55 protein-coding genes and 1 tRNA gene (1 of these 56 only partly in view) are annotated in these 55816 nt (G+C 63.1%); 30 read left to right on the top strand and 26 right to left on the bottom strand.

All coding sequences use genetic code 11. The annotated features are described in order from the left end of the window. Positions 1-2459: the 3' portion of a TIGR02302 family protein gene (locus IB272_RS24355; RefSeq protein ID WP_192445205.1), read on the top strand. 202 nt of this gene lie to the left of the window's left edge; 2459 of the gene's 2661 nt are visible here — the last part of the coding sequence; its start codon lies off the left edge, out of view; the stop codon is at positions 2457-2459. Between the two features lie 118 nt (positions 2460-2577). Here the strand turns inward: IB272_RS24355 and IB272_RS24350 are convergent, their stop codons facing one another. The 3 genes from IB272_RS24350 to IB272_RS24340 all read right to left on the bottom strand — a co-directional run bounded on the left by IB272_RS24350 (position 2578) and on the right by IB272_RS24340 (position 4438). Then, on the bottom strand, positions 2578-2937 hold the full coding sequence (locus tag IB272_RS24350; protein WP_034806737.1) for a response regulator: 360 nt from the start codon (positions 2935-2937) through the stop codon (positions 2578-2580). Between the two features lie 222 nt (positions 2938-3159). Beyond that, positions 3160-3705 (bottom strand): hypoxanthine phosphoribosyltransferase, encoded by a 546-nt coding sequence (gene hpt / locus IB272_RS24345; RefSeq protein WP_034806612.1) that lies wholly within the window; start codon positions 3703-3705, stop codon positions 3160-3162. A 64-nt stretch (positions 3706-3769) separates the two neighbouring features. Continuing rightward, the gene (locus tag IB272_RS24340; protein WP_060581221.1) at positions 3770-4438 is read right to left on the bottom strand and encodes a hypothetical protein; all 669 of its coding nucleotides are present in this window, start codon (positions 4436-4438) and stop codon (positions 3770-3772) included. 307 nt (positions 4439-4745) lie between these two features. Here IB272_RS24340 and ftsE point away from each other — a divergent pair, with 307 nt between their 5' ends. The 4 genes from ftsE (at position 4746) to IB272_RS24320 (ending at position 8143) form a co-directional block, all read left to right on the top strand. Further along, a complete protein-coding gene (ftsE, locus tag IB272_RS24335) occupies positions 4746-5405 on the top strand; it encodes a cell division ATP-binding protein FtsE (protein ID WP_034806610.1) in 660 nt (219 codons plus the stop codon). Continuing rightward, positions 5398-6420, top strand: coding sequence for an ABC transporter permease (locus tag IB272_RS24330; protein ID WP_034806606.1), 1023 nt, complete (start codon positions 5398-5400; stop codon positions 6418-6420). Before ftsE ends, IB272_RS24330 begins: the two co-directional genes overlap by 8 nt. Positions 6421-6517: 97 nt before the next feature. Then, positions 6518-7216 carry a YdcF family protein gene (locus IB272_RS24325; RefSeq protein WP_060581207.1) on the top strand — a complete coding sequence of 233 codons (699 nt, stop codon included), beginning with the start codon at positions 6518-6520 and terminating at the stop codon, positions 7214-7216. 135 nt (positions 7217-7351) lie between these two features. Then, a complete protein-coding gene (locus IB272_RS24320; RefSeq protein WP_034806600.1) occupies positions 7352-8143 on the top strand; it encodes a 1-acyl-sn-glycerol-3-phosphate acyltransferase in 792 nt (263 codons plus the stop codon). A gap of 4 nt (positions 8144-8147) precedes the next feature. Here IB272_RS24320 and IB272_RS24315 read toward each other — a convergent pair whose 3' ends face one another. After that, entirely contained in the window at positions 8148-8699 is a 552-nt protein-coding gene (locus IB272_RS24315) for a gamma-glutamylcyclotransferase (protein ID WP_060518502.1), read from the bottom strand. 202 nt (positions 8700-8901) lie between these two features. On the opposite strand from IB272_RS24315, the gene IB272_RS24310 reads away from it, so the two are divergent. Further along, positions 8902-9912 carry a DUF2125 domain-containing protein gene (locus IB272_RS24310; protein WP_034806594.1) on the top strand — a complete coding sequence of 337 codons (1011 nt, stop codon included), beginning with the start codon at positions 8902-8904 and terminating at the stop codon, positions 9910-9912. 62 nt (positions 9913-9974) lie between these two features. Here the strand turns inward: IB272_RS24310 and IB272_RS24305 are convergent, their stop codons facing one another. From IB272_RS24305 to IB272_RS24295, 3 genes are all read right to left on the bottom strand, one after another. Next, on the bottom strand, positions 9975-10898 hold the full coding sequence (locus tag IB272_RS24305) for a prephenate/arogenate dehydrogenase family protein (protein WP_034806590.1): 924 nt from the start codon (positions 10896-10898) through the stop codon (positions 9975-9977). Beyond that, positions 10898-12004, bottom strand: coding sequence for a histidinol-phosphate transaminase (gene hisC / locus IB272_RS24300; RefSeq protein WP_060581206.1), 1107 nt, complete (start codon positions 12002-12004; stop codon positions 10898-10900). Before hisC ends, IB272_RS24305 begins: the two co-directional genes overlap by 1 nt. A gap of 146 nt (positions 12005-12150) precedes the next feature. Further along, positions 12151-12915 (bottom strand): class I SAM-dependent methyltransferase, encoded by a 765-nt coding sequence (locus IB272_RS24295; RefSeq protein ID WP_089044490.1) that lies wholly within the window; start codon positions 12913-12915, stop codon positions 12151-12153. An 81-nt stretch (positions 12916-12996) separates the two neighbouring features. Between IB272_RS24295 and gloB the strand changes: the two genes are divergently transcribed. Together gloB and IB272_RS24285 are read left to right on the top strand one after the other, a co-directional pair. Continuing rightward, complete coding sequence (gene gloB / locus IB272_RS24290) at positions 12997-13767, top strand: hydroxyacylglutathione hydrolase (protein WP_060581205.1); 771 nt, start codon at positions 12997-12999, stop codon at positions 13765-13767. After that, positions 13767-14204 (top strand): cupin domain-containing protein, encoded by a 438-nt coding sequence (locus tag IB272_RS24285; protein WP_060518510.1) that lies wholly within the window; start codon positions 13767-13769, stop codon positions 14202-14204. Before gloB ends, IB272_RS24285 begins: the two co-directional genes overlap by 1 nt. A gap of 12 nt (positions 14205-14216) precedes the next feature. Here IB272_RS24285 and IB272_RS24280 read toward each other — a convergent pair whose 3' ends face one another. The 3 genes from IB272_RS24280 to IB272_RS24270 all read right to left on the bottom strand — a co-directional run bounded on the left by IB272_RS24280 (position 14217) and on the right by IB272_RS24270 (position 16167). After that, positions 14217-15107: an EamA family transporter gene (locus IB272_RS24280; RefSeq protein ID WP_060581204.1), complete on the bottom strand. Its 891-nt coding sequence runs from the start codon at positions 15105-15107 to the stop codon at positions 14217-14219. A 97-nt stretch (positions 15108-15204) separates the two neighbouring features. Then, entirely contained in the window at positions 15205-15981 is a 777-nt protein-coding gene (locus IB272_RS24275; protein WP_060581203.1) for a DUF3108 domain-containing protein, read from the bottom strand. Positions 15982-15996: 15 nt separating this feature from the next. Beyond that, complete coding sequence (locus IB272_RS24270) at positions 15997-16167, bottom strand: hypothetical protein (RefSeq protein WP_162733057.1); 171 nt, start codon at positions 16165-16167, stop codon at positions 15997-15999. Positions 16168-16368: 201 nt separating this feature from the next. Between IB272_RS24270 and rpmB the strand changes: the two genes are divergently transcribed. Further along, positions 16369-16659, top strand: coding sequence for a 50S ribosomal protein L28 (gene rpmB / locus IB272_RS24265; RefSeq protein ID WP_034806568.1), 291 nt, complete (start codon positions 16369-16371; stop codon positions 16657-16659). A gap of 171 nt (positions 16660-16830) precedes the next feature. Next, positions 16831-17472 carry a VUT family protein gene (locus IB272_RS24260; RefSeq protein WP_034806565.1) on the top strand — a complete coding sequence of 214 codons (642 nt, stop codon included), beginning with the start codon at positions 16831-16833 and terminating at the stop codon, positions 17470-17472. Positions 17473-17575: 103 nt separating this feature from the next. Here IB272_RS24260 and IB272_RS24255 read toward each other — a convergent pair whose 3' ends face one another. From IB272_RS24255 to IB272_RS24235, 5 genes are all read right to left on the bottom strand, one after another. Further along, the gene (locus IB272_RS24255; RefSeq protein WP_113135990.1) at positions 17576-18028 is read right to left on the bottom strand and encodes a GNAT family N-acetyltransferase; all 453 of its coding nucleotides are present in this window, start codon (positions 18026-18028) and stop codon (positions 17576-17578) included. A gap of 270 nt (positions 18029-18298) precedes the next feature. Then, a complete protein-coding gene (locus IB272_RS24250; RefSeq protein WP_060581201.1) occupies positions 18299-19303 on the bottom strand; it encodes an esterase-like activity of phytase family protein in 1005 nt (334 codons plus the stop codon). A gap of 185 nt (positions 19304-19488) precedes the next feature. Continuing rightward, positions 19489-21384 carry a cobaltochelatase subunit CobT gene (cobT, locus tag IB272_RS24245; protein WP_034806554.1) on the bottom strand — a complete coding sequence of 632 codons (1896 nt, stop codon included), beginning with the start codon at positions 21382-21384 and terminating at the stop codon, positions 19489-19491. 105 nt (positions 21385-21489) lie between these two features. Next, positions 21490-22485: a cobaltochelatase subunit CobS gene (gene cobS / locus IB272_RS24240; RefSeq protein WP_034806552.1), complete on the bottom strand. Its 996-nt coding sequence runs from the start codon at positions 22483-22485 to the stop codon at positions 21490-21492. Positions 22486-22559: 74 nt separating this feature from the next. Continuing rightward, positions 22560-23195, bottom strand: coding sequence for a J domain-containing protein (locus IB272_RS24235; protein ID WP_034806549.1), 636 nt, complete (start codon positions 23193-23195; stop codon positions 22560-22562). Positions 23196-23340: 145 nt separating this feature from the next. On the opposite strand from IB272_RS24235, the gene IB272_RS24230 reads away from it, so the two are divergent. Next, complete coding sequence (locus tag IB272_RS24230; RefSeq protein ID WP_060518522.1) at positions 23341-23622, top strand: BolA family transcriptional regulator; 282 nt, start codon at positions 23341-23343, stop codon at positions 23620-23622. Between the two features lie 15 nt (positions 23623-23637). Here IB272_RS24230 and IB272_RS24225 read toward each other — a convergent pair whose 3' ends face one another. From IB272_RS24225 to IB272_RS24215, 3 genes are read right to left on the bottom strand one after another with little or no spacing between them, the layout of a single operon-like run. Then, entirely contained in the window at positions 23638-24945 is a 1308-nt protein-coding gene (locus tag IB272_RS24225; RefSeq protein WP_034806542.1) for an HlyC/CorC family transporter, read from the bottom strand. Further along, positions 24942-26075 carry a 3-dehydroquinate synthase gene (aroB, locus tag IB272_RS24220; protein ID WP_192445203.1) on the bottom strand — a complete coding sequence of 378 codons (1134 nt, stop codon included), beginning with the start codon at positions 26073-26075 and terminating at the stop codon, positions 24942-24944. Before aroB ends, IB272_RS24225 begins: the two co-directional genes overlap by 4 nt. After that, complete coding sequence (locus IB272_RS24215; protein ID WP_034806536.1) at positions 26068-26658, bottom strand: shikimate kinase; 591 nt, start codon at positions 26656-26658, stop codon at positions 26068-26070. The genes aroB and IB272_RS24215 overlap by 8 nt, the downstream gene beginning before the upstream one ends. A 235-nt stretch (positions 26659-26893) precedes the next feature. Here IB272_RS24215 and IB272_RS24210 point away from each other — a divergent pair, with 235 nt between their 5' ends. The 5 genes from IB272_RS24210 to IB272_RS24190 all read left to right on the top strand — a co-directional run bounded on the left by IB272_RS24210 (position 26894) and on the right by IB272_RS24190 (position 30973). Further along, positions 26894-27043 (top strand): hypothetical protein, encoded by a 150-nt coding sequence (locus tag IB272_RS24210; protein ID WP_034806731.1) that lies wholly within the window; start codon positions 26894-26896, stop codon positions 27041-27043. Beyond that, positions 27040-27996, top strand: coding sequence for a site-specific tyrosine recombinase XerD (gene xerD / locus IB272_RS24205; protein ID WP_060581199.1), 957 nt, complete (start codon positions 27040-27042; stop codon positions 27994-27996). Before IB272_RS24210 ends, xerD begins: the two co-directional genes overlap by 4 nt. Positions 27997-28060: 64 nt before the next feature. Next, a complete protein-coding gene (locus IB272_RS24200; protein WP_034806530.1) occupies positions 28061-29014 on the top strand; it encodes an acetyl-CoA carboxylase carboxyltransferase subunit alpha in 954 nt (317 codons plus the stop codon). 280 nt (positions 29015-29294) lie between these two features. Continuing rightward, a complete protein-coding gene (locus IB272_RS24195; RefSeq protein ID WP_060581198.1) occupies positions 29295-30737 on the top strand; it encodes a murein L,D-transpeptidase family protein in 1443 nt (480 codons plus the stop codon). Then, entirely contained in the window at positions 30737-30973 is a 237-nt protein-coding gene (locus tag IB272_RS24190; RefSeq protein WP_060518528.1) for a sulfurtransferase TusA family protein, read from the top strand. Before IB272_RS24195 ends, IB272_RS24190 begins: the two co-directional genes overlap by 1 nt. 45 nt (positions 30974-31018) lie before the next feature. On the opposite strand, the gene IB272_RS24185 is transcribed toward IB272_RS24190, so the two are convergent. Then, positions 31019-32176 carry a GTP-binding protein gene (locus IB272_RS24185; protein ID WP_060581197.1) on the bottom strand — a complete coding sequence of 386 codons (1158 nt, stop codon included), beginning with the start codon at positions 32174-32176 and terminating at the stop codon, positions 31019-31021. A gap of 12 nt (positions 32177-32188) precedes the next feature. Next, complete coding sequence (locus tag IB272_RS24180) at positions 32189-33274, bottom strand: D-alanyl-D-alanine carboxypeptidase family protein (protein WP_089044556.1); 1086 nt, start codon at positions 33272-33274, stop codon at positions 32189-32191. A gap of 186 nt (positions 33275-33460) precedes the next feature. On the opposite strand from IB272_RS24180, the gene IB272_RS24175 reads away from it, so the two are divergent. Then, entirely contained in the window at positions 33461-34624 is a 1164-nt protein-coding gene (locus tag IB272_RS24175; RefSeq protein WP_034806520.1) for a M20 aminoacylase family protein, read from the top strand. A 19-nt stretch (positions 34625-34643) separates the two neighbouring features. Continuing rightward, positions 34644-35108 (top strand): Lrp/AsnC ligand binding domain-containing protein, encoded by a 465-nt coding sequence (locus IB272_RS24170; protein WP_034806518.1) that lies wholly within the window; start codon positions 34644-34646, stop codon positions 35106-35108. 68 nt (positions 35109-35176) lie between these two features. Here IB272_RS24170 and IB272_RS24165 read toward each other — a convergent pair whose 3' ends face one another. Beyond that, complete coding sequence (locus IB272_RS24165) at positions 35177-36229, bottom strand: NAD(P)-dependent alcohol dehydrogenase (protein ID WP_060581196.1); 1053 nt, start codon at positions 36227-36229, stop codon at positions 35177-35179. A gap of 217 nt (positions 36230-36446) precedes the next feature. Between IB272_RS24165 and IB272_RS24160 the strand changes: the two genes are divergently transcribed. After that, positions 36447-37385, top strand: a complete 939-nt coding sequence (locus IB272_RS24160) for an AraC family transcriptional regulator (RefSeq protein ID WP_060581195.1) — start codon at positions 36447-36449, stop codon at positions 37383-37385. 30 nt (positions 37386-37415) lie between these two features. Here the strand turns inward: IB272_RS24160 and IB272_RS24155 are convergent, their stop codons facing one another. Then, entirely contained in the window at positions 37416-37850 is a 435-nt protein-coding gene (locus IB272_RS24155; protein ID WP_034806510.1) for an Lrp/AsnC family transcriptional regulator, read from the bottom strand. 126 nt (positions 37851-37976) lie between these two features. Here IB272_RS24155 and IB272_RS24150 point away from each other — a divergent pair, with 126 nt between their 5' ends. Next, positions 37977-41033 carry an aminotransferase class III-fold pyridoxal phosphate-dependent enzyme gene (locus IB272_RS24150; protein ID WP_060581194.1) on the top strand — a complete coding sequence of 1019 codons (3057 nt, stop codon included), beginning with the start codon at positions 37977-37979 and terminating at the stop codon, positions 41031-41033. Between the two features lie 118 nt (positions 41034-41151). Next, positions 41152-42162 carry an amino acid ABC transporter substrate-binding protein gene (locus IB272_RS24145; protein WP_082566314.1) on the top strand — a complete coding sequence of 337 codons (1011 nt, stop codon included), beginning with the start codon at positions 41152-41154 and terminating at the stop codon, positions 42160-42162. A 99-nt stretch (positions 42163-42261) separates the two neighbouring features. Here the strand turns inward: IB272_RS24145 and IB272_RS24140 are convergent, their stop codons facing one another. Next, positions 42262-45186 (bottom strand): aminotransferase, encoded by a 2925-nt coding sequence (locus IB272_RS24140; RefSeq protein WP_060581193.1) that lies wholly within the window; start codon positions 45184-45186, stop codon positions 42262-42264. A gap of 115 nt (positions 45187-45301) precedes the next feature. Then, complete coding sequence (gene hutC, locus IB272_RS24135; protein WP_034806500.1) at positions 45302-46045, bottom strand: histidine utilization repressor; 744 nt, start codon at positions 46043-46045, stop codon at positions 45302-45304. Between the two features lie 136 nt (positions 46046-46181). Between hutC and hutF the strand changes: the two genes are divergently transcribed. The 6 genes from hutF (at position 46182) to IB272_RS24105 (ending at position 52502) form a co-directional block, all read left to right on the top strand. Next, entirely contained in the window at positions 46182-47558 is a 1377-nt protein-coding gene (hutF, locus tag IB272_RS24130; RefSeq protein WP_060581192.1) for a formimidoylglutamate deiminase, read from the top strand. A 36-nt stretch (positions 47559-47594) separates the two neighbouring features. Beyond that, on the top strand, positions 47595-48629 hold the full coding sequence (locus tag IB272_RS24125; protein WP_034806494.1) for an ABC transporter substrate-binding protein: 1035 nt from the start codon (positions 47595-47597) through the stop codon (positions 48627-48629). A gap of 143 nt (positions 48630-48772) precedes the next feature. Continuing rightward, a complete protein-coding gene (locus tag IB272_RS24120) occupies positions 48773-49630 on the top strand; it encodes a proline/glycine betaine ABC transporter permease (RefSeq protein WP_034806492.1) in 858 nt (285 codons plus the stop codon). Then, on the top strand, positions 49623-50450 hold the full coding sequence (locus tag IB272_RS24115) for a betaine/proline/choline family ABC transporter ATP-binding protein (RefSeq protein WP_051659742.1): 828 nt from the start codon (positions 49623-49625) through the stop codon (positions 50448-50450). Before IB272_RS24120 ends, IB272_RS24115 begins: the two co-directional genes overlap by 8 nt. Continuing rightward, the gene (gene hutH / locus IB272_RS24110; protein ID WP_113135988.1) at positions 50443-51924 is read left to right on the top strand and encodes a histidine ammonia-lyase; all 1482 of its coding nucleotides are present in this window, start codon (positions 50443-50445) and stop codon (positions 51922-51924) included. Before IB272_RS24115 ends, hutH begins: the two co-directional genes overlap by 8 nt. Next, a complete protein-coding gene (locus IB272_RS24105) occupies positions 51921-52502 on the top strand; it encodes a HutD family protein (protein WP_060581191.1) in 582 nt (193 codons plus the stop codon). Before hutH ends, IB272_RS24105 begins: the two co-directional genes overlap by 4 nt. Positions 52503-52523: 21 nt before the next feature. On the opposite strand, the gene IB272_RS24100 is transcribed toward IB272_RS24105, so the two are convergent. Next, positions 52524-52964 (bottom strand): acetyltransferase, encoded by a 441-nt coding sequence (locus tag IB272_RS24100; RefSeq protein WP_060581220.1) that lies wholly within the window; start codon positions 52962-52964, stop codon positions 52524-52526. A gap of 311 nt (positions 52965-53275) precedes the next feature. Between IB272_RS24100 and IB272_RS24095 the strand changes: the two genes are divergently transcribed. From IB272_RS24095 to IB272_RS24085, 3 genes are all read left to right on the top strand, one after another. Next, positions 53276-53434 (top strand): hypothetical protein, encoded by a 159-nt coding sequence (locus tag IB272_RS24095; RefSeq protein ID WP_156133954.1) that lies wholly within the window; start codon positions 53276-53278, stop codon positions 53432-53434. Positions 53435-53650: 216 nt separating this feature from the next. Then, positions 53651-54016 carry a hypothetical protein gene (locus IB272_RS24090; RefSeq protein ID WP_060581190.1) on the top strand — a complete coding sequence of 122 codons (366 nt, stop codon included), beginning with the start codon at positions 53651-53653 and terminating at the stop codon, positions 54014-54016. A 204-nt stretch (positions 54017-54220) separates the two neighbouring features. Next, entirely contained in the window at positions 54221-55690 is a 1470-nt protein-coding gene (locus IB272_RS24085; protein WP_060581189.1) for an ATP-binding protein, read from the top strand. 20 nt (positions 55691-55710) lie between these two features. Here the strand turns inward: IB272_RS24085 and IB272_RS24080 are convergent. Further along, positions 55711-55787, bottom strand: a tRNA-Met gene (locus tag IB272_RS24080). Positions 55788-55816: the final 29 nt, after the last annotated feature.

Here is a 55816-nt window from a genome sequence, read left to right as displayed (position 1 = left end):
TCGCGCTCTTTGCCTTTGCGCTAACCTTCCTCGCCTCTCTCTTACCGCTCAGCCGGTTGCGGCTTCCCGGTAATGCCGATGCCGATCGCATGCTCGAAGAGCGCAATGCGCTGCCGCATCAGGCCATCCGCGTCCAGGACGATCGCCCCGCGACCGACACCCCTCTGGGCGAGGCGCTCTGGCGCGAACACCAGGCGCGCATGGCTCGCATGATCGGCACCCTCGAGACTGGCCTGCCGCGGCCCGATATCGCCAGGCACGATCCCTTCGCGCTCAGGGCCGTGCCTGTGCTGCTCGCTTGCGTCGCCTTTGCCTATTCCTATTCCAACCGCGCCGGATTGCTGAGTGATGCGTTCCGGCTGCCGCAGACGTCGATCGAAGCAGCCAATATCCGCGTCGATGCCTGGGTAACGCCGCCGCCCTATACCGGGCGGGCGCCAATCTTCCTGACGGGCAAGCCGGAAGCCGCCGCTGCCGTGAATGAAGACGCCGCGGCGATCACCATCCCGCAGTTCAGCGACATCACCGTACGGGTCACCGGCGCCGGTGCGAACGCGCCAGTGCGCTACGCGGAAACCGGCGGGAGCAAACCGATCGCCATTCCGGTGGCCGGCGAAAAGGCCGAGGAAAAGCAGAGCAAGCCGAAAGTGGACGATGCCGGCCCGAAGGTCGCCGAAATGGTTGCAACGGAGCCGGCACGCAGTCCGAATGCCGTGCGCAACCACGTCTACAAGGTCGTCAAGGATGGCGAACTTATCGTCGGCAGCCAGCGCTGGGCGTTCAAGATCACCCCGGACGGCGTGCCTCAGATCGCCTTTGACGGAATCCCCCATCCGACCATCAACGCGGCGCTCGAAATCACGTTTACGGCCAACGACGATTACGGCATCGCCCAGGCCTGGGCGGAGATCAAGCCGCTCGACGAACCGGCAGAAGGGGCCCGCGCGCTCTATCCGCTACCGGAATACCGGCTCGATCTGCCGCGCCGTAACGCGCGCGAGGCAAAGGGCACGACCAGCCGAAACCTCAGCGAGCATCCGCTCGCCGGCAAGCGGGTAGCGGTGACGCTCGTCGCCCGGGATGCTGCCGGACAGGAAGGCCGCAGCCCGCCGCACGACATGATCCTGCCTGCCCGCCAGTTCTCGCAGCCGCTCGCCGGCGCCGTCGCCGAACAGCGTCAGGTTTTCGCGCTCAATGCCAACGACCTGCCGCGCGCCATCGACCTCAACGACGCCGTCACCTCGCTTGCCGAGGACTGGATCCCGAACCTCACTCATTTCCTGCTGTTGAAATCGGCGCGCACCCGGATGGCGCTCGCCTATAACGACGACATGTTGCGCGATGCCGCCGGATACCTCTGGGAGATCGCGCTCGGCATCGAGGACGGCGACCTGTCGCTTGCCGAGCGGCGCCTGCGCGAAGCCCAGCAGGCGCTGTCGGACGCCTTGGAGCGCAACGCTTCGGACCAGGAAATCGCCAAGCTGATGCAGGAACTGCGCCAGGCGATGCAGGAATACATGCAGGCGCTCGCCGAGCAGGCGATGAAAAATCCACGCATGACCGGCAAGCTCGACCCGAACAACATCCTGCGCCAGCAGGACCTCGAGAAGATGATGAACCAGATCGAGAATCTGGCGCGCTCGGGCGCGCGCGATCAGGCACAGCAGATGCTCTCGGAACTGCAGCGCATGATGAACAACCTGCAGGCTGGCCGTAGCCAGCAGCAGATGGGCGAGCAGAACGACGCCATGCGCCAGCAGATGGACAAGCTCGGCAAGCTGATGCAGCAACAGCAGCAGTTGATGGACGAGACCTTCAAGTTCGACCAGGCCCTGCGTGACCGGATGCAGCGGGGCGACCCGCTGCAGGGCGAAGACAACGAGCTCTTCGGTCAGGAAATGCCGCAGGACCCAGGTCAGCAGGGCGATCCGAATGGTCAGCCCAGCCCGCTTGACAACATGACCGCCGAACAGCTCAAGGATGCACTGAAACAGCTGAAAGAGCAGCAGGACGCGCTCGGAAAACAGCTCGGTGAGCTGAACAAGGGCCTGGAAAGCATGGGCATCAAGCCCGGCAAGGGCTTCGGCGAAGCCAAGCGCGAAATGGACGGCGCTTCCGGCGCGCTCGGCAAGGGCCAGGGCGAACAAGCCGTCGGCAATCAGGGCCGCGCGCTACAGGCCCTGCGCCAAGGCGCCCAGGATATGATGAACCAGATGCAGGGCCAAGGTCAGGGCGGCCCTGGCATGGGTGTTCCGCAATACGGTCAAAACGGCCGCGATCCTTTGGGACGACGGCAACAGAATCTCGGCCCGAATTTCGGCGACCAGGTCAAGGTTCCAGACGAGATCGATTCTCAGCGCGCCCGACAAATCCTTGACGAGATTCGCCGCAGGCTGGGCGACAGCCTGTCGCCGGAGCAGGAGCGCCAGTACCTCGAACGCCTGCTCGACATGCGCTGAGCCGAGCGCCCGGCTCAGCCCTTTGCCTCATCACGGCAGAACATGACAACGGCTCCCGTCGCATCCAATCGATGCGCCGGGTCGCAGTCCTGTTGCTGTGGGCCGGCAGGTCTGGCCGTCAGGCGGCCAACGCCAGCGCGACTGCCTTGCGGATATCGGGAAGGGAGAAGGGTTTGGAGATGACGTCGACGATCTTGTCGGTGAGATCGTCAGCCCGCTCGCGCTGCTCGGCATAGCCGGTCATCAGCAGGATCTTCATGGCCGGAAAGGCCGCCGACGCCTGGTGCGTCAGCTCGATGCCGTCCATCACGGGCATACGGATATCGGAGAGCAGAAGGTCGAACGCCTCGGCCTCCAGGCAGGCAAGGCCATCGGCCCCATCGCCCGCTTCGACCGTCTCGTGGCCGTCGAGCCTCAGGGCCCGCGCAACGAAGGAACGCAATGCATCCTCGTCCTCGGTAATCAGGATCTTCGCCATCATGGCCTCCGCGTTCGCTTCCGAGTCCGGCGTTCACGCCGGCACCCGCACCTGATCCAAAAGTACAGCGGGCGTGGATCATCGGGAGACACACTGGCGCTGCAGCGCCGCCGATCCCCGTCGAGAATCACTGCGGCACGCACCAAAACAACCAGTTTTTCGTTTGTGTTCCGTAAACGCCGAACGACTGGATTTCAGGGCGCATGCCCCAAATCGAGACGTTTACTCGGCGTCGCCGGTGACAACACCGACAAAAGGCAGCTCGCGGAAGGCATAGGCGACGTCCATGCCGTAGCCGACGACGAAGTGATCGGGGCATTCGAAGCCGACATAATCCGCCTCGAGTTCGACCTTGCGCTTGACCCGCTTGTCGAGCAGCACGGCGATCGTGACGTTGCGGGCGCCGCGCTCGTACATCAGTTCCTTGGCGAAACGCAGCGTGCGGCCGGATTCGAGAATGTCGTCGATCAGCAGAACGTCGCGCCCATGCACGTCGCTGTCGATATCCTTGGTGATCTTGACGCCCTGCGAAACGGTGCCGGTGCCGTAGCTCGACAGCGTGATGAACTCGACTTCCGGTGCCAGACCGGCCGTATGCATCGAGCGGATCAGATCGGCCGCGAAGATGAACGATCCCTTGAGCACCGCGATCACCAGCAGATCCTTGTGCGGGCCGTTGACGATCATTCCGGCGAGCTCGCTGTTGCGGGCAGCGATGGTTTCGGCCGTATAGAGAGGTTCGATATTCTTACCGCGAACAACGGGCATCAAGGCTTCTCCAGCGTTTCATCCGGAAGACCTTAAGCCTTCCCTTTGGCGCCGCTTAGCACAATCAGCGGGCCGAAACACCGTTTTCGGCGAAGGAAACCGTCACATCTGGCATTTTTCCACCCGCATAGGGCAGTCTCGTCATGAAATGACGGCTCTCACCGGGCGCGACGGCAGCACCCTCGGGCATCACCCGTGTCGTCGTGACCTTGCGCCCGTTGGCGGCAATCTCCACCACGACGAGCGGCAATCGCTGCTCGATATCGGAGCGATTGTCGATCGAACCATAGACGGACAGCACACGCATGCCGCCGGAGTAGTCGAGCCCACTCTTGATCCCCGATATCGTCAGCGGCTGGACGTCGGCCTGTCCATCGCCGGCAAAGCCGACGATCGCCAGGAAGGAAGCAAGCGCAACGCCCGCGACCATCCCGGCAAAGCGGCGTGCCGGCATGTCGCGCAGCCGCGTTTCGGCAAGACGCAACAATCGAGCGCCGAGCGACGGCTCCTGCTCCACGACCGTCAGCGTCGGCCGCCTGCGGCTGCCCGTTTGTGCATTGTCGTTGAAAACAGGATAGGGCGTGCGGCGCGACGAAGCGGATATCACCTCGAATTCCGCATCCACATAGTCGGGGCGCCTCGGCGCTGAAGCCCCGTTGCGTCCGCCGCGCTCGGGCGGCAGAAAATCTGTATCGGCGTTGTTGCTGGCGGATTTGGTCCGGAATGCCTGCATGATCATTTCCTCCTGTCCCGCAAGAGAACACGGCCGCATGCGGCCAGTTTGTCTGCGAAACCCTCGGGCAATGCCAAGCCTCATGCGGTGCAAGAACTAGGCATTGCATCAAATCTTTCCGACACGTAAACCGGAATGGTTAATGTTTCGGAAAGACGTCGCGAAAGCGGCGCCTTTTCATGAAAAATTAACCGTCACTTAACCATGATTCCGCTGGCGGTTTTGCCTTTCTTGGCTGGTCGTCCTATGCGCGGAGGACCGGAACCGGCCGTCGGTTGCAGGGCCGTGAGAGAGACTGGGCTGCCGCTTGATTCACTTTGAGAACGTCGGACTGCGCTATGGCATGGGACCGGAAATCCTCCGGGACCTGACCTTCGACATTCCACGCCGTTCATTCCAGTTCCTGACGGGTCCGTCGGGCGCCGGCAAGACCACGTTGCTGCGGCTTCTTTTCCTCTCGCTGCAGCCGACACGCGGCCTGATCCGGATGTTCGACCGCAACATTTCGTCGATCCCGCGCGAAGAATTCCCGATGCTGCGCCGGCGCGTCGGCATCGTCTTCCAGGACTTTCGCCTGCTCGATCATCTCACCACCTACGAGAACGTCGCGCTGCCGTTGCGCGTGCGCGGCAAGGAGGAAACGAGCTACCGTGCAGACGTGCTGGAGCTTTTGAAATGGGTGGGTCTCGGCGAGCGCATCAACGTGCTGCCACCGGTCCTTTCCGGCGGTGAAAAACAGCGCGCCGCCATCGCTCGGGCGCTGATCGACCGGCCGGAGATCCTGCTTGCCGACGAGCCGACCGGCAACGTCGATCCGCCGATGGCAAGGCGCCTGCTCAATCTTTTCCTCGAGCTCAACCGGCTCGGCACGGCGGTCGTGATCGCCACCCACGATCTGTCGCTGATGGACCAGGTGGAGGCGCGGCGCATGATCCTTTCGCAGGGGCGGCTCGACATCTATGAGTGACAGCCGCACGAAACACCAAAAGGATGTGCCCGAACAGGCACCGGAGGCACAACAGCGCCGGACGGAAATGCGCGTGCGCCCGACCGGCCCGATCGTGCCGTCGAGCAATGTGTCCGGCCATGCGCTGATGTGCGTCATCGCCATCATGTCGTTCCTCGCCTGCCTGACGCTCGGCGGCGTCAGCATGGTGCGAGCCACGGCCCAGAGCTGGCAATCGCAGATCTCCCGCGAGATCACCATCCAGATCAAGCCCGACGACAATCTCGACATGGAAAAGGCGCTGGCGGATGCCCGCGACCTGGCGCTGACCTTCAGTGGCACGACGGACGGCAAGATCGTCGACCGGGCCGCCACCGCCCGCCTGCTCGAACCCTGGCTCGGCGAAGGCCTCGATCTTGACGAGTTGCCCGTGCCGCGCCTCGTCATCATCACCATCGACGAAAGCAATCCGCCGGACTTTGCGGCCATGCGCAAGGCGCTGACAGAAATAATCCCGCAGGCTTTCCTCGACGACCACCGCACCTGGGTCGACCGGCTGGTCGCCATGGCCAACACCACGGCCATGATCGGCACCGGCGTGCTGACCCTGGTCTTTTCCGCCATGGTGCTGACAGTGGTCTTCGCAACGCGCGGCGCGCTGTCGGGCAATCGCCATATCGTCGAGGTGCTGCATTTCGTCGGTGCCGAAGCCGGCTTCGTTGCGTCGGAATTCCAGAAGCATTTCCTCAGGATCAGCCTCAAGGGCGCCGGCGCCGGCGGTCTGCTCGCAGCACTTTTCTTTGCGCTTGCGGGTTTCTGGCAGTCTCGGACCTTGGCGACCCCCGAGACAGATCAGGCCACCGCCCTCTTCGGTACGTTCACCATTGGCTATGGTGGCTATCTCGGCATTGCCGCGATCATCGTCGTCATCGCCATCCTGACGACCGTTACGGCGCGGCTGACGGTTACCCGCACGATCTACGAAATCGACCTCATCCGCTCGGACCCCGGCCGTACCGACCTCTACCAAAGCTGAGCCGCCTGATGTTTCGCCGCCACTCGATCTATTCCTTGCCGCAATCTGCGGCTATGTGAAGAGAATCATGATGGCGCGAGAGCTACGCGGGAACGGAATGGCCGGAGGAGATAAATGGCACGGGCAAGCCGACGATCGCCGGCGGTCCCGCAGTCTCCTGCGCAAAATCCTCCGCCGAACCTTCTTCGTCCTGCTCCTGCCGCTGGCAATCCTGATCGCCGCCTTCCTGAACTTTGCCGACACGGTCGCCTCCCTGCAGCCGCCGGGTCATCCGAAGGCCGACGCGATCGTGGTCCTGACCGGCGGTTTCCAGCGCATCGACCAGGCGGTCGATCTTCTGAAGGGTGGCGCCGGCAAGCGCCTGCTGATCTCCGGGGTTCACCCGACGACCACAGGCAGCCAGATCCGCCGCAACACCCAGAGCTCGGCCGACCTTTTCAAGTGCTGCGTCGACATCGGCCATGAGGCGATCGATACCATCGGAAATGCCACGGAAGCGGCACAATGGATCCATGATCGCGGCTATGCGAGCGTGCTCGTGGTCACCAACAACTATCACATGCCGCGCAGCCTCCTGGAACTGCGCCGCGCCCGGCCGGAAACGGAGTTCATCCCCTACCCGGTCGTCAACTCCGATCTGAAGACCACAAACTGGCTGCGCAATCCGATGGTGCTGAAGTCGATCCTTCTGGAATTCGGCAAGTATACGGTGGCTTCGATACGCGACTTCGCCGGCGCCCGCCCGACCAGCGGCCTGCGCACCGACGCATCGCGCGCGACGCCCGCCGAAGAATAAGGGCCGGCAGGAACAGCCTTCGCCGCTGCAAAGTGAAACAGAGCAGTTTTCCTTCAGCACTTAATCGTGTAGGCAGCGATCAACCGGCTCAAAGACGCCGGTCCCCTTGAGACCTCGCCTACGAGAGCGTGCCTGATGATCGTCTTGCGTTCGATCCTTTTCAACATGGTGTTCTACGCCAACCTGATCGTGCAGATGATCGTGCTGACCCCGATCTACTTCCTGCTGCCGCGCAAGAAGGCGTGGTTCGTGCCGAAGAACTGGGTGCGCAGCAACCACTGGCTCATGGAAAAGATGGTCGGCACGACCTTCGAGATCGAAGGCTTGGAGAATATCCCCGAGGTTCCCTATATCTTCGCTCCCAAGCACCAGTCCTTCTGGGATGCCTATGCGCTGCTCCCCTGGCTCAGCGATCCCTTTTATATCCTGAAGCGCGAGCTCACCTGGATCCCGCTCTTCGGCTGGTATGTGCTCAAGCAACGCATGGTTCCGGTAAATCGCGCGGCGCGCGGCAAGGCGATGACCGGCGTGATGGACCGCACCAAGCAGGAAATGGCAACCGGCCGCGAGCTCATCATCTACCCGGAAGGCACGCGTCGCCCGCCGGGCGCTCCGCCGGAATACAAATACGGCATCGCCCGCCTCTACCGCGACCTCAGCGTGCCGGTGGTGCCGGTCGCCATGCATCCCGGCCTCTTCTGGCCGCGCCGCAAGTTCCTGCGCTTTCCCGGCCACTTCAAGGTTCGCATCCTGCCGCCCATCGAGGCCGGCATGGACCCGGACGCTTTCCTGGCGAAGCTCGTCGAGGTAACCGAGAGGGCGAGCGACGAGTTGCTCGTCGAAACCGTGAAGGCCAATCCGCACCTGCCGCTACCGCCGACCGCCCAGCAGCGGCTGAAGGAACTGAAGGCAGAAGGCCGGGCCTGAACCTTCAGGCCCGGGCTGAACGCGGCGCCTGCCGCAGCAATCCGACCACCTCTTCCAGCCAGTGATCGCGGATACCCATCTCCTTGAGATGGGCGAGCGTGTTGAACACGTATTCGCTGTTCGGCCCGGATTTTCCCGTCGAAACCGCGACGATGCCGGCCGCCTCCGTGGTGGTCAGCGAGCCCGCATACTGGACGTGGGCGCGGTCGATGACGTAGGCGAGCGCCGGAACGCGGCGGCCGTCGGCAAGCAGCACCGGCATGGTGCGTTCCTTGTAGACGTGGGTCACCAGTTCACGCTCGCGCAGATAATCGACGACATCCGCCTGCTGTCCGCGCTGGACGCGAAACGCCGTCCCGATGCAGGAGCCGCCGCGGTCGAGCCCAAGCACCAGCCCCGGCCGCTGTTCGGTGCCGCGATGAACCCAGGAATGCACGCAGAGTGAGCGGCGAAAACCGAAGGCGCGTGCCGTGAGCTTCTCCTCGAAGGCAAAGCCGGGGTTCCACATCAGCGAGCCGTAGCCAAAGACCCAAAATTCGTCCATATCCACTGTCATTCAACCCGCGCTGCTGTTCTCACTGCCGAATCACGATCGGTCGCGTGGGACGGTGAGCCATTTTCGGTTTCTACGGCACAGCATCCCGGCACGAAAGAGACAAGGTCGTCCTCCTGCGGCCAAAGGAAAGAATAGTTTTGCGGATCGATGGCGCCACCCGAAAGGCAGCCTCCATCCTGTTTTGAGTGAGGTACCCGCGCCCATGTCGGCCACCGCAGTCTCCAACCCATCGCCGGTCAGCCGGAAATTCCGCTGGCTCCTGGCAGGCATCGTGCTTGTCACCGGCGTTTATTCGGCCGGCTGGTTTCTCGCCGCCGACCAGATCGAGAAGCGGCTTGCGACCCGCCTCGCCGAAGGACAGGCAGCCGGCCTCGGCGGCGAATGCACCAACATGGACGTGCGCGGCTTCCCGTTCCGCATCGGCCTCTTCTGCGACAAGGTCCATCTGGACGACACCCGCAACGGCACCTCGGCCTCGTTCGGAGCGCTGAGGACCGCTGCCCAGGTCTACCAGCCGGGCCATGCGGTGATCGAGCTTGACGGCCCGGCCGAGATCCGGGCTTCCCCCGGCCTCAACATCTTCGCCGACTGGACGTTGCTGCATGCGAGCGTGCGCGCGACCCTGTCCGGCGTTGATCGCACGTCGCTGACCTACGACAACCTGACGGGCCGGTTGCGATTGCCGCTTGAAGGCGACGGATTTGGCTTCGGCGCCAGCCACGGCGAATTGCACCTGCGCCAGAACGGCGCGGATCTCGACGCCGCCTTGAGCGTCGACAAACTGGACGTTCGGCCCGAGGAAGGCCCGAGCCTCGCACCGCCGGCGACCGTCGCCGCCGACCTGACCTTCACCGACCGGGCCGGATGGATGACAACCCCGCCGACGCCTGAGATGTTTCGCGGCAGCAAGGGCGAGCTGAGACAGCTCACCCTCGACCTCGGCTCGGGCATGAACGCCAAGCTTTCCGGGCCGTTCTCGGTCAATGATCAGGGACTGATTTCTGGCGAGTTCTCGCTGACGATGACCAATATCGAGGCCTGGCGTGCCAATCTGGTCACCCTGATCCCGGATGATGCCAACCTCGTCGACAACACCGCCAACATGCTGAAGGCTCTCGCCAACGGCAAGAACGAGGCGACCGTGAAGCTCAACGTGCGCGACGGCACGGCATTCCTCGCCTTCATCCCGATCGGCGTCCTGCCGACCCTCTAGGCTACGGTCATACACCTCACAGGAAGGAAGACCGCTCCACGGTCTTCCTTGATCTGCTCAGGCTATTTCTGATCCATGGCATGGCGACCGAAGTCCGGCATCGCCGTGTCCTGGCCGGCCTGAATGATCGAGCGGCGAATGGCCCGGGTGCGGGTAAAGAGATCGAACAGCTTGTCGCCGTCGCCCCAGCGGATCGCCCGCTGGAGGTAGGCGAGATCTTCCGAAAACCGCGCCAGCATCTCCAGGATCGCATCCTTGTTGTGCAGGCAGACGTCGCGCCACATGGTCGGGTCGGATGCCGCCAGACGCGTGAAGTCGCGGAAGCCCGAAGCCGAATATTTGATGACTTCGGATTCGGTAACGGTCTCGAGATCGTCAGCCGTGCCGACGATGTTGTAGGCAATGATGTGCGGCAGGTGCGAAACGATTGCCAGCACCTTGTCGTGGTGTTCGGCGTCCATCTCCTCGACCATCGAGCCGAGCGTTTCCCAGAAAAGCCGCAGCCGCGCCACCGCTTCCTCATCCGCGCCAGGGGGCGGCGTCAGGATGCACCAGCGGCCGCGGAAGAGGCCGACGAAGCCGGCATCCGGGCCGGAATGCTCGGTACCGGCAATCGGATGCCCCGGCACGAAATGCACGTTCTCGGGCAAGTGCGGCGCCATCTGTGCGATCACCGAACCCTTGGTCGAACCAACGTCGGTGACGATGGCGCCTGGCTTCAGATGGGCTGAGATCTCGGCGGCAACAGCGCCGGACGCGCCGACCGGCACCGAGACGATCACGAGATCCGCGTCGCGAACGGCGTCGGCGGCCGACAGCGTATAGCGATCGCCGAGCCCGAGTTCCTGCGTCCTCTTCAGCGTCGCCTCGCTGCGCGTGGAGACGACGAGCGTGCCGGCAAGCTGCTTCTCGCGGATTTCGCGCGCAATCGACGAGCCGATCAGACCAATGCCGATGAGGGCGATCGTTTCAAACTGCTGAGCCATTATTTCCGTCCCATGAATTCGGTCAGCGCCGCGATGACGCCCTCGTTGGCTTCCGCGGAGCCGATGGTCATGCGCAAGGCATTCGGGAAGCCGTAGCTGCTCACTGCCCTGAGGATATAGCCGCGGCGGGTCAGGAACTCATCGGCCTCCTCCGCCCGCTTGCCGGCCTCGTCGGGGAAATGGATCAGCACGAAATTCGTGACCGACGGCGTGATGCGGAGCCCGATCGCCTCGAGCGCTTCGGCAACGCGGGCAAGCCAGGTGAGATTGTGATCGACAGCCGTTGCGACGAAAGCCTGATCGCGGATCGCCGCCGCACCCGCCGCAATGGAAGGCGCACTGAGATTGAACGGCCCGCGGACACGGTCGACCGCGTCGATCACTTCCGGCGGCGCATACATCCAGCCGATGCGCAGGCCGGCAAGACCATAGATCTTCGAGAAGGTGCGGGTCATTACCACGTTGCGGCTGGCCGAGACGAGCTCAAGACCGGCGGCATAGTCGTTGCGGCGCACATACTCGGCATAGGCGGCGTCGAGCACCAGGAGCACGCCCTCGGGCAGGCCCGCATGCAGCCGGCGGACTTCGTCGACCGGGATATAGGTGCCGGTCGGATTGGCGGGATTGGCGAGAAAGACCATCTTGGTCCGCTCGGTGACCGCGGAAAGGATGGCGTCCACATCGACGCGTGCATCTTTTTCCTGGACGGTTACGGGCGTCGCACCGGCCGCCAGGATCTGGATCTTGTAGACCAGGAAACCGTGCTCGGTGATAATGCCTTCGTCGCCGGGGCCGAGATAGGTGTGGCACAGCAGCCCGAGCAGTTCGTCCGAGCCGTTGCCGCACATGATGTTTGCCGGATTGAGCCCGTGAACGGCCCCGATTGCCTCCCGCAGCGCCCGCGCCTGGCCGTCCGGATAGCGCTCCAGATTGAAGGCCATCGCCTGGAAGGCTTCTATCGCCTTCGGGCTGGCACCGAGCGGCGTTTCGTTCGACGAGAGCTTATGCACCTTGTCGACATCCGGCGCATGCTCCTTGCCCGGCACATAGGCGGCAATGTCAAGGATGCCGGGACGCGGCTCAGGGCTCTTCGAAGCAAGGCTCATCGGGTCAGCTTTCTATGGCCATCAAGGTGCCACAGCGACCTTTGTCGCGCCTTGGGAGGCGCGGGGCGCTATAGGCAGGAAAAGAGGTCAAGCCATTACCGGCGCAAGCGGCTTTTGTCGAGGGTCCGCCGCCTGTACGCAGCGCCTTATCGGGTGAGGCGTGGCCGTTCGCGTGTGCTCGGCACGCCCTGCGGCGCCAACACCGGCACGAAGACACGGCGGGACGCACGCGCTGCGACCGGTAGCCCCTGGTAAAGCCGCTTCTGCGCCTCGACGACGATGACGCCTGAGAACACTGGCCAGAGCCAGCGGCCGAGCCGCTCAAAGCCTCGGCGCAGCCGCAGGATCGCCCGGAGCTTCGACGGCGGGAAGAACAGCGCGTCGGCCGTAGCCCCCGGCGTGAAGTTGGTCTCGCGCAACAGCGCTGTCAGCTGCCCGCGCGAATAGGGTCGGCCGGAGCCGAAGGGCGTATGCTCCATGCGCGCCCAGACGCCGCGTCGATTGGGCACGACGATCACGAGCCGGCCGCCCGGCGCCAGCACCCGCCAGATCTCCTTCATCGTCTCGCGCGGACTTTCGGCAAATTCCAGCGAATGCACCATCAGCACCCGGTCGATCGATGCGTCCGGCAGCGGCAATTCCTCGTCGAACACCAGCGCCGTCGAGGAAAGCTCGGCAACCGGCCAGTTCACCGCGCCCTGGCCCGCAGGCATGAAGGCGAAGGTGCGCTCCGTGTCCTTGCGGAACCGCTCGAGATAGGGAACGGCATAGCCGAGGCCGACCAGCCGCTCGTCCGGCAGCCGCGCCCAGACGGACGAAAGCGCCATGGTGACGGATTGCTCCGCCATCCGGCCAAGCTCGGAGTGATAGAATTCGCGAAGGTCGACAATATCGGTATGCATTCGCAACATGTTAGCTTCGAAGCGGTAGACTTCAAGGTAAGGCTCGCTACATTCGGCAGCATCTCCCCTCTCCTGACCGGAGGACCTGCCATGGCCGCGCTCGAACTCGATCTTTTCCTCTGCCGCACCGACAATTTCGGCGTGCTGATCCACGACCCCGAAAGCGGCCTGACCGCCTCGATCGACGCGCCCGAGGAGGCGCCAATCCTGGAGGCGCTGGAACGCCGCGGCTGGACGCTCACCCATATCCTCACGACGCACCATCATGGCGACCACGTCGCGGCCAATGACGCGTTGAAAGCCCGCTTCGGCGCCATTATCATCGGTCCGTTCAACGAGGCCGCGAAAATTCCGGGCCTCGACAAGACGGTGCGTCAAGGCGAACGCTTCGAGTTTGCGGGCCGCAACGTCGAGGTGATCGAAACACCCGGCCATACCGCCGGCCATATCTGCTTCCATTTTCCACAGGACAAGCTGCTCTTTGCCGCCGACACGCTTTTTGCGCTCGGCTGCGGCCGTCTGTTCGAGGGGACGCCGGCGACCATGTGGCAGTCTCTCAGCCGGCTGATGGCCTTGCCGGACGACACGACCGTCTATTTCGGCCACGAATACACGCTCTCCAATGCCCGCTTCGCGGTCACGGTCGATCCCGACAATGCCGAACTCAAGGCACGCGCTGCCGAGATCGAGGAAATCCGCTGCGACGGCGGCTTCACCGCGCCGACGACAATCGGCCTGGAGAAGCGTACGAACCCGTTCCTGCGCGCCGCCGATCCCGGCATTCGCGCCCATCTCGGCCTGCGAGATGCCGACGATGTCGCGGTCTTTGCGGAAATCCGCAAGCGGAAAGATAACTTCTGATGGCTGAAGCACAGACGGCGGAAGAGGTCATCGAGGCGCTCGGCCTCACGCGCCATCCGGAGGGCGGCTGGTACATCGAGACCTTCCGTGACACGGCCGGCGGCCCGCGGGGCCATTCGACGGCGATCTATTATCTGCTTGAGCGTGGCGACCGTTCGCACTGGCACCGCGTCCGCGACGCCGTCGAGATCTGGCACTACCACGCCGGCGCGCCGCTCGAACTCAGCATTGCCGAGGACGGGAAGCCCGCCGAGACGTTGCGGCTTGGGCCCGACATCCGGGACGGTGAGCGGCCGCAGGGCGTAGTACCGGCCAACTGGTGGCAGTCGGCTGCCTCGCTCGGCGATTGGACGCTGGTCGGCTGCACGGTCGCGCCAGCCTTCGATTTTGCCGCCTTCGAGATGGCAGCCCCCGACTGGCAGCCGCCGACCCGATAGCGATCTTTCGGACTACTCCGCCGGCTGGGTGGCCGCGGCATCCTTGCGCAAAATCAGATCCTGGGCGGCGAGCACCGCCCCGCCGGTGACGAACAGGCAGGCAAGCGCTATGCGCCAGGATGGCTCGGCAAAGCCGAAGAGGATCAGGATCAGCGTCGAGAGCACCGGTGCTGCATAGCTCGAAACGCCGAGAAGCTGGATGTCGCCGTTCTTCACCCCGAAGTCCCAGGCATAGAAGGCCGCCCCCACCGGCAAGAGGCCGAGGCCCGCGACCGCCAGCCACTCGAAGGTCGTCGCCGGCCAGACCGTCGTTTCGAGCGCGAGATGGCAGACGAAGGACAGGATCGAGGTGGCAAGGCAGAAGCCGGTGACCACATCGGTCGAAACCGCCTCGAAGCGGCGTGTGATCAGCGAATAACCCGACCAGGTAAAGGCGCAGAGGAAGGCCGCGCCATAGCCGATGAGATAGGCATCGTCGAAGGCGACGCCGTTGCGCGCGACGATCAGGATCGTGCCGACGAGGCCCGCAAGCGCGCCGGCGATGTGATACCAGCGCAGCCGCTCCCCCGGCAGCAGTGCCGAACCGACAACGATCAAGAGCGGCCAGAGATAGGCGATCAGCCCGGCCTCCACCGCCGGCGCATTGCGCAGCGCCGTGAAGTAGAGGAAGTGATAGCCGAAGAGGCCGGCAATGCCCGTAATCCAGACCTTCGCCGGCTGCTTGAGCAGCGCCAGGCGCTCCGGTCTTGCCACAAGCACCGCAAGGCCGGGCAGGCTGCCGATCAGGAAACAGATTGCCGAAAGCTGGAACGGCGGCATCTTGCCCGATGCCGCCGTGAACAGCGCGAGCAGCGACCACATCAGGATGGCCGAAAAACCGATCAGAGTTGCCTTGAGTTTCATAGTCGTTCCCGGGCGCGATTCCTCTCAACGGAAACCTGCGCCGTCAAAATCACGGTGCTTGCTGGTATTTAACCTTTTAGTTGCACGCGATCGCGCGTCAACCACCAAATCGCGTCGCCGAGACCGTGACCGGCCCGAGCTTGGTGGGGATGCGGACATAGACGGGGGCATAGACATTCATGGTCTCAGCCTTGGCGAACCAGATTTCCATCGTCTGCAGTCGCCGCAGATATTCGACGTCCTCGCGGCCCTTCTTGTAGCCGGCCTTCGGCACGAAGCGGATGCCGCAGACGATCACCTCGCCTTCGAAGCCCTTCGTCTTGAAAGGCCTGGTGCCCTTCGGCGAAAGCTTGATGTCGAGCCGCGACTCGCCGTCGAAAATCGGCAGGGTGTTGGGGCAGACGCGCGCTTGCGCCGGAATGATCAGCCCCGAAAGCGGATCGAGAACGTTGCGCATGTCACGCGAGGTGACCGGCACCCAATTCTTCGGCAAAGGCGTGCGCTTCGGCGTCATGCTCGCATGCACGACATTGCCGTTGCGGTAGCTAACGCTGATCGCCCGGCTCTTCGAGCCACTGCGATAGGACATCGAATATTGCGACGCGCGCAGGTAATCCTTGTCGACAACGCCGGAAACCTGTGTCTGGCCCGACGTGCGGCTGAGGATATCGAGCAGGCCCGCCGATTTCAGCGTCCCCGATATCGTGTAGCGATTCTTCTGAACCTCGGTGTGGAATGAGGCGCGCGCCACCGGCAGACCGGACAGCGAGATGCTGTAATCCGTCAGATGCTCGGCATCGGCGGCCGATGATGCTGTGGAAAACAAGACCGCCGAAAGCAGCATTGCCCCGCGAAAGCCATTTCGCAACTTCATGCCTTTAGGAATCCATCACTTGAACATCGCCGCAATACCCTGAAATGCAGGGTGTTTACGGCTTTTCTGCGCCATTTCGCTGTCGCCGGCTACGCGGTCGGTCCAATCACGGAACCAAACCGTCGTGCGTCCTCGGTCAAGAAATAGCGCATAGCAAAACCGCTTGGAATGGGTCTCGCGCACCATTATTGTTGCCCGGACAGCGCTTCGCATGGGCAGATCGGCCGGGAAAAACCGCGGTTTTCCGAGAATGCAAGAGGTTTGGCTTGACGGGCGGGCCGTCTCTGACTATAGAACCGCGACTTTCCAATAATGGCCTAGGAACGCGGCCTGGGCTCTGGGCCCGCTACCGCATTGTCCGGCGGCGATAAAGAGAATAGGTGTACCATGTCCCGTAGTTGCGAATTGACCGGCAAGGGCGTCCAGTCGGGCAACAATGTAAGCCACGCCAACAACAAGACCAAGCGCCGGTTCCTTCCGAACCTGTGCAACGTCACGCTGATTTCCGATGCTCTCGGCCAGCGCTACCGCCTGCGCGTTTCCGCAGCTGCTCTCCGCTCGGTTGAACACCGTGGCGGCCTCGACGCCTTCCTGCTGAAGTCGGACGAGAACGAGCTGAGCATGCGCGCTCGCCTGCTGCGTCGCCAGATCGTCAAGAAGGTTGCTGAAGCCGCCTAATCGGCGCCAGCGCACCGTCTTTGACACGCGTTTAAAAGGCTTGCGGGTTCATCCGGCAAGCCTTTTTCTCGTGCGCACGTTTCTTAACCGATACGCGCTTTTGCCTTCATCGGCCGGGTGCACTGCCCTGCTTTCATCCCTCTAGCTGGTGGCATACCCCAGGATAAAAAAATGCTGATCAACCGCACTTTCTTCGTCTATGTCGCGCTGATGACCCTCGTGGTCGTCGCCTCGAACATCCTCGTTCAGTTTCCGCTACCGGGCTCGATTGCCGGTATGCAGCTCGGCGATCTCCTCACCTGGGGCGCCTTCAGCTATCCCTTCGCCTTCCTGGTGACCGACCTTACCAACCGCCAGTTCGGGCCGCGCATCGCGCGTCGCGTGGTAGTCGCAGGCTTCATCGTCGCCATTCTGCTCTCCATCGTCGCCGCCACGCCGCGCATCGCTATCGCGTCGGGCTCGGCCTTCCTGTTCGGTCAACTCCTGGACATATCGGTGTTCAACCGGCTCCGCCGTCAGAGCTGGTGGCATGCGCCGCTCGCAGGCTCGCTGATCGGCTCGGCGCTCGATACCGCAATGTTCTTCTCCTTTGCGTTCGCACCGTTCTTCGTGTTCTTCGGCCCGAACGACAGCTTTGCGCTGGAAACCGCACCGCTCCTCGGCGTACTTGCGGCTGAAGCACCGCGCTGGATCTCCTGGGCGGTCGGTGACTTGAGCGTGAAGATCCTCTGCGGCCTCGTCATGCTGCTCCCCTATGGCGCGCTGATGAGCATCGTGAAGCCCATGCCCGCTGCGGAAAAGCAGGCGGCCTAAGGGCCGCCTGCCGGCACGCCTCGGCCCGCGCCGAAGGGGCGACCGGGCGTCGATTGCAAGGCGCGGGGAAGAGCGGCAGCCACCCTTCCCCGCGCCTCACCTTCTAGCGCTGCTTCAAAAGCATCTGAGCGTTTTCGAATTGCAGCCCTTCGTCGTCTTCCGACCGCCGGGACTGTTCTTCAAAGCCGAGGTTCTCGTAGAAGGCATAGGCCTGCGAATTGGCGGTGTAGACCTCCAAGCGGAGCTGCCCCTTCAGCTGCAGGGCATGCGAAACCAGCAAGCGGCCGATGCCGGCACCCTGGTGTCGCGGCGAGACGAACAGCCCGCCGATGAAATCGTCGAGCAAGCTGACGAACCCGGCCGGTTCGCCGTCCCGGATGGCGACCCAAGTCTCCGCGTTCGGCAGATAGACGGTCTCGATCAACAGGCGCTGTTCACGCAACCGCGCCTCGCCGACAAATGCGTGCGCCGTTATCGAGGCCTCGAACCAGATGGCCGACAGTTCTTCCAAATCCGCAGCCCGATAGGCGCGGATCATCACGTCCATTTTTTTCATGGTTTTTCCGTTCAATAGATATGCGTCAAGAGGGACGCCTGTTCGGCGCCTTGAACGACCGCGAATGCGGGTAAATTTTCAGCCTCTGCGCATAAATCTCCTTCAACGGACAATCGGCCAATAGGCCTTTGCCGGGACACCGTCAAGCATCGGACGGGCTTGTTCGGGCCTCTGCGCAGCCGCGCCGAGCGAGACGGCTCGATCCTTCACCGGCTCTTGGCTGGATCTCCACACGATCGGGCGGATCGCACTATTCTGGAGTTGGCTGGCTTATTGTGTCAGCGCGGTGTTAAGCCGGAACTCCAGCATCAGGTTGCGCTCGAGGATCGAATGGTTGTCGTCGGAGACGACGATGACCCGCACGTCGCCGTCGGGACGCACGACCACGTCGAGGCCTTCCATGTTGTCGATCTGGTAGCCCATGTCCGCCTCGAAGAGGACTTCGCCGTCGACGACCGCGCCGGGCTTGATCTTATCGCCTGGGATCCGACGGATCTGCATGCCGAGACCCGAGCCGAAGGAGAAACGTCGCTCCAGCAGCAAGAGGTCGCCGTTCGGCAGGAAGGCGCCATCGGTTGCCGCATAGGGATCCTTGCGCACGACGCTGAATGCGCCGCGCTGTGGCCCGTCGAGGATGCCGGCCAAAAGATTGTCCGCCTTGTCGACGCTGCGTTCGGCAATGGCGATCATGGCGCCCGCGAGGGGGCTGTCCTTCGGCGAGACCGCGATCGTCTCAATGCCGGCGTTGCTGCGCAGCTCGCTGATCGGAAACGGCAATGCCAGGCTTCCGATCGGCTTCGAGCCGGCAAAACCCGGATCCGGATAGATGTCGATGCGATGGGCCTGCTCGTAACTAACGATCGCCTGGCCTTCTCGAAGGGCAAGCCCTTCGGAATCCACCTTCCATTTCGCCAGGCCGACATCACCGTTACGATCCGCCATCGGCGTGGCGGTCAGGTTGGTGATACCGGAAAGCCGACCCTGCTCGTCGCGGGTTACCGCACCTTCCAGCCAGTGGCCGGTATCCATGACGGCGACGAAAGAGCTGCCGTCAGGACGAAAGCGGATTGCCGAAACCGCGCCGAACAGCGGATTTGACGAGGTCATCTCCAGACCGCCGAGAAACTCCAGGGCGCCAAACCGGGTGGCGCTGGAACCGACAGCGAAATTACTGATCTGGCGGCTGCGGATCGGCAGGTCTTCGCTATCGGAAGCGGACCATGCCGGGCAGGCCGAAGCCAGGAGGAAAAGGGCTAGGAGACCGCGGCCAAGCATCAAGAGAAGTACCTTCAGGGGGGCATCGGGAATGACGCGGCGTGCGCTCACAGTGAGCCCGCCACGCATGGTAGCTTGGTAGACTGTAAAACTATGTCCGTAAATTGACTTCGGCCGCCAGCGATGCGTGCAGGTGCCGATTGGCAGCTCGGAGGCGATGTTCCACCGCCCCCAAGGGGGACGCATCACCCGGCGCGGCGAAGACGCGAAGAACCGCGGCGCTGGCTTTCGTCCTCGAAGAGTGCGGCCAGCTGTTCGGTCATCGCGCCGGCAAGCTCATCGGCATCGACGATGGTGACGGCACGGCGATAGTAGCGCGTCACGTCGTGGCCGATACCGATCGCCAGCAGTTCCACCGGCGAGCGCGTTTCGATCTGCTCGATGACCGCGCGCAGGTGACGCTCCAGATAGTTTCCTGGATTGACCGACAGCGTCGAGTCGTCGACCGGCGCGCCGTCCGAAATCATCATCAGGATGCGCCGCTGTTCGCGCCGCGCCATCAGCCGCTCATGCGCCCAAATCAACGCCTCGCCGTCGATGTTTTCCTTGAGCAGGCCTTCCCGCATCATCAGGCCGAGATTGCGTCGTGCCCGGCGCCACGGAGCGTCGGCAGACTTGTAGACGATGTGTCGCAGGTCGTTGAGGCGACCCGGGGCCTGTGGCTTGCCGCCGGCCAGCCACTTCTCGCGTGACTGCCCACCCTTCCACGCCTTGGTGGTAAAACCGAGGATCTCGACCTTGACGCCGCAGCGCTCGAGCGTGCGCGCCAGGATATCGGCGCAGGTGGCGGCAACCGTGATCGGACGGCCGCGCATCGAGCCGGAATTGTCGATCAGCAGCGTCACGACGGTATCGCGGAAGTTGGTGTCCTTTTCGCGCTTGAAGGAAAGCGGCTGCATCGGATCGATGATGATGCGCTGAAGCCGCGCCGAGTCGAGATAGCCCTCTTCGAGATCGAACTCCCAGGAGCGGTTCTGCTGCGCCATCAGGCGGCGCTGCAGCCGATTGGCAAGCCGGCCGACCGCACCCTGCAGATGGGCAAGCTGCTTGTCGAGGAAGGCGCGCAGCCGGTCGAGCTCGGCCTCGTCGCAAAGCTCTTCCGAGGCGATGGTCTCGTCGAACTCGCGGGTGAAGACGGCGTAGTCGACCTTCTCGTTGAAGTCGGCGAAGGGCTGGTTCGGACGCTTGACCTCGCCGGGCGTTTCGCTGTCCTCGTCGCCTTCGTCCTGGAGATCGTCGTCGGAGATCTCCGCGCCGTCCATCTCGCCTTCTTCCATCTGCTCTTCGGCAGCCTGGTTCTCGTCGGCGGGTGCGGCATCGTCGCCGGCTTCCTCGTCGCTGGCGTTCTCGTCCTGCTCCTGGCTGCGCGGCTGGTCTTCGTCGGTCTCGCTTTCCTGCTCGTCCGGCTCGTTGTCGTCGTCACCGTATTTCTCGGCGACTTCCATCGAGGTCAGCATGTCGCGAACGACCCGGGCAAAGGCCTGCTGGTTGTTGATCGTCGACGACAGGTGCTCAATGTCGCCGGCAGCCTTACCCTCGATGAACTCGCGCCAGAGGTCGAGCACCTTGCCGGCAGACGCCGGCGGCTTCTGGCCCGTCAGCTTCTCGCGCACCAGCAGCGCTACGGCCTCGCCGAGCGGCGCGTCCGCCTGGCGCTCGATCGTTGCGAAATTCGCCTTGGCGTATTTCTCTTCGAGCATGACGTTGAGGTTCTTGGCGACACCCGCCATGCGCAGCGACCCGATCGCCTCGACACGCGCCTGCTCCACCGCATCGAAGATCGCGCGGGCGTCCGCCCCTTGCGGCGACATGGTCGCGTGGATCCGCGCATCGTGACAGGCCTTGCGCAGCGCCATGCTGTCACCGAGCCCGCGGGTCACGGCAAGTTCCTGCAGGGTCGGGCGCTTGGAAAGTTCCGGCAGACGGATGCGTTCGCCGGTCATGCCCGGCCGCTCGTTGGCGAAGGCGACTTCCACCTCGGCATCGCCCGCGATCGATCGGATGCAGCCGGAAAGCGCCCGCTTGAACGGTTCCGCAGCATTCTCGCGCGTGGTTGGCTTTGCCTTCGAATTCGAGCTCACGACAGTTCCTTCTTCAGCCAGAGGCGACGGCGCCCCAGTGGGGCGTCATCCGGTTTGCCACAGCGTCATGACCCGCCCTCCCAAAGGGGACGGCAGGCCGTGGGATCAGGCGGTGGCTTCGAGCACGATGTTGGCAGCGCTTTCCTTCAGCTCGATGCCGAAGGCGCGCTGGTAGTGCTCGGCGACCAGCGCCCGCTCCAGCTCGTCGCACTTGTTGAGGAAGGTCACGCGGAAGGCGAAGGCGATGTCGCCGAAGATGTGGGCGTTCTCGGCCCAGGTGATGACCGTACGCGGGCTCATGACAGTCGAGAGATCGCCATTGATGAAGGCTGCGCGCGTGAGGTCGGCGACACGTACCATCTTGGAGACGGTCTCGCGGCCCTTGTCGGCGGTGAAGCCCTTGACCTTGGCGGCGACGATGTCGACTTCCTTGTCGTGCGGCAGGTAGTTCAGCGTGGTGACGATCGACCAGCGGTCCATCTGCGCCTGGTTGATCTGCTGCGTGCCGTGATAGAGGCCGGTCGTGTCGCCGAGGCCGACGGTGTTGGCGGTCGCAAACAGGCGGAAGGCCGGGTGCGGACGGATGACACGGCTCTGGTCGAGCAGCGTCAGGCGGCCGGAGGATTCCAGCACGCGCTGGATGACGAACATGACGTCCGGGCGGCCGGCATCGTATTCGTCGAAGACGAGCGCGACATTGTGCTGGTAGGCCCAAGGCAGGATGCCGTCCTTGAATTCGGTGACCTGCAGGCCGTCCTTGACGACGATCGCGTCCTTGCCGACGAGGTCGATACGGCTGACATGGCTATCGAGGTTGACGCGCACGCACGGCCAGTTGAGGCGCGCGGCGACCTGCTCGATATGGGTGGACTTGCCGGTGCCGTGATAGCCCGACACCATCACGCGTCGGTTGTGGGCGAAGCCTGCGAGAATGGCGAGCGTCGTTTCGCGGTCGAAGAGGTAGTCCGGATCCAGATCCGGGACATAGGCGTCGCCCTTCGAATAGGCAGGAACGCGCAAATCCGTATCAATGCCGAAAACCTCCCGGACGGAAATCGTGGTGTCGGGGAGGTTGGAAATGTCGAGGTCAATCTTGCTCATCATGTCTCCAGAGCGGCCACCGGACGGCACCCGCGCATTCGCCTGCAAAAGTGCTTCTGTATTAATCCGGGTTGTTAGCAGAAACCAGCCTGTTTTAACAATTGGTAGGCCTGAATAACCGCGCGAAAACGCTCTTCCGATCCTCTATCTCCGCCATTGGCATCGGGGTGATGCTTCTTGACGAGGTCCTTGTAGGCCGCCTTGATGTCGGCAGTGGTCGCCGAGGCTCCGAGACCAAGAGTTTCGAAGGCCTTCGCCTCGAGCGTCTTCAGCTTGCGCTGACGTGGCTCGGGACGACCGGATCGCGCCCGTGCCTCGCTGACAAAGCCGAAGGGATCGCGCATGCGGGCCTGGGCGCCGGCAGAGCCAGACCGCGTCTGCGACTGGGTCGGGCCGTTCTTCGCGTTCTTGTTGACGCCGACGGTCCAGGTGGGCCGATGACCGGTGATCGCTTCCTTCTGGTAGCGGGCGACCTCGCTGTCGGAGAGGCCGGAGAAGAAGTTGTAGCCCTTGTTGTATTCCTTCACGTGCTCGAAGCAGAACATGAAGTACTGCCCCTCGGCGTTGCGACCGACGGGCGCCCGGTGCACACCCTTCTGATCGCAGCCGTCCCACTGACAGACGGGAGCCGCCGGCTCTGCCTGCGGCTCGACCTTGCGCCGGGTTCGAATGCGATCGAAGTATTTTGAATCGAGTCTCATGGCGCTCATTATGGGGTTTGGCGGGAGTCACAACAAGAATTGACAAAGCGGAATGTTGCTGGCTTTGTGCGGGCATTTTGCGCCGCCGTGCCAGCGATTACCGGGTTCTTAACTGCGAGGGGGCGCCAAGCAAACAGCAAAATGGGACGGAAGAATGTCGCTCACCGAGACCATCGAAAAGAAGCTGATCGAGGCCTTCCACCCTGAACGGCTCGAGGTCATCAACGAGAGCCATCAGCATGCCGGCCATCAGCCGGGGTTCGATGGTACCGGCGAGTCCCACATGCGCGTGCGTATCGTTTCTAGCGCCTTTGCCGGCATGAGCCGTGTCGCCCGCCACCGCGCCATCAATGATCTCCTGAAGCCAGAACTCGACGCCGGCCTGCATGCGCTCGCCGTCGAGCCGGCAGCCCCCGGCGAGCCGACCCGCTGGTAGAGGCAATCGCGGCCATCACGCCGGCGGAGCACCCTCTTCCGCCGGACGGATGCGCAGCTTGGTAATGCGGTTCTTCACCCGCTTCATCACGATGAAGCGTTTGCCGTGGAAGGTGAAGGCCTGGCGCTCCTCCGGAATGCTCTTGGACTCGTGGATGACCAGACCGGCCACCGTCGTCGCCTCCTCGTCCGGCAGCGACCAGTCGAGCGCGCGGTTGAGATCGCGGATCGGCACCGAGCCATCGACGACGATCGAGCCATCGGCTTCCTGGCGCACGCCCTGAATGTCGAGGTCGTGCTCATCGGCGATATCACCGACGATTTCCTCCAGAATGTCCTCCAGCGTCACCAGACCCTGAACCTGACCATACTCGTCGACGACGATCGCCAGATGCAGCTTGCGACGCAGGAACGCGTTGAGCTGATCCTTGAGGTTGGTCGTGTCCGGCACGAACCAGGGCTTCTGCGCGATCTTGACGATATCGAGGTTTTCCGGCTCGACATTGGGTTCGGCCAGCGCCCTCAGCAAATCCTTGGAATGCACGACGCCGATGATGTTGTCGGTCGACCCGCGCCAGAGCGGCAGCCGCGTGAACGGGCTTTCGAGAATATCGCGGACGCAGGTTTCCGGCGGCTCGTCGGCATTGATCGCCCGCATGCTGGTGCGGTGGATCATGATATCGGAGATTTCAAGCTCGCCAAGATCGAGCACGCCGCCGAGCCGATCGCGGTCGGCCTTGATCACCGAGCCCTCGCGGTGCAGCAGGTCCACGGCGCCGCGCAGTTCCTCATGCGCCGACAGCATAGACATGTCGGAGGCCAGGTTGATGCCGAAGATGTTGAGCAGGCGCCGGACGATGCCGTTGACCAGGCTCGAAACCGGGCCGACGACGGCGACGAAGAGACGGACGAGCGGTGCCACGGCAATCGCGAAACGATCCGGCGAGGCAATCGCCCAGCTCTTCGGCAGTACTTCCGAGAAGATGACGAGCAGCACGGTCATGGCGAGCGTGGCGATCGCCACGCCGCTGTCGCCGAAGAGACCGATCAGCAGGCTCGTCGTCAGTGACGAGGCAAGAATGTTGACGAGATTGTTGCCGATCAGCAGCGCGCCGATCAGCCGGTCGCGACGCTCGATCAGCCGGTTGACGATGCCGGCGCGCTCTTCGCCGTTGTTTTCCAGCGTATGCATACGCGAGCGCGACGCGGCGGTCAGCGCCGTCTCCGAACCCGAAAAGAAGCCCGAAAGCACAAGCAGGCAGAAGACTGACAGGATCGACAGCCAGTACTCCGCCAGGAAGGCAATGAAGGCTTCGCCGGTCATTGCGGGTGCTTTTCCCTCAGGAAGCTCAGAACCTCGGAGGAAGGGACGTCATCGGCGACGAAGGACTGGCCAATACCCTTCGTCAGGATGAAGGTGAGCTTGCCGCCCTTGACCTTCTTGTCCTGGGCAATCGCGTCCATCAGCCGTTCTGCCGGAGGCAGTGTACCGGGAATTTCCGACATGCGCGTCGGCAGGCCGACCGCCCTCAGATGCGCCTCGACACGGGTTGCATCGTCGGCGCTCGCAAGGTTCATGCGCGTCGAGAACTGATGCGCCAGCACCATGCCGATCGAAACGCCCTCACCGTGCACCAGCCGGGCGCTGTCGTATTCGGTCGCCGCCTCCAGCGCATGGCCGAAGGTGTGGCCGAGATTGAGCAGCGCGCGCAGGCCATTTTCGCGTTCGTCCGCCGCCACGACGTCCGCCTTGGCCTGGCAACTGACTGCGATCGCCTCAATGCGGGCGCTACCCCCCGCAAAGACCGCCTGCCAGTTGTTTTCGAGCCAGGCAAAGAAGTCCGGTTTGTCGATCAGCCCGTATTTCGCGACCTCGGCATAACCGGCGCGGAATTCGCGCTCGCTCAAGGTGTCGAGCACGTCGGTGTCGGCCAGCACCAGATCCGGCTGGTGGAAGACGCCGATCAGGTTCTTGCCGTGCGGCGAATTGATGCCGGTCTTGCCCCCGACGGAGGAATCCACCTGCGCCAAGAGCGAGGTCGGTATCTGGATGAAGCGCGAGCCGCGGCGCACGATGCCGGCGGCAAAGCCGGTGAGATCACCGATGACGCCGCCGCCAAGCGCGATCACCGCATCGTTGCGCTCGATCCGGGCGCCAAGCACCGTTTCGCAGACCGGAATCAGATGTTCGAAGCTCTTGGTCTTTTCGCCGGCGGGAAGCACCAGCGACAGGGCGTCGATGTCGCACTCCCCAAGGCTCGCCATCAGCGGCTCAAGGTAGCGCGGCGCGACGTTCTCATCGGTGATGACGGCCATCTTGCGCCCCTTGAGGCGGGCGGCGATTTCCTCACCGGCCGCAGCAATCAGCCCGGGACCGATCAGGATGTCGTAGGAACGGTCACCGAGGTCGACACGGACCTTGCGTTCGGCGGCAGGCATCGCATGGCTATTCATGGGTCTTCTTGTCCTGATACTCGATGACGGCGGTGAGGACATCCTCGACCATCGTCTCTTTCTTCACATCGCGCGACAGCACCGTCAGGTCCGCTTCGGCGTAGATCGGGTAACGCGCATTCATCAGGTTTTCGAGCGTCTGCTTCGGGTTCTCGGTCTTCAGCAGCGGCCGGGTGTCGCGCTTGTTGACCCGCTCCCAGAGCACGTCGAGCTCGGCGTTCAGCCAGACCGTCAGGCCACCCTTCTTGATCTGGCGGCGCGAGCGCTCGTTGATATAGGCGCCGCCGCCGGTCGAGACCACGCGCGGACCGCTGCGCAAGAGCCGCTTCAGCACGCGCGTTTCAAGCGCCCGGAACTCGTCTTCGCCATAGCGGGCAAAGAGATCGCTGATCGTCATGCGCGAGACGCGCTCGATCTCATGGTCGGAATCGACGAAGGGAATGCCAAGCGCCTGAGCCGTCAACCGACCGATTGCCGATTTGCCGGCGCCCATCAGGCCGATGAACACGAGATTACGTTTACCGAGTACAAGCTTCGCCCGCTCGGCAAGCGTTGCGGAAACCGGTTCGATCACGTCGTTCATTGGACTTCTTATTCCCCATTCCCTTTCGGTATCGACAAATCGGGGTGTAGCGTCAAGTCGTCGCGCGCGTCCGCTCACGGTTCTTGAACTCGGCGGAAGCGGCGTTCATATAGGTCTGGCACCCGCCACAGCGTCGCGCGCTCATTCCGAGCGCCTGAAACGCACTGGCCGTTTGAACGCCTGCATGTATCCTTGCGTCCGCTTCGATCGAAAGGCACATGCAGAGGAGATTGAAATGCCGACCCTCTTCCGGTTCCTGTTCTTCTGCGCCGTAATTGCCGGGATAGTGTACGGCACGATGATCTCTCTCGTCACCTTCGTCGAGCCGACGGAGCGCGACGTCACCGTGAAGATCCCGTCCGAACGGGTGAACAAGACCCAATGAGCGATCTTTCCGCCGCCCATGTCGAGGCTTTCCTCGAAATGATGAGCGCCGAGCGGGGTGCAGCGGTCAACACGCTGCAATCCTACGAGCGTGACCTCGAAGATGCCTCCTCGCATCTGCGCACGCTCGGAACCGGGCTGACCGGGGCGACACCAGATGACCTTCGCGGGTATCTCGCCCATCTCGCCGGTCAGGGCTTCAAGGCCTCCTCGCAAGCGCGGCGGCTTTCGGCGCTCAGGCAGTTCTACAAATTCCTCTACGCCGAAGGCATGCGCGGCGACGACCCGACCGGGATCCTCGACGCGCCGAAGAAGGGACGTAGCCTGCCGAAGACGCTGAGCGTCGACGACGTCTCGCGCCTGATCGGCCAGGCGGAGACCGAGGCGGCAGCCGGCGGTACCGACCACCTCGCCAAATTGCGCATGCATGCGCTGATCGAACTGCTCTATGCGACCGGCATGCGCGTCAGCGAACTGGTGTCGCTGCCGGCAAGCGTGCTCGCTCAGAACGGCCGCTTCCTCGTCATCCGCGGCAAGGGCAACAAGGACCGCCTCGTTCCGCTATCACAGACAGCGATCCGGGCCATGCGGGCCTATGGCGAGGCGCTCGCCGAGGAGATTGCGCGTGAGGAAAGTGGCAACCGAGAGAGCCCGTGGCTCTTCCCCTCCTCGGGCAAGCAGGGGTTCCTGCCGCGCCAGGTTTTTGCCCGCGATCTGAAATCGCTGGCCGCGCGCGCCAGCATTCGCGTCGCCACGATCTCCCCGCACGTGCTTAGACATGCCTTCGCCAGCCACCTGCTGGCCAATGGCGCCGACCTTCGCGCGGTGCAGGAACTGCTCGGTCACTCGGACATTTCAACGACACAAATCTATACACATGTTCTGGAAGAACGGCTGCACAACCTGGTGCAAAACCATCACCCTCTTGCCAAACAGGCGAAAAAACAGGATTAGGACCGCCGGGCAGGCTGGTTTCGGCCCGCAGACCCTTGTCGCAAAATGATCGGAAACGCATCTCATGCACAACTATCTCGATTTCGAAAAACCCATCTCCGACCTCGAAGGCAAGATTCTCGAATTGAAGAAGCTCGCCGGCGAAGACGAGAGTGTGAACACTTCGGATGAGATCGAACGCCTGGAGACGCGCGTCCGCGACGCGATGGTCGAGATCTATTCCAAGCTGACGCCGTGGCAGAAGACCCAGGTCGCCCGCCACCCCTCGCGCCCGCACTTCCTGGATTATGCCGCCGAACTCTTCACCGAGTTCACGCCGCTTGCCGGCGACCGCAACTTCGCCAACGACGACGCCATTCAGGCCGGTCTTGCGCGCTTCCGCGGCATGCCGGTCGCCGTTCTCGGCCAGGAAAAGGGCAACGACACCAAGTCGCGCATCAAGCACAATTTCGGCAGCCCCCGTCCGGAAGGCTACCGCAAGGCGATCCGCGTCATGGAAATGGCTGACCGCTTCGGCTTGCCGCTGATCACGCTGGTCGATACCGCAGGCGCCTACCCGGGCGTTAACGCCGAAGAGCGCGGCCAGGCGGAAGCGATTGCCCGCTCCACCGAGATGTGCCTCAACGTTCGCGTGCCGATCGTCACCGTCGTCATCGGCGAAGGCGGCTCCGGCGGTGCGATTGCGATCGCCACCGGCAACCGCGTCTACATGCTCGAGCATGCGATCTACAGCGTCATCTCGCCGGAAGGTGCAGCCTCGATCCTGTGGCGCGATTCCACCCGCGCCAAGGAAGCGGCCAGCAACATGAAGATCACGTCCGAGGATCTGAAAGCGCTCGGCGTCATCGACGGCATCATTCAGGAACCGGTCGGCGGCGCGCACCGCGACCCGAACGCGGTCATCGGCCGCACCGGAACCGTGATCGCCGACGCGCTCAAGGAACTTTCCGGACGCGATGGCGACCAGTTGCGCACCGATCGCCGACAAAAATATCTGAATATCGGCCGTAACCTCTAAGCCGGATCGGCAGTCCTTAAGCGGGAGCGGGGCGGAAATCCCACGACCTTCCCCTCGCCCGATCTGATGGCCCGCGATTGCGGAAGCGGATTTCGCAACTGCAAAGCGGAGTGTGGCCAAATCTTGGCCATATTCATGAGGTCATGAACAGCGCATCGGCAGGGCCACCCTGCAGGGTTAAGAATTCGTGAAGTATAATCGCTTAGTGATTCTCTAAAAGGCCCACCCTCGCGGACTTGGGCTTTCCTAGTCGAGTTTGGGTTTGAACGGGCCTCTGCTGATGCGTTTCTGGAACCTTTTAGCTTCCGCCGCCATTGTCGCCGCGCTTGCCGGCTGCACCAACGAAACGCTGGATGCGACGACATCGGTCGATATCAAGTCCGTCAGGAACAAGACCGAGTATCAGGTCTCTGCCCCGATGGTCAAAAAGATGAGCGAGCTCGGGATGCAGAAGCAAGCCCCGATCGCGCTGCGCATCTTCAAGGAAGAAGGCACGCTCGAGGTCTGGAAGGCAAATACCGCCAACCGCTTCCAACTTTTGAAGACCTACAAGATCTGCGCCTGGTCCGGCAAGCTTGGGCCCAAGGTGAAGGAAGGCGACCGGCAGGCGCCGGAAGGCTTCTACCCGCTCTTCCCGCGCCAGATGAACCCCAATTCCAACTACTATCTGGCGATCAACACCGGCTACCCCAACGCCTACGACAAGGCGAACGGTCGCCAGGGCACACACCTGATGATCCACGGCGCCTGCTCGTCGTCGGGCTGCTACTCGATGACCGACGAGCAGATGATCGAGATCTTTGCGCTCGCCCGCGATAGCTTCAAGGGCGGCCAGGAAAGCGTTCAGCTGCAGGCCTTCCCCTTCCGCATGACCGCGGAGAACATGGCGCGGCACCGCGACAATCCGAATATCGACTTCTGGAAGATGCTGAAGGTCGGCTACGACCAGTTCGAAGTCACCAAGCGTCCGCCGGAAGTCAATGTCTGCGAGAAGAAGTACGTCTTCAACCAGCAGGCCTCCGGCCCGTTCAATCCGGGTGGCCAGTGCCCCGCCATGTCGACGCCGCCGGCCCTGCAGGTGGCGATGGCGAGCTTCGAAAAGAGCTACCAGACCGACTACGACAAGGCGATGAAGAAGTATGACGGCATGGTCTGGTACGAGCCAAGCGAAGCCGAGCGCAAGGCGATTGTCGCCAAGCAGCGCGTCGGCCGCGAACTCGCCTATGCGCCGACCGGAAACTCGCTTGACGCCGGCAAGATGATGAAGGCGAGCGATCTCGAAAAGAAGATCGCCTTGCAGAAGGAAGCGGAAGAAACCAAGCAGGCCGTCGAGATCCAGAAGAAGGAACTCGAAAAGGCGACCGATGGCGGCAAGCACGTCCCGGTCCCGGCCGCCAATCCCATTCCGCAGCCGGTGATGCAGGCGGCCGTCGAGCAGCCGAAGAAATCCTTCTGGAGCCTGTTCTCCAAGAGCGAGCCGGAATTGCAGATGCCGGCCCCGGTCGTCATCACGCCTGAACAGCAGGCTACTGCCGCACCGCAGACGCAAGCCGCCCCGGCAACGACCGCAAAGCAGGCGAAGGCGCCGGCCCCTGCCGCCCAGCAGCAGGCCGCTGCCGTGACCACGGCAACGACACCGTCAGCCGATGCGGCCGCCGAAGCGCCTGTTATGACGGAAGAGCCGCCGAAGAAGCGGCCGTTCTGGAAGATCTGGGGCAATTGATGCCGGACGAACAGAAGATCGTCTATGACCTGAGGGGGCTTAAATGCCCCCTTCCCGTTTTGAAGACGCGTAAACGCATGACTTCGCTGGCGCCGGGCGCATTGCTGGAGATTGAGACCACCGATCCGCTGGCGGTGATCGACATTCCGCATTTCTGCAACGAGGACGGCCACAAGCTTGTAGAGGCCGCACCCGCCGACGGCGGCCACCGGTTCCTCATCCGCAAGGGCTCGTAAGACGCCACGTCTGCCGCGCGGCAACGCTTCGATTACTGACGTGATTTAGAACCGCATGCCTGGCACGGCGAGCGGATTGTCGGACAACGCTTGGGCGTCTGGCCGGTCGATGCGCGGCTTGCCGGTGAAGGCGTCGAAGAGGTCGCGGACGAAGGCCTCTTCCAACCCCTTGGTGATCAGCACCATGCGCGTGCGACGGTCGTTCGGGTCCGGCCAGGCGGCGAGCCGCTCCGGCGTGTGGAAGACGTTCTGCACGCCATGCAGCACCAGCGGCCGGTCCGGCCTGTCGGCAACCGCGACGATCGCCTTCATCCGGAGCAGCTTCTCGCCATGCGCCGAGCGCAGGAGATCGATGAACATGTCGAGCGCCATAGGCTCGATCGGCCGGTCGTGCACGATGCTGAAGGAGCGGATGTCGCCGCCATGTCGCGTCACATCGTGATGGTGATGATGATCGTGCCCATGATCATGGTGGTGATCGTGGTCGTGATGATCGTGACCGTGGTCATGATGATGGTGGTCGTGGTGCGCCTCGTCCTGCAGCCAGCGGCCGACATCAGCGATCTTCGACGACGGGTCGTAGAGGCCACAATCGAACAGCTCTGCGCGCCCTGCTTCGGCGCTGTCGCCATCGATCAGCGGCGCGCGCGGATTGAGCGCGCGGATCCGCGCCGTCAGCGCATCACGCTCCGACGTTTCGGCAAGGCCTGTCTTGCTGATGGCGATGCGATCGGCAACGGCAATCTGCTTCAGCGCTTCTTCGTGGTTGGCGATCGTCTGCAGGCCGTTGACGGCGTCGACGACGGTGACCACGCCATCTAGCCGGAAGTTCTGCGCAATGATCGGATTGCCGATCACCGATTGCAGCACTGGCGCCGGGTCGGCAAGGCCGGTGGTTTCGATAACGACGCGCTTCAGCGGCCTGATCTTGCCGGTCTGCATGCGGTCCATGAGATCGGCAAGCGTATCGACCAGTTCGCCACGCACGGTGCAGCAGAGGCAGCCGTCGGAAAGCTCGATGACCCCGTCGCTGGAGGCTTCCACCAGCAGATGATCGATCGACACGTCGCCGAACTCGTTGATGATAACGGCCGTATCCGAGAGATCGGGATCCTTCAGCAGCCGGTTGAGCAGCGTCGTCTTGCCCGCACCGAGGAAGCCGGTAAGGATCGAGACCGGCACCGCCGACAAGGGACTAACCATCATGCACTCCGATCAGAAGGTCGGCCGCGGCACCGGGATCGGCACATTGGCGACATCGCCCTGGCCGGCCGGGTCGCCGGCAAGCTTCGGCGCTTTTTCGCCGCTGCCGGCGATCAGCCCGGCGAAGGCAAGCTTCAGCGGCCGGTTGATTTCGTGGATATAGGGCGAGAGCAGCTTCTGGCGGCCGGCTTCGTCGCGGCCCTCGCTGCGAACCTTCGCGGCCGCCTTCGAGCAGATCTGCTTGCTGACATCGGCCACCATGTCGCGCGTCTCGCCATAGGCCGGGATCTGCACCAGCGACGGCTTGCCGTTGCCGTTCGTCGTCAGTGCCATCTGCAGGAGCCGCGCGGACTCATCCGCACGCGCACCGAGGCTGTCCTCGCCGAGCACGACCGAGACGACGCTGCGCCCCTCGCGGGTGGCGGATGAAACCTGGTTGAAGCCGGAGGCGCAGATGAAGCCGGTTTTCATGCCGTCAGCCCCTTCGAAGCGGCCGATCAGCATGTTGTAGTTCGGATAATCCTTCTTGCCGGTGGTGAAACCTTCCAGCGAGAAATAGGAGGCGTATTGCGGAAACTCGCGCTTGAGCGTGATCGCGAGTACCGCAAGGTCGCGGGCGGTCGTGTACTGGCCGGGACCAGGCAGACCGTTGGGATTGATGAAGTTCGAGGAGGTCATGCCGATGCGGCGGGCCTCGGCATTCATCCGCTCGATGAAGGCGGGCTCCGAACCGGCGACCGTTTCGGCGATCGCGACCGCAACATCGTTTGCCGACTTCACCAGCATCATCTTCAGCGCGCTGTCGAGCGTCATCGCCTGGCCGGGCTTGTAGAACATCTTGCTCGGCGGCTCGGCGGCGGCGTTCTTGGTCATGATGACCGGGCTCTCGAGCGTGAGCTGACCGGACTTGATGGCGCGGAAGGCCGTGTAGGCCGTCATCAGCTTGGTCAGCGACGCCGGATACCATTTCTGGAAGATATCCTGGTGCTCGTAAACCTTCAGCGAATTGACGTCGACGACCAGCCTTGGATTGGCCGCAGCCGGCAGCGCCGCAAGAAGCGTGGCGCATGTCGCCGCCGTCACTCCGAGCGCCTTCATCTTGCCACGCGTGAAAAATCCTGCTGTCACCACGATAGGACCTCGAAAATCCGCTGTTGCCTCGTCTCGTCCGGCTATTTAGCCTATATGGCGAGGAGATGGCAAAGCCCATTCACGGGCAGTCGTGCCAATCCACACCGATACGCAGATACAATTAGTGATCGAACAGACCGACAGGACGAAACGATGCCGATACTTAACCGTGCCGCCGAGCTCCAGAATGAAGTCACCGAATGGCGGCGCCACCTGCACAGGAATCCGGAGCTCCTGTTCGCGGTCGAAAATACGGCAGCCTTCGTCGAAAAGAAACTGAAGGAGTTCGGCGTTGACGAAATCGTGACGGGGCTTGGCCGCACCGGCGTCGTCGGCCTCATCCGCGGCAATCTCGGCGCGGGCCGCACCATCGGTCTGCGCGCCGACATGGACGCGCTGCCGATCACCGAGACGAGCGGCAAGGACTGGGCCTCTGAGACATCCGGCAAGATGCATGCCTGCGGCCACGACGGCCACACGGCCATGCTTCTCGGGGCGGCGAAGTATCTCGCCGAGACCCGCAACTTCGCCGGCCAAGTCGCGGTGATCTTCCAGCCTGCAGAAGAAGGCGGCGGCGGCGGCAACGAGATGGTCAAGGACGGCATGATGGAGCGCTTCGCCATTGCCGAAGTCTACGGCATGCACAACATGCCGGGCATGCCCGTCGGCCAGTTCGGCAGCCGCGTCGGCCCGATCATGGCCTCGACCGACGAGTTCACCATCACCATCAAGGGCCGCGGCGGCCATGCGGCCCAGCCGCACAAGACGATCGATCCGATCATCGTCGGAACGCAGATCGTGACCGCCTTGCAGACGATTGCGTCGCGCACAGTCGATCCGCTCGCCTCCGTCGTCGTCTCCGTCACCAAGTTCAATGCCGGTTTCGCCCACAACGTCATTCCGCAGGAAGCCGTGCTTGGCGGCACCGTGCGCACCCTCATGCCTGAGGTGCGCGAGATCGGCGAAAGCCGCATCCGCACGATTGCCGAGGGTGTTGCCCAGATCTACGGCGCGACCGTCCAGGTCTCCTACAACCGCAACTATCCGGTAACGGTGAACCATGCCGACGAGACCGGTTATGCCTTGCAGGCGGCAGCCGAGATTGCCGGTGCCGGCAATGTCCAGCCGTCGCTCGATCCGATGATGGGCGGTGAGGATTTCTCCTACATGCTGCTTGCCCGCCCCGGCGCCTTTATCTTCATGGGCAACGGTGACACCGCCGGGCTGCATCACCCGGCCTATGACTTCAACGACGAGGCGATCCCGCACGGCATTTCCTACTGGGTGAAGCTCGCGGAAACGCGACTTGCCGCCTGAGGCACGGTTGGGAGGCACGATGCATCAGATCGACAAGATTGACCGACGAATTCTCAACATTCTCCAGGCGGACGGCCGCATCACCAATCTGGAGCTTGCCGATCGCATCGGCCTGTCGCCGACCGCGACCAGCGAACGCCTGCGCCGGCTGTTGAAGGAGGGATACGTCTCGGGCTTCGGCGCGCGATTGGACCCGCAGAAGCTCGGCTTTGGGCTGCTGGTCTTCATCGAGGTCATGCTCGACAAGACGACGCCCGACGTCTTCGACCAGTTCGCCGCCGCCGTCAAACAGGCGCCGGCCGTGCTCGAATGTCACATGGTGGCAGGCGGTTTCGACTATCTGGTCAAGACGCGGTTCGAGGACATGGCGGCCTACCGCAACTTCCTCGGCCAGGTTCTCTGGACGCTCCCGGGCGTCAAGGAGACCCGCACCTATGCTGTCATGGAAGAGATCAAGAACGACGGGCCGCTGCCGCTGGTGTGAGCCTCTGTCGCAGAAAAATAAAGGAACGGCCCGGGATCTACACAGATCCCGGGCCGTCTGCTTTCAGCTTAGGCGGCGTCCTGCAGCGATGCCATGTCGATGACAAATCGATAACGCACGTCGCTCTTGACGACGCGTTCATAGGCTTCGTTGATCTCTTGGATACGGATCGTTTCGATTTCCGAAACGATGTTGTGCTCGCCGCAGAAGTCGAGCATTTCCTGGGTCTCCTTGATCGAGCCGATCATCGAGCCGGAAATGCTGCGGCGCGCCGGCACCAGCGAGAAGGCATGCACCGGCACGGCGTTCTCCGGAATGCCGACCAGCACCAGATCGCCATCGACCTTGAGCAGGTTGAGGTAGGCGTTCCAGTCGATCTCGGCTGCAACCGTGCAGATGATCAGGTCAAACGTGCCCGCCAGCGCCGTGAAGGTCTCGGGGTCGTTGGTGGCATGGTAGTGATCGGCGCCGAGCTTCAGCCCGTCTTCCTTTTTGGAAAGCGTCTGGCTGAGAACGGTCACGTCTGCGCCCATGGCATGCGCCAGCTTGACGCCCATATGTCCGAGACCGCCCATGCCGACGATCGCGACCTTCTTGCCGGGACCGGCCTTCCAGTGGCGCAGCGGCGAATAGAGCGTGATGCCGGCGCAAAGCAGCGGTGCCGCAGCGTCGAGCGGCAGGTTCTCGGGGATCGACAGAACGTAGCCTTCCTTGACGACGATGCTGTCGGAGTAGCCGCCCTGGGTCGGTGTCTTGCCGTCAGCTTCGACGCCGTTGTAGGTCACCACCAGGCCGGGCATGTAGTGTTCCAGATCCAGATCGCGGGTAGCGCAGGTGGTGCAGGAGTCGACGAAGCAGCCGACGCCGGCGCGGTCGCCGACCTTGAACTTGGTCACCTTGGAGCCGACCGCCGTGACGATGCCGACGATCTCGTGGCCCGGAACCATCGGAAACGCCGAGTTACCCCATTCGTTGCGGGCCTGGTGGATGTCCGAGTGGCAGACGCCGCAATATTTGATCTCGATCACCACGTCGTCGTCGCGCGGTTCGCGGCGTTCGAAGGTGAAGGGCGTCAGCGGCTTCGACGCATCGGTCGCCGCATATCCTCTTGCAATGGCCATCAGTCTGTCCTCATTTTGGGAAAGGGTGCAGGTCCGGAGGGAGCCCGGCCTGACGCATCAGGACTATGAGGGTGCGCACGCTGCAAGCGTTAGAGCGATCCTGCAAAGTTTTTGCACGATCCTACAAGATTGACAGCGACATCCTGGAGATGGCACGTCGAGACCCTATCTGAGCGTTGCCTCACACAACGCTAAGCCGCTGGAAAGACCTGAGATTATGACAGCCACGCGACAGACTGCCCGTCCCGAGATGATCGACGTCATTGCCCGGTTTGCCAAAACCGACGGTGATCACATGACGCAGATTGCCGGCCTGAGCCTGCACCGCCACGGCGGCGACGCCCCGGTCAACTGCTCCGCCTACAGGCCGAGTTTGGCGATCATCGTGCAAGGAGCAAAGCGCGTGGTTCTCGGCGAAGAGACGCTGATCTACGGCGCCTCGGATTATCTGCTGACGTCGATCGACCTGCCGGTTCTGTCCCAAGTCTGCCAGGCCTCTGCAGACGAGCCCTATCTCAGCATGGCCTTCACGCTCGATCCGGGTAAGATCCAGGCGCTGCTTGCGTCCCTGTCGCAGCTGCCGGCACCCGCCGCCTCCGTGCGCGGCATGAGCGTCAGCAAGATCACTGTCGAACTCGAAGATGCCGCACTTCGCCTGCTGCGTCTGCTCGAGCGGCCGGACGATATCCCTGCGCTGCTGCCACTGATCGAGCAGGAACTCCTCTACCGGCTTTTGACCGGGCCGCACGGCCATCGCCTCAGACAGATGGCGACGACCGACAGCCAGCCGCATCAGGTCGGCCGCGCAGTCGCCTGGCTGAAGGAACACTATTCGCGGCCCTTGCGGATCGACGATCTCGCCAACCGTGTTTCCATGAGCGTCTCGTCGCTGCACCATCACTTCAAGGCGATCACCGCCATGAGCCCGCTGCAGTACCAGAAGCAGCTTCGGTTGCAGGAGGCCCGGCGGCTGATGCTGGAGGAGAGCCTCGACGCCGGCGATGCCGGCCATCAGGTGGGTTATGAAAGCCAGTCGCAGTTCAGTCGCGAATATGCCCGCCATTTCGGCGAGCCACCGATGCGCGACATCGGCCGCGTGCGCCGCTCGCTGCTCGAACGGCTTGCTCCGCAGGCGGAGATGCTGAGCGAGGGCTGACGAGGCGCCCTCGGTTCCGCTGGCGGCGTATCAGCTTCGCTCGATATCCCGCCTAAGCACGATCGAGGTGGTCAGATCCTCGACATTGTCCATCGTCGCCACCTCGTTGCGCAGCTCGTTGAGCGCATTGATCGAGCCGACCTCGACCTCGACGACGAGATCCAGCTGGCCGCTGACGGAGGACACCTTGCGGACCGCAGAGAAACCGGCAAGCCGGTCGAGCACGCCGATCGATGGCGTGCGCTTCAGCGTCACCAGCAGAAAGGCCTGAATCGTGCCCTCGTCCAGCTGGCCGATATCGGCGCGATAGCCGCGAATGACGCCAGCCTTTTCCAGTCGCGTGACCCTCTCGGTCGTCGCACTTCTGGAGAGCCCGATCCGGCCCGCCAGCGACTTCATCGGGATCCGCGCCTCCTGCGACAGAATGCTGAGGATGGTGCGGTCGATCGCGTCGATGTCCTGCATGTCCCCTCCTCCGTGCCTGCCGACAAGATGACGGTTATTATAAACATAGTGCCGGTGCAACCGGCATATTGCCGGATGCATCGGAGCACAGCCCATGCAAATCTCGTCATCGAGATGAGGATCCCCATGAACGATATGCTGAAGACCACGCCCGACTTTTCGACCGAAGCGGCAGCCGCCTTGCTGAAGGAGCATTACGGCCTCTCCGCTACGCTGTCGCTGCTTGCCAGCGAACGCGATCAGAACTTCAAGGTCGAGGCTGAGGACGGCAGCATCTCTATTCTGAAGATCATCAATGGTGCCGAGCCCGAGGTCGAAAGCGATTTCCAGACCGCACTGCTCGGCCACGTCGGCGCCCATGCCGCCGACCTGCCGGTGCCGCATATCCGCCCGACGCTGTCAGGCGCGAGCCTTGCTTCGACCACGAGCACGCGCGGCGTCACCCACCGCCTGCGGCTCGTCAGCTGGGTCGAGGGCCTGCCGCTTGCCGAAACCGGGCGCAACGATGCGGCGCTACAGTCGCTCGGACGGATGCTCGGCCGCTTCGATGCCTCGCTCAAGGGCTTCATGCATCCGGGCGCGCTGCGCGATCTCGACTGGGATATCCGCCATGCCGGCCGCTCGGCCGACCGGCTGCACCACGTCACCTCGGCCGAAGACCGTGCCTTGCTCGAACGCTTCCTTGTCCGCTTCGAAAAGACCGTGGCACCACGACTTGCAACCCTTCGTGCCGCCGTCATTCACAACGACGCCAACGATTGGAACGTGCTGGTCGATAAAGTCGATCACGACACCATTTCCGGCCTCATCGATTTCGGCGACGCCCTGCATGCGCCCGTGATTGCAGAGGTGGCGATCGCCGCCGCCTATGCCGGGCTCGACCATCCCGATCCGATCGGCGCCGCTGCGGCAATCGCCCGTGGCTTCCATGCGGAGTATCCGCTGGCGGAAGAAGAGGTCGACCTGCTCTTCGATCTCATCGCGATGCGCCTCGTCACGTCGGTCACGATCTCGGCGTCCCGCCGCGCCCATACCGACGACAATCCCTATCTCGCCATCAGCGAACGGCCGGCCTGGACGCTTTTGCGCAAGCTCGACCGCATAAACCCGCGTTTCGCCACCGCCATCCTGCGGCATGCCTGCGGCTTCGAGGCAACATCCGGCGCCCGCAAGGTTGCCGCCTGGATCAACGCGAACCGCAAGTCGCTGAAGCCACTGCTCGAACGCCCCGCCGCCACCTATCCGGCAGCGCTCGTCCCCTATGGCGACCCCACCCACCCGATGACGATAAAATCCGCTGGCGAACAGCCGGATGAAGCCCAGGCGATCTGGGAAGACTATTGTCGCGCGCATGGCGTCGAACTCGGCATCGGACCTTTTGGCGAGGAACGCACCGTCTATGCCGGCGAGATGTTCGTCTCGCGCTTCATCGACCACACCCGCCGCACTCGCCATCTCGGGCTCGACCTGTTCATGGCCGCCGGCACCAGGCTCTACACCCCGCTTGCCGCAACCGTCGTCAGCGTCGAGATCGAGAAGGACCCGCTCGGTTATGGCTGCCTGATAGCACTTCGCCATGAGCCCGAGGGATGCCCGCCCTTCGTCACGCTCTGGGGTCATATGGCGCACGAAGCCATGGGACGCATCAAGGCCGGCGACCGGCTTGCGGCCGGCGCGCTTGTCGGCGAGATGGGAGCGCCGAAGGAAAATGGCGGCTGGGCGCCGCATCTGCACCTGCAGCTTTCGACCGACACCGCTCTGTCGGCGACCGAAATCCTCGGCGTCGGCGAGCCGCAGTTCCTCAACGTCTGGACCGAACTCTTCCCCGATGCGCGCACTTTCGCCGGCATCGCCGAGGAGTTCTACGAGAAGAAAGGTCGTTCGCACGAGGAGATCGTCAAGCGCCGCAAGGAATTGCTCCTGCCGAACCTTTCGATCTCCTACGACAAGCCGATCAAGTTCGTGCGCGGCGAAGGCGTCTGGCTGATCGACGACAGCGGCCGCGCCTATCTCGACTGCTTCAACAACGTCTGCCACATCGGTCACGCCCATCCGGCAGTGGTCGAGGCGATGGCAAAGCAAGCGGCGATCCTCAACACCAACACCCGCTACCTGCACGACAACATCGTCGCCTATGCCGAGCGGCTGACGGCAACGCTGCCGAAGGAATTGACGGTCGCCGGCTTCGTCAACAGCGGTTCCGAGGCCAACAGCCTGGCGCTGAGGTTGATGCGCGTCCATACGGGCCGCGAGAATGCGATCACGCTCGACTGGTCCTATCACGGCACGACGCAGGAGCTGATCGACATCAGCCCCTACAAGTTCCGTCGCAAGGGTGGCAAGGGTCCGAAGCCGCATGTGCATGTGGCAACCATTCCCGACAGCTACCATGCGCCGGCCGACTGGCCGGTCGAGGAACACGGCAAGCGGTTTGCCGAAAGCGTCGCCGAACTGATCCAGGCCATGAAGGCCAAGGGCGAAGGCCCGGGCTTCTTCATCGCGGAATCGATCCCGAGCGTCGCCGGCCAGGTGTTCCTGCCGGAGGGCTACCTGAAGGAAGTCTATCGCCTCGTACGCGAGGCCGGCGGCGTCTGCATCGCAGACGAAGTGCAGGTCGGTTTCGGCCGCGTCGGCAGCCATTGGTGGGCCTTCGAGACCCAAGGCGTCGTGCCTGACATCGTCACCATGGGCAAACCGATCGGCGACGGCCATCCGCTCGCAGCCGTCGTCACCACCCGCGAGGTGACCGACAGCTTCAACAACGGCATGGAGTATTTCAATACCTTCGGCGGCAACCCGGTCTCCTGCGCCGTCGGTCTCGCGGTGCTCGACGTGATCGAAGGGCAGGATCTGCGCGGCAATGCGCTTTCGGTCGGCAACTATCTGATAGATGCCTTCCGCGCCATGCAGGCCCGCTACGAGGTGATCGGCGATGTGCGCGGCATGGGTCTCTTCCTCGGCATCGAACTTGTCACCGACCGCAAGACCAAAGCACCGGCAACCGAATTCGCCCGCGCCGTCTCCAACGGCGCCCGCCGCCGCGGCGTGCTGATGGGCACCGAAGGTCCGCATGACAACATCTTGAAGATGCGCCCGCCGATGATCTTCTCGAAGCGCGATGCCGATCATCTGATCGCCGTGCTCGAAGAGACTTTTGCGGACGTCGCAAGGACGCTCGGTTAAGGCCGGGTCGAACAGCAGAAAAACCAACCGCAATGACCGGGGTGCCCGACACGCATCCCGGCACGAAGACGCATGCCCTAAAAACATCAATGAGGAGAACAGGACAATGAAACTTGGAGTGAAATTTGGAGTTCTGGCACTGGCGAGCACGGCGTTTCTTGCCGGCACCGCCGCCAACGCCGGCATGCTCGACGTCATCAAGGAACGCGGCGAACTTCGCTGCGGTGTCAGCCAGGGCGTGCTCGGCTTTTCCGCGCCCAACGACAAGGGCGAATGGACCGGTTTCGACATCGATTTCTGCCGCGCTGTGGCTGCCGCAGCGCTCGGCAATCCCGACAAGGTGAAATACGTACCGCTGTCGACCAAGGAGCGCTTCACCGCCCTTCAGTCGGGCGAGGCCGACCTTCTGTCGCGCCAGACCACCTGGACGCTGTCGCGCGACACCGATCTCGGCATGAGCTTCGTCGGCGTCAACTACTATGACGGCCAGGCCTTCATGGTGCGCAACGACCTCGGTGTGAAGAGCGTCAAGGAACTCTCGGGCGCCTCCGTCTGCACCGAGACCGGCACGACGACCGAACAGAACATGGCCGACTATTTCGGCGCTAACAACATCCAGTACCAGGTCGTCGCCTTCGAAAAGGCCGACCAAACGATCCAGGCCTTCAACACCGCCCGCTGCGACGTCTATTCGACCGACGCTTCTGCGCTCTATGCCCAGCGCCTGACGCTGAACGACCCCGATCGTTTCGTCGTGCTGCCGGAAGTCATCTCCAAGGAGCCGCTCGGTCCAGCCGTCCGCCAGGGTGACGATCAGTGGTTCAAGATCGTGCGCTGGACGCTGTTCGCGCTGACCGAAGCCGAAGAACTCGGCATCACCAAGGACAATGCCGCAAAGCTTCTCGAAAGCGGCACGAACGCCCAGAAACGCTTCCTCGGCATCGAGAACGAAGCCGGCAAGTCGCTGGGGCTCGATCCGAAGTGGGCCTACCAGGTGGTTTCCGCCGTCGGCAACTATGGCGAAGTCTTCGAACGCCACCTCGGCAAGGACAGCCCGCTGAAGATCGATCGCGGTCTCAACAAACTCTGGAGCCAGGGCGGCCTGATGTACGCCCCGCCGGCACGCTGATCCCCAGGAGCAGTTCCGGCAAAGTCTCCCGTTTGGAATTGCTCATCCAAGGAAAAGCGCCAACGAGACGCCGCGGCCCTCCCCGCGGCGTTTTCGCTTTTACCAGCCTTCCTCCAGCACCCGGCCCAGCATGTCGGCGAAAAAGTCGGCGCTCTCGCGGGATAGGCAGAGCGGCGGCTTGATCTTCAGCACGTTCAGGTGGTCGCCGGTCGGCTGCATGATGACGCCGAGATCGAGCAGGCGGTCGCAGATCGCCGCCGTCTCCTCAGTCGCCGGCGACAGGGTCTCCCGATCGCGCACGAATTCGACGCCGAGATAGAGTCCCATGCCGTGCACCGCGCCGATCAGCGGGAAGTGCTGCCCTAGCGCTTCGAGCCGCGCCTTCAGATAGCCGCCGACCACCTGTGCGTTTTCCGGCAGCCGTTCTTCGGTCAGGATATCCAGGACCACCTGCCCGACGACGGAGCTCACCGGGCTACCGCCCGAGGACGAGAAGAAATACCCCTCCTTCTCCAGCGCATCGGCGATCTCGCGGCGGGTGATGACGGCGCCGAGCGGATGGCCGTTGCCCATGCCCTTGGCGACGGTAATGATATCGGGCACGACGCCCTGCTCCTCGAAGCCCCAAAAATAGTCTCCGAGGCGACCATAACCGACCTGCACCTCGTCGGCGATGCAGACGCCGCCGCGGGCCCGCACCATGGCATAGACCGCGTCGAGATAGCCCTTCGGCAGCGGAATACCGCCGGCATTGCCGTAGACCGGTTCGCAGATGAAGCCCGCGAGCTTCTCGTCCGCCGCGTCCAGCTCGGTCAGTTTCTTGACGACGGAGCGCACATAGCTGTCGGTCGTGTCGGCGCCGCGGAACTCGCCGCGATAGGTGTTGGGCGCGGTGACCGGATGTACCCAGGCCGGGCGGGTTTCGAGCGCCTGCGGATTGTCGGCGATCGAGGTCGACACTGCGTCGCTCGCGACCGTCCAGCCGTGATAGGCCTCGAGCAGGCTCACGATGTTGCGCGCGCCGGAATAGGCCCAGGCGAGCCGCAGTGCCAGATCGTTCGCCTCCGAGCCGCTGTTGACCAGAAACACCGTGTCAAGCCCATCCGGCGCGAGCGCTGCAAGCCGCGTCGAGAATTCGGCGACGGAGGCATAGTGAAAACGCGAATTGGTGTTGAGCAGCGACCATTGCCGCCCCACCGCGGCTGCAAGCCGCGGATGCCCATGGCCGAGAATGGTAACGTTGTTGACCATGTCGAGATAGCTGCGGCCCTCGATGTCGAACAAATGGTCCTTCCAGCCGCGCTCGATCTGCGGTGGTTTCAGGTAGTAGTTCTTCTGCGGCTTGGCGAAGTGCTGCTGGCGGCGGGCAAGCAGTGTTTCGCTGTGCGGCTCCGGCCCATCGCATTCGAAGCCGAGGACGCCGGCCGGCGACGGGCACAGGTGCTTCCACGCCGCCGCCTGACGCGGCACGACGAAAAGCGGAGGCACGAGACCATGCTCGCGGCAAAGCTGGACGCGGATCAGGCCGTAGGAGTGCTGTTCACCGGAGACGACGCCCAGCACGGCACCAGCAACGATCGTCTCCTCGAGGTCGGCACCGGCTTCCACGCCCTCGAGAAACAGGCTGGCTTCGGCCCCTTCGAGCACCAGCAGCCCGTCCTGCCGGACGATACGGGCGGCAAAGGGAGCGACAATCTCGCGACCGGCCTCCAGGCAGATATCGACATGCAGTGCGAGGGTGGCATCGGGCTTCGGTGACCGCAGCTGGGTCTCCGTCATCCGGTATTCGCCATAGCGCGTGGTCGCGATGCCGATTGCATGGGCGGCGTGTTGCAGCAGCGAGATCGGCAATCCCTGGTGCTGCCAGCGCTCCTCTGGCAACAGCGGGCTCAGGATCGAGAGGTCGATCTGGCGCACGTCAGTGGGGCCGAGCCCCTGGATCAGGCTCTCACCGGTCACTCGGGCCGAGTCCGGCGCGAAGCCGACGGCCGAAAGAATGGCGTGCTCCATCAGCGCAGAAGGCACCGATGACGCGACCTCGAAGATCTCCCGCTCATGCGCGGCATTGCCCTCGACGTAAGCATTGTCGGGCTCGCGGGAGAGCTGGTGTTCGGAGCTTGCGACCAGCACCGCAGCGCGCGCGACGATCAGCGGCCAAAGCGCCTTCAGTTCCACCTCGGTCAACGGGCATGCCGCATGAAACGCCTTGACCGCGGGTAGGATGAACCAGGGGTCTCCATCCGCATGATGCAGCAGCGAGGCGCAGGTGACAGCGAGTTCGGCAGCCAGCCAGCCATTGAGGATATCGCCGAAATCGATGACGCCGTCCGGCATCGCCCGGCCGGCGGCGTCGAGCCGGCTGACCACATTGTCGTCGGTGACGTCATGGTGGATCGCCTGGGTCCTGAGTTCAGGGGTAAGCGGCTGCAACCGCCGCATGGCGCCGACCATCACTTCAGCGATGCGCTTCTTGCGCTGCTGGTCCGCCATATCGGTAAGCAGATGCAGGACGACGGGGCCGGCGCGCCTCAGATCCCATTGCAGTTCCCGCTCGAGCCCCGGATGCTCGAAGTCCTCCAATGCCGACGCGAGCTGACCCGCCAGGCCGCCGAGGGCAGCCACGGCTTCGCGCGAAAGATGTTTGCGCCGGGTGAGCGGTTCGCCTTCGAGATAGGTGAGCAAGCGGATGCGATAATCCGCGCCGCGGACGGCAACGCTCTCGATCGCCTCGCCCTTGAGAGAGGGCACGACCTCCGCAACGCGTGCCGTCGGCAGACGTTTGCCAAGGTGCCGCAAGGCCGCATTCTGCGCTTCCAGTTCCAGCGGCTCGTATTCCGCCCGGCAGATCTTCAGCACATAGCGCCGCTCGCCGGTGTCGAGACGGTAGTTGCGGTCCTGCTGGCTGCCGAGTTCGCTGATCGTGCCCGACAGGCCATAGTGTTCGGCGAGCAGCGAACGCGCCTCCTCGGCGCCGACATCGGGTCTCGGGAGCTCGGTGCGAAGCTTCAGCGGGTCCTCAACCATGATCTCGTCATCCTCCCCTTAGGCGGTCGATCCTCCGAATCGACCGGAATGTTGTCGAGAATAGAGCGGGATCAAGGAAAAGATGTGCGGTTTCCCGATTACACCCACCCGCAACCTACTGCGACATGCCTTCGAGCCGATAGCGCGTGCCGGGATAAAGCAGCCGCGCTGTCGTCACATTGCCTGCGTCCGACCACGTGCGGCGCCGGATCATCAGGCACGGTTCGTTGCGGTCGATGCCGAGCAATTTGCATTCCCAGAGCTGCGGTGCGACCGCTTCGACGATCTGCTCGGTGCGGGTGATCGGCGCCATCGCCGTCAGATAGGCGTTCGGCGTCATCGCCTGGAAATCCTGCTCCAGATAGCGCGGGCAGATCGCCGGATTGACGAAACGATCCTCGATCTGGATCGGCAGGCCGTTTTCCGAGTGCACCATGATCGAATGGAAGACGCGGGCGCCGGTGGCAAGCCCGAGTGCATAGCCGATGTCAGGCGTCGCGACCTCTTCCTTGAGCAGCGTCATCAACGACGTATGGGCGTGGCCACGTTCATGGATCTCGTCGGCGATGTTGCGGACTTCGAGCAGCGCGGTGCTGCCCTTGTGCGCGGCGACGAAAGAACCGACGCCCTGCACCCGCGTGATCGCGCCTTCGGTTGCCAGTTCCCTCAGCGCCCGGTTGGCGGTCATGCGGCTGACGCCGAGGTCGGCAACGATCTCGTTTTCCGAGGGGATGCGATGATGGGCGGGCCATTCACCGCTCTCGATGCGGCTGCGGATGAACTGCTTGACCGCCTCGTAGCGCGGCATCGGGCCGTCTTCGAAAGCGATTGTCTCGTTCCGTTTTCCCAGTGCCGTCATCAACTCAAGCCCCGCCTTTCCGCGCCGCCGAACAAATCATGCGCATTCGCCCTCGAATCTTTTCGTTCATTTCACGCTTGCGCGCCAGCGTAAAATATCTATAGTTCCATATACAACTACGTACAGGAAAATGCACATGGCTAGTTTTCCCGTCAACCGGATCTTTGCAGAACGGGCTCTCCTGCCCGGCGGCTGGGCCGAAAACGTCGCGATTTCGCTCGACGCTTCCGGTCGCATCGCAACGATCGAAACCGGCACCACCGCCGCTAGCGGCGACGAGCGCACGGCCGGCCCGCTGATCCCGGCGATCGCCAACCTTCACTCCCACGCCTTCCAGCGCGCCATGGCCGGCCTTGCCGAAGTGGCGGGCAGCGGTGACGACAGCTTCTGGACCTGGCGCGAGGAAATGTATCGCACCGTCGGGCTGGTAACCCCTGACGACGTCGAGGCGATCGCCGCCAAGCTCTATATGGAAATGCTGAAGGGCGGTTTCGGCCACGTCGCCGAGTTCCACTATCTGCACCACCAGGCCGACGGCACCCCCTATGCCGACTCGGCCGAAATGTCGCTGCGCATTCTCGCTGCCGCCCGCACGACCGGCATCGGCCTCACGCATTTGCCTGTCTTCTACGCCCACGCCAATTTCGGCGGCGTCGCGCCCAATCCCGGCCAGCGGCCGTTCCTGCACGATCCTGATCGTTTCCTCGCACTGCTTGAGCGGCTCGCGCCGCTTTGCCGCGACGCCGGCCATACGCTCGGCTACGCCATCCATTCGCTGCGCGCCGCAACGCCCGAGCAGATGCGCATCATCCTCGATGCCGCACCCGTTGCCGGTCCGATCCACATCCATGTGGCCGAGCAGACCAAGGAAGTCGACGACAGCCTCGCCTGGAGCGGCCGCCGCCCGGTCGAGTGGCTGCTCGATGAAATGCCCGTCGACGCACGCTGGTGCGCAATCCACGCAACGCATCTGACGGAAAGCGAACGGCAGCGTCTGGCGCGTTCGGGCGCCGTTGCCGGTCTCTGCCCGGCGACCGAGGCCAATCTCGGCGACGGCATTTTCCCGGCGGTCGATTTCATGGCCGAAGGCGGCGTCATCGGCGTCGGCACCGACAGCCACGTGGCGACCAGCGTCGCCGAGGAACTGCGGCTGCTCGAATACGGCCAGCGCCTGCGCGACCGCCGCCGCAACCGGCTGGCCACCGGGCCGGGCGCCTCGATCGGCCGAACCATCTTCGACGCGGCGCTCAAGGGCGGCGCCCAGGCCGCCGGTCAGAAGGCGGCCGGCATCATCGTCGGCGCGCGCGCCGATTTCGTCGTGCTTGACGGCAGCAATCCCTACATCGCCGCCGCCACCGACAACCAGATCCTCGACCGCTGGCTCTTTGCACTCGGCGGCGAGACTGTCCGCGACGTCATGGTCGCGGGCGCGTGGAAGATCCGGAACGGACGCCACGACCGGGAGGACGATATCGACCGCGCCTTTGCGCGGGTGCTGATGAAACTGAAGTAATCGTCAAAGCCAAAAATCAAATCAGGGAACAGCTTAATGTCGATCAACAAATTGAAACTCACCCTGGCCGCAACCGGCCTCGTGCTCGCGGCCTCCACCGGCAGCGCCAGCGCTTCGTATTGCGGCGACGGCAAGACCGTCATGTTCGCCGGCATCGATTGGGAAAGCGGCGCTTTCATCACCGAAGTGATGAAGACCATTCTTGCCAAGGGCTACGACTGCCAGGTGGATTCGATCCCCGGCAACTCGGTGACGCTGGAACAGGCAACCGCCAACAACGACGTCCAGATCTTCGCCGAGGAATGGCTCGGCCGTTCGGACGTCTGGAACAAGGCGGTCGAGGAAAAGAAGGTCGTCGCCGTCGGCAAGACCTTCGTCGGCGCCAGCGAAGGCTGGTTCGTGCCGGAATACGTCATCAAGGGCGATGCGTCGCGCAGCCTTGAAGCCAAGGCGCCGGACCTGAAGAGCGTGTCGCAGCTCTCCGATCCGAAGATCGTCGAGCTCTTCGCCGATCCGGAAGAGCCCAGCAAGGGCCGCTTCCTCAACTGCCCTTCGGGCTGGACCTGCGAGGGCGTCAGCTCCGCCAAGCTCGAAGCCTACAAGCTCGGCGAAACCTATGTGAACTTCCGCCCGGGCACCGGCACGGCGCTCGATTCCGCGATTACGTCCGCTTACCTCCAGGGCGAACCGATCCTCTTCTACTACTGGTCGCCGACGGCGATCATGGGCAAATTCAAGCTCGTGCAACTCGAGGAGCCGGCCTATAGCGAGGAGTGCTGGAAGGAGCTTTCGAGTGCCAACGGCAAGCGCGAGCAGGGCTGCGCCTTCCCGTCGGTCGACGTCTCCTACGGCGTCAACAGCACCTTCGCGCAGGAAGCCCCTGAAATCATCGCCATCCTCGAAAAGGCGACTTTCCCGCTCGACGCCGTCAACGGCAGCCTCGCCTACATGGCCGACAACAAGGTCGACGCGACGGCAGCGGCCGCCGAGTTCCTGAAAACCAAGGCAGATGTCTGGGGCAAGTGGGTTTCGGACGAAGCCCGCGGCAAGATCGAAGCCAGCCTCAAGTAATCGCGACCAGCCGCTGACTTGGGCTTCATCGCCGCGTCTAGCGCGGCGATGAATCCTGATCCGGCGGCCGGCCACATACCCGTGGCAAGTGCCGCCGGCGGCCGATCTGTGTCCGCTGGCAGCCCGAGCAAGGAACGCATCCGATGTTTCCGGATTCTCTCAATCTCTCCATTCGCGGGCCGGTGAACGATTTCATCCAGGCGCTGGTCAGCGGTTATGGCTGGGTCTTCAAGGCGATCAGCGCCGTCATTCTGAAAGCCGTTCTATTCATCGAATGGATCCTGCGCGGCCTGCCCTGGTGGGTCGTCATCCTGATCTTCATGGCGCTCGCCTGGCAAAGCTCGAAGCGCTGGACCCTGACGGTCGCCGTCGGCGTGCTGCTGTTCTTCGTCGGCGTGCTCGGCCTCTGGGACCTGACGATGCAGACGCTCGCCCTGATGCTGATGGCAACGATCGTCTCCGTCGTCATCGGCGTGCCGATGGGCATCTTCGTCGCCAAGAGCCGGACCGTGCGCAGCATCACCCTGCCGGTGCTCGACGTCATGCAGACGATGCCGAGCTTCGTCTACCTGATCCCGGCTTTGATGCTCTTCGGCCTCGGCAAGGTCCCGGCGATCCTCGCCACCATCATCTATGCCGTGCCGCCACTCATTCGCCTTACCGATCTTGGCATCCGCCAGGTCGACCATGAAGTGGTGGAAGCAGCGACCGCTTTCGGCGGCAGCCCCAACCAGATCCTCTTCGGTGTCGAGCTGCCACTCGCTACGCCGACAATCATGGCCGGCCTCAACCAGACGATCATGATGGCGCTGTCGATGGTGGTCGTCGCCTCGATGATCGGCGCCCGCGGCCTCGGCGAGCAGGTGCTGAACGGCATCCAGACGCTCGACGTCGGCAAGGGGCTGGAAGCCGGTATCGGCATCGTCATTCTCGCGATCGTTCTCGACCGCATCACGCAAGGCTTCGGCAAGAGCCGGACGGAGGATCCCCGCAATGGCTGATATCGAGATCCGCAACGTCTACAAGATCTTCGGGCAGGACGCGAAAGCCGCACTCGCTATGGCCAAGGAAGGGCTCAACAAGTCCGAAATCCTCGCCCGCTCCGGTTGCAGCGTCGGTCTCAACAATGTCAGCCTGACGATCGGCGCCGGCAAGATCTTCGTAATCATGGGGCTTTCCGGCTCCGGCAAGTCGACCCTCGTGCGCCACATCAACCGGCTGATCGAGCCGACCAGCGGCGAAGTGGCCTTCGACGGCAGCAACATCCTGGACCTCGACGCCAAAGCGCTGCGCACCTTCCGGATGCACCGCGTGAGCATGGTGTTCCAAAGCTTCGCGCTGATGCCGCATCGCACCGTGCTGCAGAACGTCATCTACGGCCAGCGCGTGCGCGGCCTGCCCAAGGCCGAGGCCCGCGACATCGGCATGAAATGGATCGAGACCGTCGGCCTTGCCGGCTACGACGCCAAGTACCCGCATCAGCTTTCCGGCGGCATGAAGCAGCGCGTCGGCTTGGCTAGGGCGCTGGCCGCCGATACCGATGTGATCCTGATGGACGAGGCCTTCTCGGCACTCGACCCCTTGATCCGCGCCGACATGCAGGACCAGCTGTTGCAGTTGCAGCAGAACCTTTCAAAGACCATCGTCTTCATCACCCATGATCTGGACGAGGCGCTGCGCATCGGTTCGGAAATCGCCATCCTCAAGGACGGCCAGGTGGTGCAGGTCGGCACGCCGGACGATATTCTGGAACGGCCGGCCAACGATTACGTTGCCCGCTTCGTGCAACGCCGACAGGGACGACCGGAAGCCCATGAGTGAGAATGTAGTCCTCGATGCACCACTGACCTGGAAGCAAATCGCAGCGGTCGCCAATGGCGCACCGCTCGCGCTTTCCGATGCAGCACGCCAGCGCATCGTCCACGCTCGCCGGGTCGTCGACGCTCTGGTCGAGCGCGGCATCCGCGGCTACGGCATCAACACCGGTGTCGGCGCGCTCTGCGACGTCGTCATCGACCGCGAGAACCAGCAGGCGCTATCGCGCAACATCATCCTCAGCCATTCCTGCGGCGTTGGCGAACCGCTCGCCCGGCCCGAAGCCCGGGCGGTGATGGCCGCCCAGATCGCCAACTTCGCCCACGGCTATTCCGGCGTGCGCATCGAGACAGTCGAGGCGCTGCTGGCACTGCTCAACGCCAACCTCGTCCCCGACATCCCCTCGCGCGGCTCGGTCGGCTATCTCACCCATGCGGCCGCGATCGGCCTCGCGCTGATCGGCCACGGCACCGTCGATGACGGCAAGGGCAAGATCAGCGGCGTCGAGGCGCTCGCGCGGATCGGCCTCAAGCCGCTCAGGCTCGAAGCCAAGGAGGGCCTGAGCCTTGTCAACGGCACGCCCTGCGCCACCGGCCTTGCGGCATTGGCACTGTCGCGCGCTACGCACCTCTTCGACTGGGCGGATGCCGCCGCCGCGATGACCTATGAAAACCTCGGCAGCCAGGCGAATGCCTTTGCCGCCGGTCCATTGGCGCTTCGCCGCTCCAAGGGGCTGGATGAGGTCGGAGAATCCCTGCGCGATTTTCTCGCCGGCAGCCCGATGCTCGCCGAGACCGCGGGCACCCGCACGCAGGATCCTTTAAGCCTTCGTGCCGTGCCGCATGTGCATGGCGCTGCCCGCGATGCACTGGCCCACGTCGCCGAAGTCGTTGACCGCGAGCTTGCAAGCCTCACCGACAACCCGGCCGTGTCGGGCACGCGCGAAGCGCCGGAGGTGCATTCGCAGGCCCATGCGGTGGGCGCTGCTCTCGGCCTTGCCATGGACAGCCTGGCCGTCGCCGTTGCCGAAGTCGCTGCCATCTCCGAGCGCCGCATCGACCGGCTCGTCAATCCGCTAGTGAGCCGCCTGCCGGCCTTCCTCGCCGGTGATAGCGGTGTTGCCTCCGGCTTGATGATCGCCCAGTACACCGCCGCCTCACTTGCCGCTGAAAACCGACGCCTGGCCGCCCCCGCCAGCCTCGATGGCGGAATCACCTCGGCGCTGCAGGAGGACATCCTGACCCATGCGACGCCGGCCGCCTGGAAGGCACTTGCCATCGCCGACAACCTCGAAACGATCCTTTCGATCGAACTGCTTGCGGCGTCGCAGGCCTATGACCTGCAGCCGCGTGGCCGCGCCGCACGCACCGACGCGCTTTACCGGCGCATTCGCTCGGAAATCCCCACCTATGCCGACGACCGGCCGCTCAACGGCGACTTCGCCCGCATGCGCACACTGATCGAAGGAGGCACGCCATGAAGGTGCTGCGCGCGAAAGACTACAAGCGCATGCCCTGGAAGAACGGCGGCGGTGAGACGGTGGAGATCGCCATTTTCCCCGAGAAGGCGTCGCTTGCCGATTTCGACTGGCGCGTCAGCATGGCGACCGTCGCCACCGATGGCCCCTTCTCCAGCTTCCCCGGTATCGACCGCACACTGTCGATCCTTCAGGGCAAGGGTATGCGGCTGATGATCGAGGGTCGCAAGCCCGCTTTGTTGACCGGCGAGACGGCGCCGCTCCCCTTCCCGGCCGACGTCGCGACATCAGCGACCCTCGTCGACGGTCCGATCGTCGACCTCAACGTCATGACACGGCGCGGCAGGCTCACGCACTCGGTTCAGCGACTGGCACTCGATCATCCGCACAGGGCAGAAAGCCTGGGGGGCACGACCCTCGTGCTTTGCCACGGCGGCGCCGTGCGGTTGACCGCAAGTGACGCCACGGCCGAACTGGCAGCGGGCGACACGGCCGTGCTGACGGGTGCAGCCTCCTTAACCATCGAACCGGCGGCCTCTGCCGTCCTCTTCCTGATCACCATCGACAAGCCGGCCGCCTGATCGGGCGCCGTCTCGCGTCGTTCAGCCGCGCCTCAGATGCAGCAGGGGATAGGGCCGGCCTGCATCGTCGACAGGCGAACGCCCGACCACCTCAAAACCCATTCGCCGATAGAAACCGGCGCCGGACACATTCTGCTCGTTGACGTCAACCGTCAGCACCGGATGCAGGCTCATCGCATGCTCGACAAGCCGCCGACCGACGCCAGCGCCGCGCGCCTCGGCCTGGACGAAGAGCGAGTCGATCTGCGCCCCACTCATGCCCATTAAACCGAGCGCCAGGTCATTTTCATCCGCGGCGATCCAGAACTCGGCGGCCGGCAGATACTGGTCGCGCACCAGCACCTCGATCGCAGCAAAATCCTCCGGCGTCAGGAAATCATGGGTGGCGACAACGGCGCTGCGCCAGATCTTGAAGGTGCGCGGAAAATCGGATGGACGGGAGGGGCGGATGGAGATGGTCATGATGCAATCGCTTCTGAAAATGCGGCGGCGCGAGGCGTGCCGTGCGTCCGACTGTGGCCAACGCAGTTTTGCGAAGGTGCCAGCCTGTGAAGATGTCCGGTCCTGATCCGGTCCCGGACCGCGCACCTTATCCGCAGCCCCGACGATCGCAAGCGATCTCCGCACCTGCGGTTTTCAGGCCACGCCGGTTAAGAATTCAGCAACCATATTCCATGTTCCCCGGGGAACAGCACGATTGACGCCACACGATAGTCTCCATGTCACGGTTCTTAGCCACACATCAACGAACGCAGGGACTGGAGGACAAGGACATGATCAAAACCGCTTTCGGCGTCAACGTCACCGTACTGGTCTTCTCGATCACCGTGATCGCCATCATGCACTTCGCCCTGTCCCAATATCGCGCAGCCGAAATCGCCAACATCGACCTGCCGGACTACACGACGATCACTTCGTCGATTCATCGCTGAGGCGACCTACCCCGCGGCGGCAGCCGGGCAGCATGCCTGACTGGTTTCTACGCACACCCTCTCAAGCCGCATCTGCAGGCGCTGCCATCGACGATGGCGGCGCCTTTTTGCATCGATCATCAGCTCCATGTATGGCCAGAGGGATTATGATAGGGGACGCTGACTGAACGAATCGCCGCTCAAGACAGCGTAGCAACATATCCAGGAAGGCCTGAAATGACGGATCCGCAAAACGAACTGAAACTCAGCGCGTTCAAGTTCCACGAGCAGGCCGTCCGCGCCTCCGTCGGCGGAAAACCGCTCGCACTCGATGCGTTGGAACTCGGCGGCGAAATCCTGGTGGTACTGACCTGGCTCGGCAATTCCGAAAGAGGCCTGCGCAAGCCGGAATACGTCCTGCCCCTGAGCGCCGTGGCGCATCAGGCGCTGAGCAACGATCAGGACGCGAAGTATAAATGGACGATCAGCGCACCGCTGCCGCCATCCCTGTTCGACGGCAGCGCGTCGCGGCCGTTCAGACGGCAGTTCGGGGTGAAGAGTGGGCCGGCACTGACATTGCCGCTGGGACAGACAAGGCATTGATCATATAGGCTCGATCACTGCCTAGTCTGCGAAACCTGAGGGTCGCAGACGTAAACAACTGTCAATGAGGTCCCTCGGACTTCGAGTCGTATCGATTACTACAGTAAGCTTCTTCTCGCGCTAGTTGAAGTCTCGCTAGCTCTTTGCCTAGCAGCGATGCCACAAAATGGAATGCGACTCACCGTCACTTGCAGCGGAGAATGCATGAAGATCGAAGTTCGACCTCTAGACAATCAAGACGCCGGGGCGCTGCTTCAGTTCGAGGAAACGCATTTTCAAGACATCAAAGCGAAAGAGATTGCCCCCGCAAAGCTGAGTAGGTCCGTATCCGCATTCGCCAACACTGCCGCAGGCGATCTGTATATCGGAATTGACGAAACCATCATTGGAGGCACGAAAACGCGCGAATGGCGAGGATTTTCCGATCCCGAAGAAGCCAATCCGTTCTTCCAGATCCTTGAGACATTGGCGCCCGGCACGCACTTTTGGGATGCCGAGTTTGTAAGCTCGGAAGGATATCCTGGTTACATTTTACATCTCTCGATTCAGAAAACACGTGGGGTGCTAAAGGCAAGCAACGACATCGCGTATGTTCGGCGAGGTGCGCAGAACCTACCGGTAAACGATGATGAAGCGTTTCGTTCGCTGGAGTACGACAAAGGAATCGTTTCCTTCGAAGACGAGCTTGTTAATGCTCCGCTCGATCTGGTGACCAACTCCGCCACAGTAATTGAGTTTCTTCTGAGTCAAATTCCTTCCGCCGAGCCTGAGCGTTGGCTGCGATCGCAATTACTGTTGGTCGAGAACAAGCCGACGGTCGCCGGTGCGTTACTCTTCGCCGACAGCCCTCAGGCAATGCTACCGAAGCGTTCTGCGGTAAAGGTCTTCAGATATCAGACAGTTGAGGAGGGCGTGAATCGCGAGGTGTTGGCTTTTGACCCGCTAACCATAGAAGGGTCGATCTACGATCTCATCGACAAAGCCGTAAACTCCACCAAGCAGATAGTCGAAGGCATTAAGCGAATCGGTAGCGAGGGATTAGAGGAGATCAGCTACCCAGACGAGACCCTCCACGAGATTGTCACCAATGCTATTCTTCACAGGGATTACTGCATTCCGACCGACGTCCAGATCCGCATCTACGACGATCGAGTTGAAGTCGAAAGCCCCGGTAGACTTCCCGGGCACATCACGGTGACGAACATTCTGGATGAGCAATTCGCCAGGAACCCAAAAGTCGTGCGCCTAATCAACAAGTTCCCGGACCCACCAAACAAAGATGTCGGGGAAGGTCTAAATACGGCCTTCAACGCGATGAGGCGAATACGGTTGCAGGAGCCTGAGATAATTCAGAAGGATAATTCTGTAGTCGTCTACATTCGGCATACACGCTTGTCATCGCCGGCCCAGATCGTAATGGAGTATCTCGAACACAACCCTACCATCACGAACCAGACAGGACGCGAAATTACCGGCATCCGGCGGGACGTCCAGATGAAAGACGTTTTCGTTGCACTCAGGCGTGCCAACGAAATCGAACTTGTACCGGGAAAACGCGGGAAAGCTTCGGTCTGGCGAAAAACAGCGAGAACGACTAGGCAGGGTCGCGATGACCAGGAACGCGATCTATTCTCACTTCTAACTGAAGAACAAGAGCGACCTAAAAAAAAGTAACAGCCCATCATGTGAAGAAATGGTAGCGGAGGAGGGATTCGAACCCCCGACACAAGGATTATGATTCCTCTGCTCTAACCTACTGAGCTACTCCGCCGGGTACCGCGTCAGGGCTTCGAAGTGGAA

Origin of the sequence: Ensifer sp. ENS08 (assembly GCF_014852195.1) — a bacterium.
Classification (GTDB): domain Bacteria; phylum Pseudomonadota; class Alphaproteobacteria; order Rhizobiales; family Rhizobiaceae; genus Ensifer; species Ensifer adhaerens.
Note: the sequence above shows the minus strand (reverse complement) of the source record. Positions and strands in the feature narration are given on the sequence as shown.

Excerpts from the sequence above, each read along its gene's own strand:
- IB272_RS24225 (WP_034806542.1), bottom strand. The coding sequence starts at position 24,945 with ATGACCGGCGAAGCCTTCATTGCCTTCCTGGCGGAGTACTGGCTGTCG.
- IB272_RS24195 (WP_060581198.1), top strand. The coding sequence starts at position 29,295 with ATGCGTTTCTGGAACCTTTTAGCTTCCGCCGCCATTGTCGCCGCGCTT.
- IB272_RS24125 (WP_034806494.1), top strand. The coding sequence starts at position 47,595 with ATGTCGATCAACAAATTGAAACTCACCCTGGCCGCAACCGGCCTCGTG.
- hpt (WP_034806612.1), bottom strand. The coding sequence starts at position 3,705 with ATGCCCGTTGTTCGCGGTAAGAATATCGAACCTCTCTATACGGCCGAA.
- IB272_RS24120 (WP_034806492.1), top strand. The coding sequence starts at position 48,773 with ATGTTTCCGGATTCTCTCAATCTCTCCATTCGCGGGCCGGTGAACGAT.
- IB272_RS24295 (WP_089044490.1), bottom strand. The coding sequence starts at position 12,915 with ATGTTGCGAATGCATACCGATATTGTCGACCTTCGCGAATTCTATCAC.
- IB272_RS24155 (WP_034806510.1), bottom strand. The coding sequence starts at position 37,850 with ATGCAGGACATCGACGCGATCGACCGCACCATCCTCAGCATTCTGTCG.
- IB272_RS24185 (WP_060581197.1), bottom strand. The coding sequence starts at position 32,176 with ATGGTTAGTCCCTTGTCGGCGGTGCCGGTCTCGATCCTTACCGGCTTC.
- gloB (WP_060581205.1), top strand. The coding sequence starts at position 12,997 with ATGGCCGCGCTCGAACTCGATCTTTTCCTCTGCCGCACCGACAATTTC.
- IB272_RS24215 (WP_034806536.1), bottom strand. The coding sequence starts at position 26,658 with ATGAACGACGTGATCGAACCGGTTTCCGCAACGCTTGCCGAGCGGGCG.
- IB272_RS24310 (WP_034806594.1), top strand. The coding sequence starts at position 8,902 with ATGTCGGCCACCGCAGTCTCCAACCCATCGCCGGTCAGCCGGAAATTC.
- IB272_RS24320 (WP_034806600.1), top strand. The coding sequence starts at position 7,352 with ATGATCGTCTTGCGTTCGATCCTTTTCAACATGGTGTTCTACGCCAAC.
- IB272_RS24170 (WP_034806518.1), top strand. The coding sequence starts at position 34,644 with ATGCATCAGATCGACAAGATTGACCGACGAATTCTCAACATTCTCCAG.
- hutF (WP_060581192.1), top strand. The coding sequence starts at position 46,182 with ATGGCTAGTTTTCCCGTCAACCGGATCTTTGCAGAACGGGCTCTCCTG.
- IB272_RS24325 (WP_060581207.1), top strand. The coding sequence starts at position 6,518 with ATGGCCGGAGGAGATAAATGGCACGGGCAAGCCGACGATCGCCGGCGG.
- IB272_RS24270 (WP_162733057.1), bottom strand. The coding sequence starts at position 16,167 with ATGGTGCGCGAGACCCATTCCAAGCGGTTTTGCTATGCGCTATTTCTT.
- IB272_RS24275 (WP_060581203.1), bottom strand. The coding sequence starts at position 15,981 with ATGAAGTTGCGAAATGGCTTTCGCGGGGCAATGCTGCTTTCGGCGGTC.
- IB272_RS24175 (WP_034806520.1), top strand. The coding sequence starts at position 33,461 with ATGCCGATACTTAACCGTGCCGCCGAGCTCCAGAATGAAGTCACCGAA.
- IB272_RS24330 (WP_034806606.1), top strand. The coding sequence starts at position 5,398 with ATGAGTGACAGCCGCACGAAACACCAAAAGGATGTGCCCGAACAGGCA.
- cobS (WP_034806552.1), bottom strand. The coding sequence starts at position 22,485 with ATGAGCAAGATTGACCTCGACATTTCCAACCTCCCCGACACCACGATT.
- IB272_RS24160 (WP_060581195.1), top strand. The coding sequence starts at position 36,447 with ATGACAGCCACGCGACAGACTGCCCGTCCCGAGATGATCGACGTCATT.
- IB272_RS24100 (WP_060581220.1), bottom strand. The coding sequence starts at position 52,964 with ATGACCATCTCCATCCGCCCCTCCCGTCCATCCGATTTTCCGCGCACC.
- IB272_RS24230 (WP_060518522.1), top strand. The coding sequence starts at position 23,341 with ATGTCGCTCACCGAGACCATCGAAAAGAAGCTGATCGAGGCCTTCCAC.
- IB272_RS24105 (WP_060581191.1), top strand. The coding sequence starts at position 51,921 with ATGAAGGTGCTGCGCGCGAAAGACTACAAGCGCATGCCCTGGAAGAAC.
- IB272_RS24260 (WP_034806565.1), top strand. The coding sequence starts at position 16,831 with ATGCTGATCAACCGCACTTTCTTCGTCTATGTCGCGCTGATGACCCTC.
- IB272_RS24085 (WP_060581189.1), top strand. The coding sequence starts at position 54,221 with ATGAAGATCGAAGTTCGACCTCTAGACAATCAAGACGCCGGGGCGCTG.
- IB272_RS24210 (WP_034806731.1), top strand. The coding sequence starts at position 26,894 with ATGCCGACCCTCTTCCGGTTCCTGTTCTTCTGCGCCGTAATTGCCGGG.
- xerD (WP_060581199.1), top strand. The coding sequence starts at position 27,040 with ATGAGCGATCTTTCCGCCGCCCATGTCGAGGCTTTCCTCGAAATGATG.
- IB272_RS24190 (WP_060518528.1), top strand. The coding sequence starts at position 30,737 with ATGCCGGACGAACAGAAGATCGTCTATGACCTGAGGGGGCTTAAATGC.
- IB272_RS24165 (WP_060581196.1), bottom strand. The coding sequence starts at position 36,229 with ATGGCCATTGCAAGAGGATATGCGGCGACCGATGCGTCGAAGCCGCTG.
- IB272_RS24280 (WP_060581204.1), bottom strand. The coding sequence starts at position 15,107 with ATGAAACTCAAGGCAACTCTGATCGGTTTTTCGGCCATCCTGATGTGG.
- IB272_RS24255 (WP_113135990.1), bottom strand. The coding sequence starts at position 18,028 with ATGAAAAAAATGGACGTGATGATCCGCGCCTATCGGGCTGCGGATTTG.
- IB272_RS24200 (WP_034806530.1), top strand. The coding sequence starts at position 28,061 with ATGCACAACTATCTCGATTTCGAAAAACCCATCTCCGACCTCGAAGGC.
- IB272_RS24315 (WP_060518502.1), bottom strand. The coding sequence starts at position 8,699 with ATGACAGTGGATATGGACGAATTTTGGGTCTTTGGCTACGGCTCGCTG.
- hutH (WP_113135988.1), top strand. The coding sequence starts at position 50,443 with ATGAGTGAGAATGTAGTCCTCGATGCACCACTGACCTGGAAGCAAATC.
- IB272_RS24140 (WP_060581193.1), bottom strand. The coding sequence starts at position 45,186 with ATGGTTGAGGACCCGCTGAAGCTTCGCACCGAGCTCCCGAGACCCGAT.
- IB272_RS24305 (WP_034806590.1), bottom strand. The coding sequence starts at position 10,898 with ATGGCTCAGCAGTTTGAAACGATCGCCCTCATCGGCATTGGTCTGATC.
- IB272_RS24090 (WP_060581190.1), top strand. The coding sequence starts at position 53,651 with ATGACGGATCCGCAAAACGAACTGAAACTCAGCGCGTTCAAGTTCCAC.
- IB272_RS24095 (WP_156133954.1), top strand. The coding sequence starts at position 53,276 with ATGATCAAAACCGCTTTCGGCGTCAACGTCACCGTACTGGTCTTCTCG.
- IB272_RS24340 (WP_060581221.1), bottom strand. The coding sequence starts at position 4,438 with ATGCAGGCATTCCGGACCAAATCCGCCAGCAACAACGCCGATACAGAT.
- hisC (WP_060581206.1), bottom strand. The coding sequence starts at position 12,004 with ATGAGCCTTGCTTCGAAGAGCCCTGAGCCGCGTCCCGGCATCCTTGAC.
- IB272_RS24150 (WP_060581194.1), top strand. The coding sequence starts at position 37,977 with ATGAACGATATGCTGAAGACCACGCCCGACTTTTCGACCGAAGCGGCA.
- IB272_RS24250 (WP_060581201.1), bottom strand. The coding sequence starts at position 19,303 with ATGCTTGGCCGCGGTCTCCTAGCCCTTTTCCTCCTGGCTTCGGCCTGC.
- IB272_RS24180 (WP_089044556.1), bottom strand. The coding sequence starts at position 33,274 with ATGAAGGCGCTCGGAGTGACGGCGGCGACATGCGCCACGCTTCTTGCG.
- rpmB (WP_034806568.1), top strand. The coding sequence starts at position 16,369 with ATGTCCCGTAGTTGCGAATTGACCGGCAAGGGCGTCCAGTCGGGCAAC.
- IB272_RS24235 (WP_034806549.1), bottom strand. The coding sequence starts at position 23,195 with ATGAGCGCCATGAGACTCGATTCAAAATACTTCGATCGCATTCGAACC.
- hutC (WP_034806500.1), bottom strand. The coding sequence starts at position 46,045 with ATGACGGCACTGGGAAAACGGAACGAGACAATCGCTTTCGAAGACGGC.
- aroB (WP_192445203.1), bottom strand. The coding sequence starts at position 26,075 with ATGAATAGCCATGCGATGCCTGCCGCCGAACGCAAGGTCCGTGTCGAC.
- IB272_RS24285 (WP_060518510.1), top strand. The coding sequence starts at position 13,767 with ATGGCTGAAGCACAGACGGCGGAAGAGGTCATCGAGGCGCTCGGCCTC.
- IB272_RS24350 (WP_034806737.1), bottom strand. The coding sequence starts at position 2,937 with ATGGCGAAGATCCTGATTACCGAGGACGAGGATGCATTGCGTTCCTTC.
- IB272_RS24115 (WP_051659742.1), top strand. The coding sequence starts at position 49,623 with ATGGCTGATATCGAGATCCGCAACGTCTACAAGATCTTCGGGCAGGAC.